Source organism: Ignavibacteriales bacterium, from assembly GCA_026390815.1.
GTDB lineage: Bacteria > Bacteroidota > Ignavibacteria > Ignavibacteriales > SURF-24 > JAPLFH01.
The window spans coordinates 1-57671 of the sequence record JAPLFH010000054.1 but is presented as its reverse complement, the minus strand read 5'-3'; the positions used below and the strand labels follow the sequence as shown (position 1 = coordinate 57671).

The following is a 57671-nucleotide window of genomic DNA, read 5'->3' as shown; positions in this document are numbered from 1 at the left end:
TATGAATTAGAAATAATTCTACCAAAAGTTGGAATTGAATTGAACAGTAGCAGTTTATTAAATGTAATTCTAAAAATCGCTTCTTTTGTTTTGGTTATTACTTCAGGATTTATAGGTGGTAAAATCTGGTCGAAAATTGCTGGACATTATCTTAAAGAGGATGAGCTAAAAAAATTTATTATGCAATAACGCAAGTTCCGAAATCCTAGCAATAAAGCAGTAGAAGTAAACTTCAACTTCAATTTATTGTACATTATCGTTTCCAAATAATAGGCTCGATTGGTTTACCTTTTATTCTAACAATAAACTTATCTTTTCCGTTAATCTCAACAATTCGCAGGTTTTCATCCTTTGGATGATTTTTAATATTGTAAGTTGCCATCGGCTCACCCCCAAGCCCTTCTACAACTGTTCTGCTTGGATGAAGCCGAATTGCTGTAACACCATTTTTAAAAAATAGTAAAATTGTTTCGCCAACACTTTCTTTATGCAAAATATCTTCATCTGATATTTGTCCGACTCCTTTACCGGCAACGGATTGAAGAATATCTTCATAAATCCGTACTTCCATCAGCGAGATTACTGAACCATCCACTTTTGTAAAATTCTTTAATTGTAAAAAACCATCTTTACCAAGTGTTGCATCCAGTTTTTGCAACGATACTTCAGTAACGATAGCCGTATCTTTCTTTGTTTCCTGAGCTAAAATTGATGTGGGGGTTGTAAAAAAAATAAGAATAATAGTTTTGAAAAAAGCTATTCTAAACTTAAATACCCTTTTAGAATTCAGAACGGAATCAACTAATTTTTTATTACCTAAAATTTTCCTTTCGGTATTTTCCATAATCACTACCTCCAACTAACTTTAGTAAATAATTGAATATGGTAGAATTTAATGGTCGACTGTATATATTTTCCTGCCAGTAAATTTTTCGCGAGTTATAAAAAGCGGAGTTAATAGTTGTAAGATGATTGGTTTTTTTTGTATTCATTATCTATGCTCACAGAGCAATTATAAAGATTCATTTATCATTCCGGAAGGCAAATTATAATATATTTCAATAAAGAACAACACATTTTAAAACTAAGTTGATCGCCAGATTCATAATCTTTTCATAAAACGTTAAATGAAGTAGAGTAAAATTGGTTGAAAATTAAGAGAAGAACATTATTTTTCAAGAATAAGATTCTTAATTTGTTTAAACCATTTTAATTGGAGAATTTATTGAAGATAAAAAATTCTATGTGATATTTAAAAAGCTTAGATTATTAAAATATAAGGATAAGATTAAATCATAAGTTAGTCTTACCCCAATTTAACAAACATCAATAGTTATAGAAATATTTTACTTGTTTATATAAAATCAAACACCGGCAATTCTTCTTTTATACTCATATAACGCTTCATCTAAACGTTCTTTTGCTGTTGTATCACCTGGAACGTTGTGGGATGGATGGATATACAACTTTACTCCACGGTCTGCAAGAATTTCTGCAACAGTACATACTGTCATCCAAACTGCAGTTATAAAAGCCATCGTAGAAACTGGACCAATTTTATCAATATGATTTTTTAAAGGTACAGAAGCATCTTGGATCGGAACGCATGTGTCGACTACAATATCAGCTAATTCAAAAATTGTTTTACCACAGCTATGCCGGGTTTGTTTACCATCCGCTTCCTTTGCAGATCCAAATACAATAACCTTCATACCTTTCTTTTTAGCTTCAAGCGCAACATCAATGTTTACTGCGTTAATTCCTGTATGAGAAAAAAGCCACATACAATCTTTAGGATCAAAATTGTATCCTTTCATTATTTCATTACCGTAGCCTTCAACTCTTTCAAGAAATACAAATTGGTGAACGCTCATTCCACCAACAATATTTGTAAAGAATGTAAGAGGCAGTTCGATCATTGGATGGAAACCAACAAATCCACCAATGCGGGGATACATTTCTTCAATTGGCAATGTAGCGTGTCCACAACCAAAAGTGTGTACCCATCTTCCAGCTTCAATTGTATCCGCCATAACCATTGCAGCTTTTTTAATATTGTCTAATTGAGTTTTTTCAATTTCATCCATTACGCCGCGCGAATTTTCTAACCATTGTTTAGCTAACATATTGTCTCCGTTATATAGTAAGATTAAATTTTTATTTTAATAGATATTTTTTTAATAACAACTCCAAAAAAGACTGACATAAGTAAAACACTTATCATTAATACTATTGGAAATAATTTAATTCCCATAGATTGTGAAATTGCACCAACTGAAAGATTTAATAAAGTATTACCTGTTAATGCCATAACCAGTACAATGCTGAACGCTGTTCCAGATAATGCTGAATAAATATCGCTAACATATCCAAGTATTACAGGGAATCCAGCGGCAAATCCAATTCCCAATAAAATCATTGCTATTGCTGCAATTCCAAAAGTGTTAGCATAAGCTAATACAAGCGCCCCGGCAAAAATGCATGCATAAGAAATTATCAAGACGATGTAAGAACGCATTCGCTTTAATAATCCACCAAGAATTAACCTGGTAAGAGTTAATGCTGCAACCTGCACCGAAAGTACGTATAATGCATCTTCAGGTGAAAAACTTTTATCCTTAAGAAAAGTTGTTGTCCAATTACCCACAGTTCCTTCAAGCCCGCTTTCGAAAAAAAGAATGAAACCCATTAAAATAAGTGAGCCTTCTTTTATTAAACTTAAACTTTGCTTAATTGGAAAGCCTTGTGTTTGTTTTGGAGTAGGAAATTTGATAACAAGAAAAAATAAAACAGGGAGAATAACTAATGCTCCGATGCTGGCTATTACAGCTTCATATGTAAAATATTTTGTTAAAGCACCAAGTACAATTGGCATTCCAAGTGCACCAATTCCAAAAAAGACACCAAGCAAACTTAAGTTTGCACCTTTTCCCTCAGAGCTGATGTCAGCAACTAAAGCGTTTGTTCCACCGTTTATAACTCCGCCGCCAAATCCGATTAGGAAAAAAGAAATCTGCAGGACTAATAATGAAGCAGCCAAAGCGATACCTTCAAAAGCAACAAGTATTAACAATGAACAAATGATCAATAGATTTTTATATCCATATCTGTCAACCACCGGACCAAAAATGATCGATCCAAGTAACATTCCAAATGGCAGCGAGGATGCAAGAGAACCAGCTGTCAAATCATCAATTGCAAATTTTATTTTGATAAACGTAAGTGCAGTACCTAATGAAAGAAAAACTACTCCAAAAAGTAACATACCCAAACATGCTGCAATGAACACTAAATTCTTTTTGTACATAAAGCAACTCCGTTGCAGTTATTGACCCAAAATTGGAAATAAATTTTCTTATTACTTTTGTTTTTTATATTCATAATTTTATTTTAAGGCTAAGTATCCTGCACCAATAAGCCCTGCATCTCCACCAAGAACCGAGCCTTCAAGTTTAACTTGATTGATACTAATTGGCTGAGCCCATTTTCTCGCTTCGATCATTATTTTATCTAAAAATTGTACTGCAGGACCAAATACTCCGCCACCAAAAATTATTTTTTCTGGATTAAACAAGCTTACCAAATTAGCAACTGTCATTCCCCAAAACTCAATTGCCAGATTCAATACTTTAATTGCGATTTCATCTTTAGCTGTATACGCTTCAAAAACATCCCGCGCTGTTAGATTATCTAAATTAATTTTTCTAAGAACACCCTCATAATTTATTTCCTGGTTCAGAAATTCTTTTGCAATTCTTGCAATTCCTTCTCCCGATGCATGATATTCAAAACATCCGCAGCTTACATACTTTTCATAAAAAGGTCGATCGAGCGCAAGCCAGCCTATTGCTCCGGCAATATCGTGTGAACCGCGAAGCACTTTTCCTTCAGTCAAAATTCCCGCACCAATTCCAGTTCCAACCGCAAGAAAAATTGCATCGTTGCATCCTTTTGCCGAACCCTGCCAAACCTCTCCAAGTATATAGCAAGCTCTATCGCTATCAATTGTAACTTTAATATTTTTTCCGTCAACAATGGAATTAATTTCATCAAGTAACGGGTAATCATCCCAGCCAGGGATATTAGGTGCCCAGACTTTGCCGGTTTTAGAATGAGCTATTCCAGGTATACATATACCGATTGCTTCAATATTAATTTTCTGAAGTTCTGCAAACTGCAATAACTCCTTAACTAAATTTTGTATTATTTCACCAACTTCTTTTCCTTTACGCTTTTCCAATGCAAGAAAATTTTTTTTGAGCATATTTCCATCGTTTGTAAATATTGCACCTGAAAGTTTGGTGCCGCCAAGGTCTAAAGCAATTACTGGCATTATGTTCCTCTGAAAAAAATAACAGATTAAATTTCTTAAGGAAACTTAGATTATTAAAGGCAAGTTTGTCAAGTAGAAAAATATTATAAAAAATTAAAAAATAATTATTGACTTTTAGAAATTAATTAATATCACATCGGTCATCAAAATTTTCCAATAGCAAGATGTCCGGCACCAAACAATCCGGCATTAGCACCAAGTTGAGAAGGAAGAAATTTTACTTTATTAATGCTAAGCGGTTGTGCCCATTTTTTTGCTTCCGATTTAATTTCTTCGACAAATAAAAGTGCTGGACCAAATACATTTCCTCCAAAGATCATGATTTCAGGATTGAATGAACTTATTAGATTTGCTACAGCCATTCCCCAAAATTCTATACTTTCTTTAAATACTTTTATTGAAATAGAATCTTTCTGTTTGTAGGCTTCCACTAATTCTATAATAGTAAGGTGTTTTAAATCTTTTTTAAGTAACACTCCCGAGTAATTATCCGTTTTTGAAATCATTTCTCTGGCATGATTTAGTATTCCATTCCCCGAGGCATAATACTCCAACGATCCTTTTTCCTTATAATATTCTTTATATGGACGAAGCAAAGCATACCAACCGACAGCACCAACTGCATCAGTAAACCCATGTAATATTCTGCCATCGATAAGTATTCCAGCACCAATTCCTTTTCCAACAGATAGAAAGATTGCATTCTTACAACCTTTTGCAGCACCGAGCCAATGCTCACCTAAAATAGAACACGTGCGGTTATTGTCAATCCGCACTCTAACATTTTTCCCTTTTAACAAAGTATTTAAATCTTGCAGTAATGGATAATCCTCCCAACCTTGAATGTTAGGAGCCCATATATTTCCGGTTTTGGAATTACATATTCCAGGAACAGAGATTCCAATACATTTAATTTGAATGGGATCGTTCTGGTAAGTTACAAGAAGTTTCTTAATTTGTTTTTGAATTAACTGGCTAACTTCAATTCCACCAATATTTTCGATTGGAATAACTTCTTTGTTCATCACCTTACCAGCCATACTAATTACTGCACTTGTAATGCTGGTACTTATAAGGTCAATTGCAACTACAGCCAAAGTTTTCTCCCTTTATAAAAATAATTTAAGAATGGTTTACCGGATAATTAATACAAATTTATTTATGAATAATATACAAATAAATTTATTGACGAGTAATGAATTTAGAGGCGAACAATAATAAAATGTTTCTATTAAATCAAGTTATTTATTCCAAAAAATAAATTCTTGACTATCATCGCAATTACAAATTAACTTTGCTTTGAACTTGCAAAACTATAACTAATATAGGAATGCCAGCTTGATTCCTAAGTTCCTTTTTTCGTTTTATTTTTTTTAAATCTTATATTCACAACATATTATTCCTTGTTAAACGATTTTTTAGAATTAATTGGGAAATGACGAAGCATGCAGAAAACATTACTTATAATTTTATTTTGTTTTAGCACTTTATCATCACTTTATCCTCAGAAAAGCTGGATTAGAATTAACCAGCTTGGATATACACCAAAAGCAATAAAGGTTGCTGTTCTTGTTACCAAAGAAGACTACACACCGGTCTCATTCCAGGTGTGCAATGCGAATACAAATCAAATTGTTTATAGCTCTGGTAATATTAAATCCTTTGGAAAATTTGCCTCCTTTGAAAAAGGACACCGGTTAGACTTTTCTGATATTACTGAAGAAGGAAGTTATTATATAAAAGTGGAAAGATTGAAATCCCCGGTGTTTCGGATTGCAAATGATGTTTATAAAGGAACAGCGGATTTTCTGTTAAAATATATGAGGCAGCAAAGAAGTGGATATAATCCTTTTCTAAAAGATTCCTGCCACACTCACGATGGATTTATAATTTATCATCCAACTCTCGATTCAACTTACATAGATGTTAAAGGCGGCTGGCATGATGCGAGTGATTATCTTCAGTACGTTACAACCTCAGCAACGGCAACATACCAAATGCTTTTCGCTTACCAGCAAAATCCATCTGCGTTTGGTGATTTATATGATAAAGACGGTAATGAAAGTGCAAATGGAATTCCCGATATTCTTGATGAAGCAAAGTGGGGATTGGATTGGTTAGTAAAGATGAATCCTAAAAACGAAATGATGTTTAATCAGCTTGCTGATGATAGAGACCATGCTCTTTACGATCTGCCGACTGTAGATAAAGTTGATTATGGCAAAGGACCCGGATTGGGAAGACCGGTTTACTTCTGTACCGGTGAGCCTCAGGGAGTTTTTAAATATAAAAATAAAGCTACCGGTATCGCATCAACAGCAGGTAAGTATGCTTCTGCATTTGCACTTGGTTCAGATATCCTAAAAATCTTCTACCCAGAATTTGCAAAAATGATTCAACGAAAATCTGTTGAAGCTTATGAATTTGGTAAGAAAAATCCCGGCGTTTGCCAAACTGCACCCTGCAAAGGTTCTTACTACTACGAAGAAGATAATTGGGTCGATGATATGGAATTAGCAGCAGCCCAGCTTTATAAAATTACAGGCAATAAAAAATATCTTACAGATGCAATCAGTTTTGGGAAGAAAGAACCTGTAACTCCATGGATGGGTGCTGATACTGCAAGTCATTACCAGTGGTATCCATTTTTGAATTTTGGTCATTATTTGATAGCGGCTGAAAAAAAAGAAGCTGCGAACGAATTCATCGCAAATCTTAAAAAAGGAATTGATAAAGTATTTAAACGTGGAAAGAATAACCCGTTCCAGATTGGGATTCCCTTTATTTGGTGCTCTAATAATTTAGTTTCTGCAATAATTACACAAAGCAATCTTTACTTTAAGTTAACTAAAGATAAAACATACCAACAGATGGAAGCGGCTTTGCGCGATTGGCTATTCGGATGTAATCCATGGGGAACAAGTATGATTGTAGGTTTACCAAAAGTTGGAGATAGCCCGGTCGATCCGCATTCCGGGTTTACCTTAAATAATAAGTATGAAATTCCAGGTGGTTTAGTTGATGGACCGGTTTATGCAACAATCTATAATAAACTTTTAGGATTAACACTTCACAGAGAAGATGTATATAAAGAGTTTCAGTCATCCTACATCGTTTACCACGACGATTATGGTGATTACTCAACAAATGAACCAACGATGGATGGTACTGCTGGATTAATCTATTATTTATCTTCTATGGAAGCAGAAGGAAATAAATGAAAATAAGTTTAATGGTGTTTTTTCTCTTCGCTTTATTTAATTTCAATTTAGCACAGGTTGATAGTTTTAAAGTGGCTGGATTCAGAGCTTCAAGAATTTTACAAAGTTATCCTGAAAATAAATTTCCAAACGCAGATTACTGGACGATGGTTGGCAAATCAATATCTGGAAAATTCAAGGATTACCAACCAGCGGGAATTTGGATTGTTAGCTTGTATCAGGGGAACGGTATAACCCAGCTAAATTTTCCCTCAAATGGATTAAGTATTCCCAAGGTTACTTTTAATAGTAAAGATCTTAACGAAGAATATTTGACAAAGTTTGATTCTGAAGGAATAAAAGTTTGGCTGCAATTGGAACCCGGTGCGGCAAAAGTAGACACACTAATTGATATTGTACTTAAAAGATATCAGCATCATCCGTGTGTTATTGGATTTGGAATTGATGTTGAATGGCTCGATGCTCAATCTTACAGCGGTGGGCGTTCAGTTTCCAATGATGAGGCAAAAAGATGGGAAGAGAAAGTTAAATCCATAAACTCCGGATATTCTCTTTTTCTAAAACATTATGCTTCACGATGGATGCCAACCTCATACAGGGGAAATATTTTATTTGTTGATGACAGCCAGGATTTTACAACTTCGGGTCATAACGTTTCTGCTTCCTTCAACTATATGGCAAACGAATTTACAAATTGGGGAAATTCATTTTCTAAAAACAAAGTTGCATTTCAATTCGGTTATAAAGCTGATGAGTGGTGGTGGAGCCAGTTTAACGATCCTATGTTGACAATTGGAAATAAACTTATCCAAAAAATTCCAAATTGTGCTGGTTTATTCTGGGTTGATTTCACAATCAACAAATTATTTCCAGTTACTGCAGTTGAAGATGATGATTTTGCCAACAATAATTTGAACGATTATGATTTATTTCAGAACTATCCTAATCCATTTAATGCTTCTACAATAATTGGTTTCAATATACTATTTGATGAATATGTTATGTTAAAAGTTTTTGATCTTTTGGGAAATGAAGTTAAGACGATAGTTGATCAATATTTACCGGCAGGAAAATACAGGTTTACTTTTCCATCAAATCAATCAATTGAGCTGAGCAGCGGTATTTATATATACAGACTGATATCCGGTAATCATTCTCAATCAAAACAGCTAATATTGATGAAATGATTTTTAAGAAATACATAGTTTTTATTGTTGTTATACGGAAATAATTTTTGGTTCAATTCAAATTAAATTTTATTTTGTACCAGGTAATAATTTTAAAGGAATCATATCTTGAAAAGCAAATTAGCTCTACAAACAAAAATCATTTACATTCTTTTAATAATCGCTTTTTCTGCATCAAACATTCTTAGCAGCGATAAAATTGAATTCAGCCGGAAATTAAATACAGGTTGGTTCATTCAATCTTCCGAAAAAGTTGTGGTAAAAGGAAATGAAATTTCTCAACAGGAATTTTCAACAAAGAATTGGTATCCGGCAACTGTTCCAACAACCATAATGGGTGCTCTTGTAACTGCAAAAGTTTATAAGGATGTATATGTTGGAGATAATTTAAAATCCGTTCCAACGGATCAGTTCAAATCATCCTGGTGGTATCGAACGGAATTTGTTCATAAGAATCAACCGAATCTTTCAACTGCTATACTTAAATTTGATGGTATTAATTACCGGGCGAATATATGGTTGAATGGAAAACAAATTGTTACTGCTGATAGTTTATTCGGAGCATTCCGCCGATTTGAATTTGATGTTTCTGAATTGATTCAACCTGGTAAGAAAAATGTTTTAGCGATTGAAGTTTTTCCACCACAACCAGGCGATCCAACCATTGGTTTTGTTGATTGGAACCCGAAAGCACCAGACAGAAATATGGGAATATGGCGGGATGTAAGATTGGTATCTTCTGGTAATGTTTCAATCGATTTTCCATTTGTAAAAAGTAAGATTGATCTTCAATCTTTTAAACAAGCAATGCTTACTATTACTTCAGAAGTTAAAAACAATACAAGTAAAAATATTTCTGGAATATTAAATGCAAACATTGGCTCAATAAAACTGGTACAGAAAGTTGATCTCCTTCCAAATGAAAGAAAGTTAATAACTTTTTCTCCAGTTGATTATCCAGAATTGAACATTAAAAATCCAAGAATATGGTGGACGCACGATTACGGTAAGCCTGAATTATATGATTTGAATTTAGCATTCAACTTAGGTGATCAAATTTCTGATGAAAGTAAAATTCAATTTGGGATTAGAGAAATTTCCGATTACCTGAACGATAAAGGAGTACGTGGATACAAACTAAACGGAAAAAACATTTTAATTCGCGGCGGTGGTTGGGTGGATGATTTATTACTTAATCAGGATTTTAAAAATCTTGAGGCACAATTACAATATGCATTACATATGAATTTGAATACGATAAGACTTGAAGGATATTGGGGAAGCAACGAAGATCTTTATAATTTGTGCGACAAGTATGGAATTTTACTAATGACTGGTTGGAGCTGCCAATGGGAATGGGAAAGTTTGTTTGGTAAACCAACCGATAATTTTGGTGGGATAAAATCCCCGGAGGATATAAAATTAGTTGCTCAATACACAAAAGATCATATTAAATGGCTGCGTAACCACCCAAGTATTTTTGTCTGGGTTTGGGGCAGCGATCTTGTACCAAGACCGGAACTTGAAAAAGAATACATGAAAATCTTACAACAAGATGATCCAACAAGACCATCTCTTATTTCTGCCAGCAATAAAACGAGCACACTAACTGGCAAGTCCGGTGTTAAGATGAATGGACCATACGATTATGTTCCACCATTTTATTGGTACTCTGATTCTACAAATGGTGGAGCTTTTGGTTTTAATACAGAAACCGGACCTGGTCCTCAAATACCACCGATTGAAAGTATTAAAAAGATGTTTCCGGAAAATCATCTTTGGCCCATTGATAGCATTTGGTATTTCCATTGCGGCGGCAATGTATTCAATGATCTTAAGCGATATAATGATGCGATGGACTATCGCCTGCGTAAACCAGCAAGCCTTTCCGAGTACTGCACCAAAGCGCAGTTTTTAAATTTTGAAGGAATGCGTGCTATGTTTGAAGCATTCGCAGCAAATAAATATAAATCAACCGGAATAATTCAGTGGATGTACAATTCTGCATGGCCAAAGCTCTGGTGGCAGCTTTATGATTATTACTTAATGCCCAATGGTGCTTTCTATGGTGCAAAAAAAGCATGCGAACCGATTCATCTTTTATATAATTATGGTACCAATGAAATTGCTGCAGTTAATAACTCATTGAACAAAATGGATATTCTTTCCGCTTCAATTAAAATTTATAATTTTGATCTTAAAGAAAAATTTTCTCAGAATCTTTTATTCAATTTATTGCCCGATGAATCTAAAAATATTATTAAACTTCCACAGATTGAAGATCTAACCAATACTTATTTTTTAGATCTGAGACTTATGGACAGAAATAAAAAAGTTATCAGCAATAATTTTTATTGCCTTTCCACCAAACCGGATGTTTTGGATTACTCTAAAAACGAATGGTATGTTACTCCAACAAAAGAGCACTCTGACCTAACCGACTTAAATAAACTTCCTGAAGTAACATTAAAAGTTAAATACAGCATTAAGAAAGAATCTTCTAAAGAACTTGTAAATATTGAAATTGAAAATCCTTCTAACCAGTTGGCGTTTATGATTGAAATAAACCTGGCAGAAAAGAAATCTGGCGAATCTGTTCTGCCAATATTCTGGGAAGATAATTATTTTTCTCTTTTGCCTGGTGAGAAGAAAATGGTAAGCGGGTATTATTCAATTGAAGATTTGCATGGTTCCAAACCGATTTTAAAAATTTCTGGCTGGAATATTAAACCAATGGAGTTCTAAATGAAAAGAAATTATTTCATCGTAGCCTTAATATTTCTAATTTTCTTTGTAATCTCTTTTTTAACGAATATACTCGGACCATTAATTCCGGACATAATTAACAGCTTCAAACTAAGTTTAACACTGGTCGCATTGCTTCCATTTGCATTTTTTATTGCTTATGGAGTTATGTCCATTCCGGCTGGAATGCTTGTGGAACGGTACAAAGAAAAATCAATTATGATTGCAGCATTTATTGTTGCATTTATCGGAGCTTTACTATTCTCAATTTTTCCAACTTACAACATTGCAATAATTTCTCTTTTCTTAATTGGTTTGGGAATGGCAATGCTGCAAGTTGCAATTAATCCACTTCTTCGTGTTGCGGGCGGTGAAGAACATTTTGCTTTTAACTCAGTTATGGCGCAGTTGATTTTTGGTGGAGCTTCGTTCTTAAGTCCCTATGTTTATACTTATCTTGTTTCAAATCTAAAATCAGTAAACGATAGCAGCAGCACCATCATCAAAATATTTGCTAATGTTGTTCCTGCCTCCCTTCCCTGGATTTCACTCTACTGGTTATTTGCGTTTATAGTTTTTCTGATGATAATCATTCTTATACTCTCCCGCTTTCCAAACGTTGAAAGAAAAGAAGATGAACGAGCCGGCGCCTGGGAAACACACAAGATGCTTTTCAAAAAGAAAACTGTAATTCTTTACTTCATTGGAATTTTTGCTTATGTAGGAACAGAGCAAGGAACGGCAAACTGGATTTCTCAATTCCTTTTCGTTTATCATAAATATGATCCACAGGTTGTTGGAGCCGGAATTGTTTCCTGGTTCTGGGGAATGATGACTGCCGGTTGTTTGCTTGGATTAATTCTTTTAAAAATTTTTGATAGTAGAAAAATATTAATTTGGTTTGTGGTTGCTGCGATTGTTTTTCTTTCAGTTGCATTATTTGGTCCAGGTCAGGTTGCACTTTATGCTTTCCCGTTAATGGGATTTGCGGCTTCGGTTATGTGGTCAATAATTTTTTCACTGGCATTAAATTCTTTAGATAGTCATCATGGTTCATTTTCAGGAATTCTTTGCACAGCAATTATTGGCGGTGCAATAGTTCCTTTAATCATCGGCTGGCTGGGGGATCAGTTTGGCTTACGAACCGGAATGCTTTTTATTTATATAACTCTGGGTTACATTCTTAGCATTGGTATTTGGGCAAAACCATTAATAGCAAATGAAACAATTTCTGCTAAAAGGAAAAAAGGAGAAGTATAATTTTGAAAATATTGGGAATTGATTTAGGCGGCACAAACCTTCGGGTTGGGTTAGTGGAAAATGATAAATTGGTAAGAATTGAATGCAAACAAATTAATAGTGATGGAACACAGGAAGAAATTTTAATAGATATTTTTTCTTTGATTGAAAAATTTCCTCTTGATGAAATTATAGGTTTGGGTATTGGTGTTCCTGGGGTTGTTGATCTGAAGAAAGGAATTGTTTATGAAGTTCAAAATATTCCAAGCTGGAATGAAGTTAAACTGAAAGAATATCTTGAAGAAAAATATCATATTCCGGTTTATATAAATAATGATGCTAACTGTTTTGCCGCTGGAGAAAAATATTTTGGAAAGGCAAAGGAATATAAAAATATTGTTGGATTAATTTTAGGCACAGGGCTTGGTGCCGGATTGATTCTGAATGGGAAACTTTACTCAGGTGCCAACTGCGGTGCCGGCGAATTTGGAATGATCTCTTACAAAGAAAGTATATTGGAACATTATTGCAGCGGACAATTTTTTTCAAAATTTCACAGCAAGGCTGGCGGGGAATTATTCCAACTAGCTAAGGAAGGAAATGAAAAAGCATTAGAAATTTTTTCAGAATTTGGATTTCATCTTGGCGAAGCGCTTAAGCTCATTTTATATTCTATCGATCCGGAGTTAATTATACTTGGTGGTTCCGTAAGCAAATCTTTCAAGTTCTTCAAGGAAACTATGTGGAAATCGATTGGTGATTTTGCTTATTCACAAGTAAAAGAAAATATTAAAATTGAAGTTTCTGAAGTTGATAACATTGCAATACTTGGTGCAGCATCTCTTTACCTTGATGCACGGACTTTATAGAATATTTTGTGAATACAAATAAATCTAATAAAAAAAGTCTAATTAGAATATTGTCATTCCCACGCAAGTGAGAATCCAGATTAATATTGCAGTTCGTGGATTCCTGCCTGCTTGTAATCGGCAAGCTTTCGCAGAGACGATTGAATTTTTAGGAAGGATAATTCCCTACCATCTTCACAAAAAATCCGTGCATCCGATGAAAGAATTGAGTTTCCGGTAGAAACATAATTGGGCAATGCCCCTGTATTGCGTTCACGCCTTTTTCATTTAAACTTGCAATCAGGTTTTTCAATGCTGGTTTGTTAATATCGCTGTTGTGAATCCAGATGTTTTTTATTCCCTTCTTAAGCAAATCCTCAATAATTTTTTCAGCCGTTACTGTTGGAGTAAAGATTATGGCAGCATCAAAATTTTCTTTTACACTTTCTATATCAGCATAGCAAACTTGTCCTTCAATCTCCTTTGAGTATGGATTAATGGGAATTATGTGATATTCTCTTTGCTTTAATTCACGGAAAAGTGCGCGGGTATAATCCTGTGGATTCCTGGAAACCCCAATAAGTGCAATTGATTTTTGAGCAAGAAAATCATCGATTTGTTTTTTAGAAGTCTTCATAATTTCCCTCATGCTTTCAACGAATTATTTTAATGGTAAAGCTAAGGATTAATCAGATAATTATCAGGAATTTGTTTAAGGAAAGAATTGATGAATTATTAAATTTTGTGTCAATTAAGATAAAGAAGAACCCCCGGTTAATTTATATACCGGGGGTTCAATAAATTATTTCAGCAAGATCATCTTTTTTACATCTTTGTACTCTTTAGTTCCATCAAGAGCTTTGGCGGAGATAGAATAAAAATATAATCCAGATGGTAATCCGCTTCCATCAAATGAAACATCATAAAAACCAGCAGGTTTGGATTCATTTACTAACTGTTTAACTACCTGTCCAATTGAATTATAAACCTCAAATTGAATGTTGCTTTCAAAAGGAATTGAGTATTCAATTATAGTTTTGGGATTAAAAGGATTAGGGAAATTCTGAGATATTGTAAATGATGCAGGAGTATTTATCTTTACCTTTTCCGTCAAATTATAAAACTTGCTGGTACCGTTAAAGTCCATTTGTTTTAATCTGTATTTGTAAGTACCAGAACTTAAATTTTTATCTTCAAAACTGTACTTTTTCAAGTCAGTTGAATTTCCATTCCCATTTACAAATCCAGCTTTATTCCAAAGCTGTTCATTATTTAATTTGGAATTTTCCATTGCTCTTTGAACTTCAAATCCCCGGTTGTTTGTTTCAGTGGACGTTGACCATTCAAGCAAAACTTTATCTTCTTTTACAATAGCGGAAAAAGTAGATAATTCAACTGGAACAACTCCGAAAATTTTAACTGGTTTGTTCGGTGCATAATTCCATTGATCTCCCACGTTTGTTCCACTGTTATTTACACTATTACCATTAGCATAAATAGTATCATAACCAGCGGTAGCTGGCGCTGTGTAGGAAAAATGATAAGTAACAACTCCCGAAACCGGATCTTGCGGGGCAACATGTGTTAGTTCACCGTTCAATTTTTTTAATGTAGCATCCACTATATTTAGTGTTCCATTTAAAACGGCAATATCTGTCCCTGCCTTAATTAAGGGTCCACCAGATATAGTAACAGTATATTCAGCAGTTCCTCCTACTGCTAATGAATCCGGACCATTTATTAATACATTTACTGCCAATGTTGGGTTAGCACCATGACAGGTACATCCATTAACCGCATTTTTTTTAGTTCTTCCAGTCATACCCAATGCATGTGCATAATATGTTATTGAAGAAATTATAATAAAAAAAAGAACGAATGTAACAATTGTTTTTTTACTCCTGTACTTCATTTCCACTTAGCCTCCTTAAATAATTGTTTGTTTATAATACAACAGGATATTTTTACGAATAGTTTCCGATAAAACATAAATGGTACATTCATTTTAAAAACTTTGTTAAGACTAAGATATGGCTCGGCTGGGTAATAAGTTGAAAATTGTAGCGTAGGAATGATTCTTGTCAAATTTTAATATTTAAAGTTAGAATATCATTGACATTATTTTTTCAATTTACAATATTATATAGTAGAATCCATTCCTAAATAATAAAGAAGGAAATCATTCTGACTTTATAAATAATAAACGTTATAGAATTTATAATGTATTTTGAGGTTAATTCCATAACTTACAGAATAAAAGCAAGGAGGTTTTATGGAATATAAATTAGAAGACCTTATAGATATTCCATTACTGCAAACATTACAAGATAAGTTGAATGAAATAAACTCATTTCCTTCTGCTTTGATAGATAACAATGGCAAAGTACTTACCGCCACAGCCTGGCAGGATATCTGCACAAAATTCCACCGCAGTAATCCAGAATCGGAAAAGGTGTGTATAATAAGCGATAAAATTATTTTAGGTCATATTCAAAAGGCAAATCCGGCTGTCAGTTATAAGTGCCCACACGGAATGGTAGATAGCGCAACGCCAATTATAATTGATGGAAAACATTTGGGCAATTTTTTCACAGGGCAATTATTTCTTGAAAAACCAGATATGAAATTTTTTAAGAAACAAGCAAAGAAATATGAATTTGATGAAAGGGAGTATCTTGAAGCAGTTACCAAAGTACCAGTTTGGACACAAAAACAGCTTGATAAATATCTTGATTTCATTAAATCGTTTGCAGAAGAACTTGCATATATTGGTTTAACGCGACTTAAAGAGATTGAAACAAAAAAAATCATTCTAGATAGAGAGGAGAAATACAAGAATTTATTCGACACTGCTAATGATGCACTTTTATTAGTAGATCAGGTAACTGGTAAAATTCTTGAAGCAAACATTTCAGCACTTAATCTATATGGTTATTCGTTATATGAAATATTACAATTAAAGGACATTGACCTTTCACCGGAACCCACTAACGCATTTAGATCAAATGAAAAAAAAATTGAATTGCAATACCACATAAAAAAAGATAGAACAGTTTTTCCCGTAGAAATTTCAGCAAGTTATTTTACACTAAATGATCGTAATGTTTGTATTATAGCAATACGTAACATCACTAAGCGCATAAAGGCTGAACAAGCATTAAAAGAAAGTGAAGAAATTTTCAAACATTTTATGGAAAACAGTCCTATCTATGTTTTCTTTAAGGATGAAAATATTAGAGCATTAAGATTGAGTAGAAATTATGAGAAGATGCTTGGCAAACCATTAAATGAAATTCTTGGCAAAACGATGGATGATCTTTTTCCATCCGAGCTTGCAAAAAATATGATTGCTGATGATCAAAAAATATTGCATGAAGAAAAACTCATTACTGTAGACGAAGAACTAAATGGCAGATATTACACTACAATAAAATTTCCTATTCTAATTGAAGGAAAGCCACGTTATCTTGCTGGTTACACCATTGATAATACAGAACAAAAAATTGCCGAGGTAACTTTACGGGAAAGCGAAGAAAATTTCCGTACTATTTTTGAAAACAACTCTTCTGCAATGGCAATTATTAACCAGGATACTACCATATCTACAGTAAATGATGCTTATTGTCAAATGAGTGGTTATATAAAAGATGAAGTAATTGGAATGAGTTGGACACAACATATACCTCCGGAAGATCTTGAAAGATTAAAAGACTATTACCGCCGAAGACTTGTTGATGTTAAAGATACCCCCGAAAAATTTGAATTTAAATTTTATAAAAAAAACGGCGATATACGACATGGTTTAATGTCTATCGCTCTAATTCAAAGCAATCAAAAAATCATTGCATCATTTATCGATATCACTGAGCGTAAGCAAGCAGAATTACAGCTTGAAAAATATGCTGAAGGACTTAGCATATCTAATGCAGCAAAAGATAAATTCTTTTCAATAATTGCACACGATTTACGAAGTCCTTTTCATCCGTTGTTATCTATAGCAGAGCTTTTTGAAAATGATATTGATTCACTTTCAACGGAAGAAATAAAAATTTTCGCTAAAGATTTTAACACCCAGCTTAAGAATCAGTTTCATTTGTTAGAAAATCTTTTAAGTTGGTCTATACTACAGAACGATAAAATGGATTTTGTGCTTGATGGAATAGATTTGTTTGAGATTACTCAAAATGTAAAAAACTTATTTAAAACTAATGCTTCAAATAAGAACATTGATTTACTAATTTTAATTGATAGATCGTTTCAAGTGTTAGCGGATCAGAATATGCTTTTTTCTATTCTGCAAAATCTAATTTCAAATTCCGTAAAATTTAGTTATCCAAATAGTAAAGTAATTATAGAAGCAAAAGAAAAAGATAATTTCATTGAGATTTCTGTAATAGATAACGGTCAAGGAATTCCCGCAGATGCTATGGATAAAATATTCCATATCGATGCTGGATATTCCACTCTTGGTACTAAAAATGAAAAAGGAACCGGATTGGGATTATCTATTTGTAAGGAAATGGTTGAAAAACAAAATGGTAAAATATGGGTAGAAAGTGTTGTTGGTAAAGGAACTACTTTTTCCTTTACATTGCCTAAAAAATAAAAATATCTAAGTAACTTTTGCATCATTGAGAAGCATTGAAGAGTATTTAATTATGAAAAAGAAACACAATTTTTCCCTCCATTTCCTGTTCGTGTATTTCGAGATTATCTATTTAGTTCGGCAATTCTAAAATCGTCAAGAAAGTTTTTTTTCAACTCATTCAACCCTCAAGGTAATTTTCTTATTGAAGGATTTAATGATTCAAGTAAAAAGTATCTATCAAGTTAGGATATTGCCAGAATTATGAATGCTTTGAAATGGATAAAAAAAGAGCGCTGAAGGTAATTTAAATAAACATGGGGAGTTGCTTATTTAAGGGGGATACCTGTCAACGCTCAATGTGAAATTATAGACTTATTTTATTAAAATCAATAGCAGTTTAAAAATAATTCAAATAAAATGAAAATAATTTTGAATGTCTTCACTTTTGCTTAATAAATCCTCTTAACCAGGGTCGGATAAACATAAAAAAACCCTTAATTGAAAGTAAATTCCAGCTTTATTTCCCAAATATTGTTTTTCTTTCTAAAGTTGCTTTTTTGATAAATACAAAGAAAAATATTCTGAAATTTCTTTAATAACGCTTAATCTTAGTTTTTATTTATAAATTAAGAGCCTTTTTATAATTCGTTAAATAATAATTACAGAATCTCCATGTAAACGAAGATTGTGGGCGCTATAGGATTTGAACCTATGACCTTTCGCGTGTGAGGCGAACGCTCTAAACCGCTGAGCTAAGCACCCAATTTGAAGTAAACATTTTTTAGTCAACAATTATCATTCAGTAAATAAATTGCTTCTTAAACTTAAATATTATTCAAGGAAGTATCATTTCTTATTTACAAATAAAAATATTGAACATCAACTAACAAATCCAATAGATAATTTTTTTATAATCCTATTTCTTTTTTAATCGAATAAAATGTTTCTTCAATAGTACGCGGTTTATAGTTAAGTTCAGTCTCAGCTTTTAAATTCACCAAACCAGATTTTAAGGGACGGGATGCTGGTTGTTTTAAAACTTCAGTTTTAATCGGGATAATCAAATTTTTATCTAACTTAAAATAATCAGCTATCCGAAGCGTGAAATCGTAACGCGATAATAACTCTGCACCACCTATGTTATATATACCTTGTTTTTCAAATTCAATAATGCAATTTATTGCTCCAACAACATCATCAGTAAAAGTTGGATTATTAATTTGATCTGTAACAATCCTAATTACTTTTCCATCACGCAAATTTGCCACCACCCACCTTACAAAATCCGCTCTACCATAAACGACTGAACCATAAAGTACATTTGTTCTTATTATTGTATAACTCGTACTGATTAATTTTATTACGTTTTCGCTCGCAAGTTTTGTTCGTCCGTAATAACCAATTGGTTTAGGAATATCATTTTCAGTATATGGTCCATTAATTCCATCAAACACATAATCAGTGGATATATGAATTAAGTGTGCATCAATAATGCGTGAAGTTTCGGCAAGGTATTCTACACTATGCACATTAACCTTCCATGCTGTTTCTCTTTCAGATTCACTTAGATCTACATTTGTAAATGCAGCAGTATTGATAATTACATCCGGGACGAAATCAAAAATCATTTTCTTTACGCTATCTCTTTTTGTCAGTTCGCAAGACAAGTAATTAACTTCTTTAATGCAGCTATCAGGTTCCAGTGATGTTTGGAGTAATTCAGTATTTTTTTGTGAAAGAAAAAACTTAACCAGTCTTTGTCCAAGCATTCCGTTAGCACCGGTTATCAAAATTCTTCTTTTAATTAAATCGTGCGAATGTATCATCTTTTAGTTTCTTAAACTCGTTAATATTTGAATAGGATGTTGCAAACCCGGCTGCTGTATTAGCCAGCGTTAGAGCTTTTTGAAAATCTTGATGTTTAATAAAATAATTAAAAAATAGCGATCCAAAAACATCTCCGCATCCAACTTTATTTATGGAATTTATTTTTATTGCTGAAATGAAATGAGATCTCAACTCATTATCTTCAATCCAAAATATTCTTGCACCCAATCCTCCTTTAGTAACAATTAAATATTTCAATCCAATTTTAAGTATATCTCTTGCAGCTTCAAATTCAGTTTTCTTGTTACTTAAAGTAAATATTTCGTGTTCATTCACTTGAATTATGTCAGCAGCGGAAATCCAGCCTTCCATATTTGGTATTGGTCTAAAATACCTTTGATTCTTTTCATCAAGTCCACGGGAAAGAGTATGGATATCCAGGTAAATTAATCCAGTATAATTCTTTCTTATAAAATTTAGATCCTGCAAAGTAACATCAAAACCAGTAATCATATTCATAAGAATTCCATTAAATTCATTTAAAGAATTTATGTTCCTCACATCAAGGTTCTGTAATATATTCTCATAATACTCACATCGCTCAGTGGTTTCTAAAATCCTTAAGTGAACCTTTGGAATATTTTCAACATACTGAAAATAAACCTGGTTTAATTCTTTGTATAAAGATGAAAACAAATTTTCTGTTTTCTTATCAATCGCCGTTAAAAGAAAAATTTCATCATCAGGTTCAACAAAATTTGAAAGTCCGAGTGCTGAATAAAATATTCCACCTGGGCTTACAGTCTCCTTTTCACTAATGTGGATATGATCTTCCACCGAATGACCAATTAATAAATACTTCATTTGAATAATCTTCAGCGATAAATTATTTTTTATGCGCTTTCAAATTTAGTTAAATGTAGAGTTATTTGCTTATTGGTTGAAATGCAAATAAATCGATTGTGATTAATAAAAATAAATGAATTATATTAACAGCAGAACTTCGCAATAATTTCAAAACAAAAAAAGTATTTTATGAAAATTGGAATAACCTGTTACCCAACTTATGGTGGCAGCGGTGTTGTAGCTACTGAACTCGGTAAAGCTCTTGCCGCCAAAGGACATCAAATTCATTTCATTAGTTATGCAATGCCACACCGACTTACAAATTTTATAGAGAATATTTATTTTCACGAAGTTGAAATGAGCAATTATCCACTTTTTGAGTTTCAGCTATATACACTTGCACTTACAAGTAAGATGATTGAAGTAGTTCGCTATGAAAAGCTGGATCTCATTCATGTTCACTACGCAATTCCTCATGCAGTCAGCGGCTACCTTGCAAGGGAAATTTCCAGAAAAACAAATGGAGATTTGAAAATAATAACTACTCTGCATGGAACGGACATAACACTTGTTGGGTTAGAACCTTCATTCCTTCCATTAGTAAAGTTTAGCATTGAGGAAAGCTGCGGAGTTACTGCTGTTTCAAGATTCCTAAAAGAAAAAACAATAACAAATTACAATATTGAAAAAGATATTGTTGTTATCAATAATTTCATAGATTCCAATTTATTCAAACCGAGAGAAGATGATTTATTTAGAGAACGAATAGCCCCCAACAAAGAAAAAATTCTTATCCATACTTCTAATTTCAGACCTGTAAAACGTGTACAGGATGTAATAAAAATATTTGCAAAAGTGCAAAAAGAAATTCCAAGTAAACTTATTTTAATAGGTGATGGACCTGATAGAAGTGAGTGTGAAATGCTGACAAGAGAATTAGGTTTGAACAAGAATGTTCACTTCCTTGGTAAACAGGATGGACTTGCAGAAATACTTGGTGCTTCCGACTTATTCCTGATGCCGTCGCAATCGGAAAGCTTTGGTTTAGCAGCTCTCGAAGGAATGTCCTGTGGACTTCCTGTTATTAGTTCAAGTGTTGGTGGTTTACCAGAATTAAATATTCATAATGAAACTGGTTTTATTGCAGAGTTTGGTGATACAGATAGAATGGCAAAATATGCAATAGATCTTTTAAGCAACGAAAAGAAATATCAGGATTTTTCCCAAAATGCGCGCAACCGCGCCGTAAATGTTTTTGAAAAAGATATTATCGTTCCCCAATATGAAAATTATTATAAGAAAATTTTAGGTGTTTAGTTAATTATTATTTATTATACGCTATATTTTTCACAAATAATTTTGATAGGCAAAAATGAATTGGTTTAAGACTAACATATTCTTACTGCTTTTCAACTTCCTTGGTTTAATCGTAATAAACGGACAAGAAGTTCAACAGGAGAAAATAGCATTACTGCCTTTTGATTCAAATGGGATTGATACAATTTCTGTTCAGACTGCTGAATCGATTCTGCGGCTTGAAATCAACAAACTTAATAAGCTGGGAATTATTTCTGACAAACGAATTAGAGAAGTGCTATCAAGTACCAAATGTATTGATAGCGAATGTGCCCTGAAAGTCGGCAAAGAGTTGGGGGCTTCTCAAGTTTTTGGTTGTAAATTAGCAACATTAGGTGAAAAAATAATTATCCAGTATTTTCTTATGAATGTTTCAACTGGTAAGCAAATTTTAATTGATCAAATAACTGCATCTAAAGTTGAAGATCTGGAAGTAGTTATGAAACGAATTGCTAAGAGTGTTGTTGATATAGAACCAATTACAAAGGGTGCGGAAGTTGGGAATATCATGGCAAATGAATCTGATAAATCCGTAAGAAGAAGTTCTAAGAAAAATTTTGGAGTTTCGTTTGGTTATCTTTATCCTCAAAATGGTTATGAAAGTTCTGATAGAGTTTTTGTACTGGATGGACGTTTCGATTATGAAATTGAAGATTATGCAGTAGGTATGTTAATTGGGATTCGGAAAGGATTTGCAATGAATATTTATAGTTCATATTTATTCTCAAGGAAAGATATTTGTCCATACATCGGTGGTGGATTTGGCTTCCACTGGGTTTCACATAGTGATGGATTTATTAAAAAGAAAGCAGATGGATTTGAATTAACAGCTAATACTGGAATTAGAATTTTACATACATATAGTGTTCAAATCGTATTTAACCTGGAATTAATTTTAACACTAAATGATTACAACGATAAGGCGATTGTATTTACTTTAGGAATACTATAAAAAGTGTTACCCAAAAGAATAACACAAAACAAACAAATAATCCTAAAGGATGGTTTTATTTAATATTCACTTATTCGGAAAAATTTAGAATATAAAATCCTTCTCGATTTCTTTAAACCGTTTTGCTTGTAAATCCTTTTCAGAAACGATTTGATTTTCTATATTCCAATCAATAGCAATATCTGGATCATTGTAAAGAATTGCTCTTTCATTTGGTTTACTATAAAGAGCGGTACACTTATAACAAAAAACAGCTTCATCAGAAAGTACTGCAAAACCATGAGCAAAACCTGGTGGAATCCAGATCTGATTTTTTTTCTCTGATGTTAATTCAATCGAAGCATATTTCCCGAAAGTTGGTGAGTTAAACCGAACATCAACCGCAACATCTAAAACTTTTCCAAAAAGAACGTAGCATAATTTTCCCTGAGCAAATTCGCCAACCTGATAATGTAGTCCGCGGATAGTTCCTTTTACAGATTTGGAAATATTATCCTGAACAAAAATTTCTTTAACACCAGCTTCTTCATATCGTTTTTTATTATATGATTCAAGAAAGAATCCGCGGGAATCCGGATAAACATCCGGTTGAATTAATAGCACTCCATCCAATTCCGTTTTAATAATCTCCATCGCTTAACCTTCCTTTAAAATTTTCAGAAGGTAATCTTTATAAAGCGATTTTGGAATTGTATTAACCAGGTTTTCAAACTCCATTTGAGATATAAAATTCATATTGTAAGCAATCTCTTCTATACAGGCTACTTTCAATCCTTGTCTGCTTTCTATAACTCCAAAAAAGTTAGATGCCTGCAGCAAAGCTTCCGGTGTTCCTGTATCTAACCAGGCAACACCACGTCCAATTTTTTCTACTTTCAATTTACCTTTTTCAAGATATTTAATATTTACATCTGTTATTTCAAGTTCACCCCGTGGAGATGGTTTTAGATTCTTCGAAATATCAACCACCATATTATCATAAACATATAAACCGGGAACAGCGTAATTCGATTTTGGTTTTTCTGGTTTTTCTTCAATTGAAATTGCATTTCCGTCTATGTCAAACTCTACAATGCCATATCTTTCCGGGTCAGTTACTTGATAACCAAAAATTGTTGCGCCGTCTTTCTGTTGCATCGCTTTGTAAAAGAAATCAAGTTTGCCATAAAAAATGTTATCACCAAGTATTAATGTTACTTGATCGCTGCCAATGAATTTATCACCAAGAATAAAAGCTTCGGCAATTCCGTTCGGTGCATTCTGAAGTTCATACTGAAGCGATATACCAAACTGTGAGCCATCACCAAAAAGTTGTTTATAAAATGGAATAGTCTCTTTGTTGGAGATAATAAGTATTTCCTTAATTCCGCCCAACATCAAGATAGATAATGGATAATAGATTAATGGTTTATCGTAAATGACTGTAAGCTGTTTGCTGTAAACTTTTGTAGTTGGATAAAGACGTGAACCAGCGCCACCGGCTAAGATTATTCCTTTCATTTTTTTCTCTGAATCTTTTTATTGAAAATAAGTTGATCAAATATAAGAAATGACACGTCTTTATGATATGTAAATTTCAAAAATCAATATTTCGGATTCTTATGCCACTCCCACGCACTTGAAATAATTTCTTTCAATCCATACTTTGGAATCCAGCCTAAAACTTCTTTTGCTTTTTTGTTATCAGCAATAAGCACGGCAGGATCGCCAGGTCTCCTTTCAGAAATTACTGCTTTAATTTCTTTGCCAGTAATTTTTCTTGCTTCATCAATAATTTCTTTTACAGAATAACCATTCCCAGTACCAAGATTAACAATTATTGATTTATTATTTTCATTTAAATATTCCAAAGCTTTTACATGTGCATCCGCCAAATCATAAACGTGGATATAATCGCGGATACAGGTGCCATCCTCGGTAGGATAATCATCCCCGTAAATAAAAACCTTCTCTCTTTTTCCTAAAGCAGCCTGCAGCACAATTGGAATCAGGTGTGGTTCCGGATCGTGGCTTTCACCAATCTCTCCTGAAAAAGAGGCACCTGCTGCATTGAAATATCTAAGCGCAGCATATTTTAGGTTAAACGAAGTATCAAAATCGCTTAAAACATGTTCAATCATAAATTTTGTTTTTGCGTAAGGATTTATCGGTTTCAAGCTTTCATCCTCAGAAATTGGAACGCGTTCAGGATTTCCATAAAGTGAACATGTAGAAGAGAAAACAATTTTCTTAACATTATTCTTATGAAGTGCGTTAATCAGATTTATGCTTCCGACTACATTATTAGCATAATACAAACCGGGATTTTCAACTGATTCACCGACATATGCAAAGGCAGCAAAGTGTATGGCAGCATCTACCTGATGTTTACTTATTGCAGATTGAAGTTTATTGGAATCAAGTAAATCAACTTGTTCGAATTCAACTCCTGCTGGTACAGATTCTATATGCCCTCTTGATAAGTTATCGATGATAACAACTTCATGATTTTTTTCTAAAAGCATTCTTACAACGTGAGACCCGATGTAACCGGCGCCGCCTGTGACTAAAATTTTCAATTCTTCTCTCCTCTATTTTAGATCAATAAAAATATATTTTGATTTTAATTTAATGTAATCAATGATTTTTTGCAAAGGATGGATCACCCCAGTTGCAATTTATATATAAAAAAATATTCTAATTAAACAAATAACTGAACGCACAATTGTTCTTTAAGAAAATTCTTTTGGATTGATGCTTCAATTAATTAAATTGAAGCCGACTAATTGACGGGACAATGACTGGACAAGAATTTATTAGCGAATGGGTTAACAAATTATCATCGGAAAAAATAAAAAATTTTCCAGATGATTTTATCGATAGTATCGAATGCACAACAATTAAACTACCTGATAAAAATTTAGTCTTAGGTCAGGAATTGTTTGGAAAGTTCGAAATTTTGGATAAGGACGGGAATTCAATAATGTTGGTGGATGATTTGTCAATAGCAAAATACATTTTATATTCAAATAGGTACAAATCCGTCGTGGTAACAATTCCCAAGGATAAAGCTGAAATAAAAAATGCAGTAAAAGTATATGAAAAATTAATTGACGGGAAGTTAAAAGCGATAGAAAAAGAGTTCAAAAAGCAATTCCCCAAATCTGCAAATCTTTATGAAGTTTCCAACAAGATATTTAATTCTCTCAATTTAAAAAGATATTAAAGGAATTGAACATACTTGATAAAACTGAGCGATAACATTGTTAAATATATTTCTTCCTTGTATGGAGATAACATTGCTAAGAAGTACTTCGAGTTTGTCAGTACCGAACCCTCAACTTACATTAGACTGAAAAAAAGCAATCTACCAGATGAATTTCTTATAAATCGATTAAGCAAATATGGAATTCAATTAGAAAAAGTTAACGAATTACCAAACGCTTATAAAATTATTTCTGGTGTTGAGATAATTGGTAAAACGTTGGAATCAATTATTGGTAAATATTATGTTCAAAGTAAATCATCAATGGTTCCTCCCTTAATTCTTTCTCCAAATGAAAATGACATTGTATTGGACCTTTGTTCGGCTCCAGGATCTAAAACCACCGAGATAGCCGATCTTATGAACAACAAAGGAACAATAATTTCTAATGAACCAAATCTGGATAGAATTAAAATGCTCATCCATAACATTGATAAAATGAGCCTGATAAACATTGGAGTAATTCAGTTCAGGGGTGAATGGTTAAACCGTATCTATCATAATTACTTCGATAAAATTCTTGTTGATGCGCCCTGCAGCGCGCTGGGTGTTGTTCAAAAAAAGGGTGAAGTTAGTAATTGGTGGTCAACTGAACGAGTTGAGAATTTAACAAAGATGCAATTAATGATCTTAACTTCTGCAATCAAGATGGCAAAGATTGGTGGTGAAATAGTTTATTCTACCTGCACTTTAACTCCGGAGGAAAATGAGTTAGTGCTCAATCATGTTCTAAACAAATATCCTCTTGAAGTTATGGACATTGAATTGCCAATTAAATCAGAGGAAGCATTTACTTCGTATAAGGGAGAAAAATTAAATCCTGCATTAACCAAAGCAAGAAGGATATTACCATGGGAAGTAGATTCTGATGGTTTCTTTATTATCAAGATGAAAAAAATTGGAGAAGTTGAATCATCAAAACCAATGGAATTAAAGGAATCAAACTTAAAATTACTAAACCATAAAAATAAATTGATAACATCTGCTGTAGAAAATTTGAGTGAAACATTCGGTATTAGAAAAGATATTTGGCAGGAGTTTAATTATTTGCTAAAAAGTGATGACATTTTTTTTACTGATAAAAATTGGAACGATGCAAATCCAGGTTTATTCACAAGGATAGGTACGCGTCTTGGTTTGTTTGATAAACATGGAAAAACACATCTGCATTCCTTTGCCGCTCAGTTTTTAGCGGATGAAATTACAAAAAATATTTTCCAGCTTTCAGATGAAAACCAGTTAAAAGATTATATGAACGGTGGAATCGTTAAAACAAAATCATGTTTACCAGGGCAGCAAGTTGTAAAATTTGAAGATATTATTTTGGGTACTGGCGTTCTTGTACAAAATGGATTGAAAAGTCAGTTTCCTAAATCAAAGCGCACAAATGAAATTAAACTTTCAGTTTAACACCAAAAACTCCGCGCATAAAAAAATGCACAGAGTTTTGGAAAATGAGGCGAACTATTTAAACATCATAATAAAGTGCGAACTCATATGGATGCGGCTGCAAAGCCATCGGTTTAATTTCCTTATTAATTTTATATTTAATCCAGGTTTCAATTACATCTTCGGTAAAAACATCACCCCTGGTTAAAAACTCATGATCATCAGCTAAATGTTTTAATGCTTCTTCCAAGCTACCAGGTGTTGAAGGAACATCTTTTAATTCTTCCGGTTCCATATCGTAAATATCTTTATCAAGCGGATTACCTGGATCTATTCTATTCATAACTCCATCCAAACCTGCCATTAAAATTGCAGAGAAAGCCAGGTAAGGATTTGCAGAAGGATCGGGGCATCTGAACTCAACTCTTTTTGCTTTTGGGCTTGTGGAGTACATCGGAATTCTAATCGACGCACTTCTATTTCTTTGTGAGTATGCTAAATTAACAGGTGCTTCAAATCCCGGGACTAATCGTTTATAAGAATTTGTAGTAGGATTTGTAAATGCTAAAAGTGATGGAGCATGTTTCAACAAACCACCAATAAAGTACAGAGCCATTTCACTTAAGCCGGCATAACCTGTTCCGGCAAACAATGGTTTACCATTTTTCCACAAACTGGTATGAACGTGCATTCCGCTTCCATTATCGCCAACAATAGGTTTAGGCATATAAGTTACCGTCTTGTTGTTTTTCTTAGCCGTATTCTTGACTATATACTTAAATAGAAGCAATTGATCGGCGGCTTTCAACAAAGGTTCAAAACGCAGATCAATTTCACACTGTCCACCGCTTGCTACTTCGTGATGCTGTGCTTCAACGTGTATTCCGGCATTCATTAAATTCACGCACATTTCATTTCTCAAATCCATAAGCGCATCTGTTGGTGGAACAGGAAAATATCCTTCCTTATATCTTGGTTTATAACCTAAGTTAGGATTTTCAACTCTTCCGCTGTTCCATTTGCCTTCAATTGAATCAACAAAATAGTAACTGGAGTTCGCCTGCGTATCGAAACGAACATCATCAAACACAAAAAATTCTGCTTCGGGACCGAAATAAGCAGTATCCGCAATTCCAGTTGATTGCAGATAAGCCGCCGCTTTTTGAGCAATATTTCTCGGACACCTGGAATATTTTTCTTTTGTTGCTGGCTCGTAAACATCGCAGATTAAACTGATGGTTGGTTCTACTACGAATGAATCCACAAACATTGTTGTCGGATCTGGTATAATCAGCATATCACTTTCGTTAATTGCTTTCCAGCCGCGGATAGAAGAGCCATCAAATCCAAAACCATTAATAAATGAATCGGCTTCAAGTTGTTCCTGAGGAACAGTAAGATGCTGCCACTGTCCGGGCATATCCATAAACTTAAAATCCACAAATTTAATTTTGTTAGATTTAATAAAATCCAACACTTTACTAACTGGAGAACCAGTTGCTTTTTCTTTTGCCATGTTATCTTTTCCCTGTTTGTTTATAATTTATTTAAATATCCAAAACTGTAGTTTCTTTAACTGTTGATAATGTAAAACTTGTAACTGTCCTTGTTACACCGTGCCACGATTGAATCTGAGCTAAAAGTTTTTCAAGTGATTCTGAATCTTTAACAACTGCTTTAACAATATGAGAACCTTGCCCTAAAATTGAATGGCACTCAAGTATCTGAGGATTCTTTTCTACATTATGAATGAACTCTTTGTAAAACTTGGATGATTCCATATAAACTAAAATAAAAACCATAATATCATAACCAAATGCTTTTCTGTTCAGCTTGGTGTAATAACCTTCAATTATTTTTTTTTCTTCAAGCTTATGAAGGCGTTCGCTAATGGAAGGAATTGATAGTCCGATTTGTTCAGCTATCTCATTTCTTTTAACACGTCCATTAGCTTGTAGTGCTTTTAAGATTTTAATATCAATATCGTCCAACATGTTATCCCTTATTTTATTAAGTATATAATTTAATACACTAAAAATATAAGGTATTTAATGGAATTACACAACGTTTATTTATGTATTATTTGTTTTTGCTTTATTTAGTGAGAATGGTCAACTAAGCAAAGTTGGGGAAGAAAAAAGTTTATTCTGGTTTGTTTATTCCAAATTGTGCGAAATATTGCTCGCTCAACTTTACTTTTTCGAACAGCAATAAATTTTCTTTTGGACGGGGCTGAATTTTATGATATAGATGATATTGAACAGCAATATTATTTAATGATTTTATTTTTATTGAATTCAATTCCAATCGAAATTGAACATCACTATCTTCTCCAATCGAAGGTGCTTCATATCTTTCGTCAAAACCGTTTATGGCAATTATATCTTTTTTATAAATTGAAAAGTTACATCCTAAAATTCCTCGTTTCTTTTTATTAAATATTTTTCTCAGTAATTTCGATTTGAAGTAAAATCCCTTTTCAATATCAACCGATTTCCCAAATAATCCATCAAAGATTAATTTAGAAATATTTTTATCAAGATAACCATTTAGGATTTTTTCCTCTGAAACAATATTAGTTAATCTTTCCGAAAGATTTACTCTTCTGCCTGTTAAGCAAACATTGTCTTCCCTATTCACAAAATGCTCCCGGATAAATTCTTTATGCGGAACGCAGTCACCATCAATAAAAATTAAATAATCAGAATTGCTTGCAACAATTGCTTTATTTAAGATTTTATTCTTTCTGAATTTCTTATCTTCCTGCCAAAGATGAATCATTTGATAATTCATTTTTCGGCTAATATTTTCAACTGCTTTAACGGAATTCTGATCGGAACCATCATCTGCAATAATAATTTCAAAATCATTGAATGATTGCCGCTGCAAACCGGCAAGTACTAGTTTCAAATAATCAATTTTATTATAGAAAGAAATTATGATTGAAGTTTTGGGCATTACTCTTCTGCTACTTTTTCTATTAACTTTTTCTTTTCTGCCCGTTTATATTTCTTTTTAATTGGTTCAATCTTGGGTGGTTTTTGTGGAACCGGAATTCTTTTTTTTATTTGCCCGGTTTTATTTTGCCTGTTATTTAATTTTCTTACCATATTAAAATTCCCTTAAACAAAAAAAGCCGATCATATTCCTGCCTGCAGTAGGCTGGTCAGATCGGCTTTAATAAAAAGTAACTTGCTTACAATTACTTTACTAACATCATCTTTCTTGTAGAAGAGAATTGAGGTGTTGTGATCTTATAGATATAAGTACCACTGGTTAATTTTGAAGCATCAAAATTAGTTTCATAAACACCAGCACTCTTTACTTCGTTTAACAATGTAGCAACTTCTTGTCCAAGAGAATTGTAAACTTTTAAAGTAACCATACCACTTTCCAAAACACTAAACTTAATAGTTGTATTCGGGTTAAATGGGTTTGGATAGTTTTGAGCTAATTCATACTTAACTGGAAGCTCTGGTAATTTTTCAACACCAAGAGGTGTATCACCCATCGTACTCCAAATATTCAGAACTTCGGCAGTTGTTAATTGAGGTGTAAGGTTGATAAAGTGATCAGTACCTACTGATGATTCGTTATCATTAGCACCGGTATTTGAAGGTAATCCCCAGTTAGCACCGTATTTGTACTGTATACGTAAAGGTGAATACTGTGGGAACACTAAATCAACTGTCCATATTTTATCACCAGCAACTTTATCGCCATGTGTAGCATCATCATATAAGAAATGAACTAATGCTAAATCAGCATCGGGCCATCCACCACCAGGCCATTTTAGTGGAGGAACAGCGCCAGCGATAAATACATTATCAACTGATGTAAATGCATTACCTGTAACTGAAGAAACTGCATTAGTTACATCTACCTGGAATTTAACTGTAACAGGGAAATTAGTAATTGTTTCTGGAGTATTGTCATTATAGGTACGTTCAATAAATGCAGAACCAGCATTTAAATCATCTTGAGTAAAGGTATAGGTCTTGTTAGGATCGCCTTCCCAATTTACACCGCCTGCTCCGTAAATCCAGGCATATTTATAATTCCAAGTTTCACCAGCAGCAACAGTATATTTCTTTGTAATTTCATAGAAATTTGGACTGGTTGGATTTGGTGACATTAAATCAGTACCGCTCCATCCGTTAAAGCTTCCTCTAACAGTCATAGTATCGGTAGCAGTATTAAAACGACCGGAAACTATTTCATATTCCATATTAGCAGAAAATGTAACGTCGATTTCTTTGCCAACTTTATCAACATTATTGAAAAATACGACGTCAAGAGTTTGGGTAGGACCGGTTAATGTAAATGGTCTATCAGAAATACCTTCCCAATTGTCGGTACCACCTTTAATGATAACAAATTTAAATGCATAAGCTGTTCCTGCTTTAGCATCTGGTAAATTTGCAGTAACAGTATAAATTTTATCAGCATTTGGATCTGTACATGTGAACATTGTACCAGCCCAATCAGCAGCATCGCCAGCATCTATCTGGAAGCTACCACGTACCACAACCTGATCGGTACCTGGAGTAAAATTGCCAAGTGCTTCCTGAACAGATAAATCAACCTGGAATGTAACAGGAATTGCTGCACCGCCGCCTTTTGTGAATTTTGATATAAACGGCATTCCGCTTCCACCAAATGTTCCTACGTATGCTGTCATTCCATCAGGACTGAAGGCAATACCACGTGGTCTTTCATTTTCTGGTGTTGCAGTTGAAGGTGCTAAATAAAAACTATCTGTAAGAACACCTGAAGTAAGGTTTAAACCATACCATGAATTTGGAGTATATGGGGGTTTGGTTGGTTTATCAAAATAAGAACCGCAGCTTGCCCACAAATTTTTTGTGATTGGATGCCATGTCATCGATTCGGTCATACCACCATCAAATATAACACCGACAGAATCATATGCTGAAAATTCATCGGCACGTTGATATACGTAAGTTAATTTCTTACCAAACCTTGGTATATACAATGTATTGCCGTCAGAACTGACTGCCAATGTTCTACCATAATCTGGAATGACATCAACAGCATTTTGAATAAAGTTAAAATCTTTATCGTATATTTGAACAGGATTTCCACCTAAAACAGCGCCAACATAAATATTACCAGCAGCATCTGAAACAGGAGCAGTTGGAGACCAAGGAAGGTCGCCTGCTAACTTTAGCATTCCTTCTCCAGTTTTGTAATTGATTTTATACATACTCCAAAAGCCATCCACAAAAAGAATATTCCCTTCTGCATCGGCATTCATACCGCGGCAGGAATATCTTAAAGTATCTACAACGCCACCAATTGTAAGAAATTTAATTGGTGAAAATGATGCTTCTGTTCCATCAGGATTGTAAACAAAAATGGGTTTAAGATATCTAGTTGGTGGTCCAACAAGACTATCAACGGTAAATGTATATGGAGCTGCCCAAACCTTACCATCAGGATCTACAGCAATTCCATGAAGGTCCGAAATTTTACCATCGGGCCAAGGACCCTGGTTTGTCCACTGAGCTTGACTAATTGAAGCGAACAGAACCAAAAGTGCAAAAAGAGATAGAATACGTTTCATCATTATAGAACTCCTCCTAATTGTTTATGAATCGTTAGTGCTAAAATAGAATAATTTTTGTTTTTTACAAACCCTTTTTTAAAAAATATTAATAATTAATTAAAGCAATAATATATATCCTTCCAACGTTTACCCCTCTTAAATTCAGTGTAAAGATAGTAAATAATTCAAATAATATCCTAATCAAAAATTTAGATAATAAAAGAATCAACTTTTAATTTGAATTAGGCATTGCGACTTTTAGACTTACTTTTGTTAGTAATAATTTTAGTATACCTTGCTGGATATAAATTGGATTTTGTCTCAATTAAATGATGAATTTTATTTATGTCGCATTAAAGGTTTACTAGTATTTAAAGTAAAAAAGCCGGTTACATTCCTGCCTAAAACAGGCTGGATAAACCGGCTTTTAAAAATAGTAAATGCTAAAAATTACTTAATAAGCAACATCTTTCTTGATGAAGAAAAGTTTGCAGTTGTAATCGTATAAATATAAGTTCCGCTTGTTAATTTAGAAGCATCAAAATTGGTTTCGTAAATACCCGCACCTTTAACTTCATTCAACAAGGTTGCAACTTCCTGACCAAGTGTGTTATAAACTTTTAAAGTAACCAATCCAGTTTCAAGCACGCTAAACTTAATTGTTGTACTTGGGTTAAATGGGTTTGGATAATTTTGTCCTAATTCATACTTGGTAACAATGTCAGAAACTTTTTCAACACCTGTTCCAGTGTAGATAATTTTTTGCATTAGTGGGTATCCACTTGTACCAAAACATCCAACATAGGCAGTCTTACCATCCGGGCTAAAATCAATTGCGCGAGGTCTTTCATCCGGACTATCGGGTGTTGTATAAATCCATTTCATACTATCTGTCACTGTCATATTATCCAGGTTCAATTCATACCATGTATTGTTTGATAGTTGATATGTTGCACTTAATGCGCCAGCAGGAGAAAACCATGAACCACCAGAAGCCCAAAGATGTTTTGTAACTGGATGCCAAACAATGGATTCAGTTTTAAAACCAGGGATTAACCCAACAGAGTCATAAGCAGAAAATTCATCTGCACGATGATAAATATAAATACCTGCTAAAGTATAAGAGCACCAGTATATTGTGTTGCCATCTGCGGATACTTCCATTGTTCTTGCATAACCTTGGGAAGCATCAAGAGCATTATATAGATAGTTGAAATCTTTATCGTAAACCAGCACTGGAGCAGGTGCAACAACACCACCCACGAAAATATTGCCAGCCGCATCTACTGCAGGGCATAGAGGCGAAGTAGCCAATCCGTTATCACCCAGTTTAACTTTATTCATCATTTCCCCGGTTTTATAATTAAACCGGTACATATTTTTCAATCCATCTACATAAAGAATATTTCCATCGAGGTCCTTTCGCATACCACGTACATTGCTTCCTTTTAAAGTATCCACAACCCCGTTAATAGTACCACGCCAAATAGGTGAAAATGATGCGGGGCTTCCATCTGCATTAAATACCAAAATTTGACGAACAACAATGGTATCTGTTCCCGTCCATAGTTTTGTTGGAGAAAAAGTTTGATTCCAAACTTTACCATCCGGATCAACAGCAATTCCATGACTTCCATCACCAAGCAAACTTGCATTAGGCCATGCACCCTGATTCGTCCATTGTGCATTACTAATTGAAACAAACATAACCAATACAGTAAAAATAGATAGAATACGTTTCATCATAATAGAGCTCCTCCTGATTTATTTATAAAAAGTTAAGTGTAAAATAAAATAAATTTTGTTTTCTGCAAAGAACTTTTTACAGAAAATATTTTAGTCTTTATTGGGAACTTATCTAATTTCAAAATGCAAAAAAGACAAATAACATTTCATTGTTTCATATTATTTTCAAGGAACAAAGTATTGAACATATTTTGAAGACTAATTAAAGAATTCATCTTTCCAGAATAATACCATTAATAACTCTTTCGATAAAATAGGTAAAGACCAAATTTATATCCTTCAACTTTCCGAAATAAAATATCCTTTTATTTTCTCCTTTTCATCCGGGAATTAAAATTTTATTCCTAATGAAAAATGCTGTGTATATTTTAGTATTCCAAAATCCTGATAGGCGTAGTCCACCATCAATCCCACTCCGGAATTAAACTCATAACTAAGTCCGGCGCCTAACGTTAAACCTTCTTCACTTTGATCCTGGAATAGCGCTTTATAACCAGCACGCAAAGATATTATTTTCATAAAATTGTATTCACCACCAATATTTAATGATTCAGAATTATCACTTGGATGAAGGGCATCGGCGCCAATAGTAATACGATGCATATCTGTATTAATTGCATCCATAGCAATACCGATCCTGAATGTTAGAGGCAAAGGATAAGAATCAGTATTAAGCTTGGCAAGAATCTGTTCATTATTTCCGAAAATATTCCGGTTAATATCGTGCTGAACATAAAGATCTTTTCCATCAAGTTTCATATCAGTACCAAAGTTGGAAATACTTGCACCAACTCGTAAACCATAAATATCCGATAGGAAAAGTACCCCCAAGTCCGCTGCAACGGCACTTGAAGATGAGTTATAGATTTTTTGATTTACATATTTAACAGTACCGCCAACTGAAAATCTATCTGTTAAATTATACGCATAAGTAAAAGCAAAAGATAAATCATATGGATTAAAGAATTCACCAGTTCCATCAGGTTCATTAAGGTTAGTAACTTCCATATCACCATAATCCAAATAAGTTAAACTCAAACCCACAGCACCCATATCACCCATATTTAGAACGGCTCCCGCCCAATTATAATTAATGTCTGCAAACCATCGGGAATGTGAAAAATATGCGCCGTTGCTGTTAAGTCGCGAAGCACCAGCAGGATTATAATATAAAGAAGTTACATCGTTAGCAGTAGCAACAAATGCGCTGCCCATACTAATTGCGCGTGGTCCAACTGCAATATTTAAGAAAGGTGCAGCGGTAGAACCAACTTTATTTTGCCCAATCAGACAGCCAATCAGTAAAAAATTTATTAATATTATTTTTTTCATAGTGTTGTCTCCAATTATTTAATTAGGGCAAACTTGCCGATTTTTTTACCAATGCCCTCAGCCTCAACTACATAAACATATACACCATAAGCAACATCAATATTTTCTTCTGTACGTAAATTCCAATAAACATCACCAACGTAAAGATCAATGTGGTGCAATGTTTTAATCAGTTCGCCTCGTACAGTAAAAATTGATATTTTTGAACCCGGGGGAATGTGAGTGAATCTTATTTCCCTTTCCCCGCGCCCGCTGGTTTGTGTTGATAACAAACGAGCTTCTGCTTCGTGAGTAACTATATATGGATTGGGAACAACTTTAATTAAATCCATTTGAGATTTTGCAAGCGAGTTTTCTATTTCTGAACCTTTCATCTTAAATCTAATCCGGTCTGAATGATTAAAAGGTTTTAATGTAGAAAGTGTTAGCTTGCCTTGCGTTTCTAACGGAATTTTTGGTAACGAATAACTTATATCTACCTTCCACGTTCTTATGTATTTACCAAGAATATGCTCTTTAAAGAAAATAGAATGAATCGTTGTTAAAACACCGGATGTTCCATAGAAGAAATCTATATACTCATTTCTTGTAAGGTTTTTAACCTTAAATTTAACCGGTTGAGCAGGAAACCTATTTGACAATCTGCTTTTCGGAAATAAAGTATCTGCAACAGAGGTATCAACAATAGTATTATAAAATTCCACCTGATAATCACTTGGTACTATTGTTCCATTGTTCTGTGGATTAGTTACATCTTTTAGAACAGTAAAGTTATATTTCGGAGCAGGATCACCACCAATGCCTTCAAACTTGGAATTACCGGTATCTTGCTTAATAACAGCATCATTATAAAGCAAAACTCTATAACCATGTTGAATAGGTGTATTACCAAGGAACACCTGGGATCGGGCAACCAGCGAATCATAAGGTGCTGTGTAAGTATCACCAGTTACTTTGTGTGCAAGTTTATTAACAAAAATTGTGTCTGTACCAACAGGAAGTTGCAATGTTTCTGTTGGATTTACAATCTTTGTTTCTTTGGTTAGAGGTATGTAAACTGTATCCGGAGTTTGCAAATCTATTAACGACCAATTAGTAGTATAAGATTGAACACCAGTATCCTGGAATGCAATTTCATAAGAAAAACCATTTCGTATAGCTTTATCATCAATAATTTCAACTTCAACATCACCAGTACCTATAAAGTTAGGTGACTTTTGTAAATCAGAATATTTTGCTTTGCTGTAACCTACTGGTCTTGCACCCGGTGTAATATAAGCAGTATTAACAGCAGTAATAATTTCGCCGGTATTCGCACGTCGGATTTGTTTAGAATTTTCTGATGGGAAAATATCCAACGCAGCTTCACCTTGATCATAGGCGCAAACAGCATAATAATAAGTTTGCCCTTTGACAACATTTGAATCTACAAACCTGTTTACAATCCCAGTATTGCTGCCTAACCAGAATGTTGTTCCACCAGCTTGCTCTAATAAACGCTGGCTTGGATAAAAATATCCTTTCACACTATCAATTAAATCATATTGAGCAAGTGGTTTATCGAAGGAAAGATTTCCCTGGGCGTTTGTAATTTCTCTTGCATCCTGAAAAGTAATATCTGTTGCACGATAAATTTTGTAACCCTGAAAATCTTGTTTCTTTGTGATAAAATCCCGAGAAGTTTCGGTAGGTGCGCCATCCCAGTAAAGAACAACCTTTCCATCGTCATCAGCTATAGTTATTCTTGGTGCTACTGGCGCTTCTGGAAATTTATATCCCTGATCATAAATTTGCTGAACAATTTTTTTGTTGGCAACTATATCGTTATAATCTTCACCAAACAATAAAGCAGTAGAAAAAATTTGTTTTACGTTCGGATCTCCATTAGATGGCAGCAATGGAAAATATCCTGATGCATAAATAAAATCACCATCCTGTGGAATTGGTGGGATTACATCAAATCTACCTGGGCTCATTCTATTCCACAAACCTTCATCATCACGCATATCCGGAGCAACTGTTAGATTAAAAAAGTTAAATGAAGTAAGTCCAATCTGATCTGATTCGTGTGGATCAACTCTTCCGAAATTTGGTTCACCTTGATCCGGACGACCATTTCCTTCACCAAAATCAGCACCGGGATAATCATTATCATAAGGACCTAAACCATCAATTCCAACGTCATCAAATTTGGGATCCCAATCACCATCTTCATCAATATCATTATCTCTTTTTTCATCAATCAAAAGATCACTCATTCCAGCGCCGGTAATATAGTTTCTGTACTTAACTGGATCGTTACCTTTTAAAATTCTAGTTTTATAATTTATAGATTCATTTTCATCAATCAAGCCATCCAGGTCATTGTCTATTCCATCATAGGCACTAGTGTCTGGTATAGCAATTTGACCATTTGGTGTGGGTTGGTACCTGGCAATATTTCCTTCCCGGAAATACTTGCCCGGTTTAATAGTAAACATTACTCCCATAGAAAAAACAGTATCAATACCACCAATTTTAATTTGGTGAAGTGTTCTTTCATATGTTTTGGGATTTATAAGAACAACCTGATCACCTGCACGGTAAGTTACTGAATCAAAATCTGCTTGTACAAAGCGAGGTGAGCTTCCATCTTTGGAATCATTATCATTATCAATTCCATCAAGGGAATTGCTTGGTGATTCCAAATATGCATAACCTACATAACCAACTTTCTGTCCATGGTTTCCAATTCCCGGAGGAGCATCATATGAGTATGTAATTGACTCTTCAGGATAGAAGTCGCCAAGATCATCACCGCTATCACCATCACCGCCAGCAAGAGTACCAACAACATTACCAAAAGCTGCTTTTCTGTAAATTGTAGTTCCTTCATTAGTAATAGCAAAGAGCCAGAATAAAACATCTTCGGCAAGAAAGTTAGACCACTGGAATCCCCGAACACGCATTGTTAATCCCATTCCGTGGCGTGTTGCATCCAAACTATCTGGTAAAAATAAAGCACCTTGTGCTTCATCAAAATTTTTAAAGTTAAATTCATCATCCCATTGGTCATCTGCTTCATAAACACTTTCCTCACCATCTCTAATTCTAATACCTCGCCCAAAATAACCGAACCACTGGGTTGCACCTTTATCGTCTTTCCAATTAGCAGCTACCGGATCGTTCCAACCTTCGGTGGGCCAGGTGTAATCCAAATGACTCATTGCCGGAGATTGTTTTCCAATATCCAAGGCATTATTACGGAAACCTGGTCTTGGATTGAAACCCCAAAAATGGTTATCCCTTGGATGTCTTTCTTCAGACTCATGGCTGCGAGGACCACGCGAGATAGAAACTGAATGTAATGTATCTCCAAGTTTATTAATAAATTCAACTCCAATTAGTGGAATTAAATCACCAATATAATTTTCTCCGCTTCCATTAGGCCATTCACCACGTACATCAACACCAGATAAAAAGCCTGATATCTGTCCATCATCATGAAAGGAAATTCTTATTCGATTTCCGTCATGGATTCCTGTCCAGGGTGTATAGTCAGAAGGATTGCTTCTTCTTTGTGCCACTGTGAAGGAACTACAAAGTAACAATCCTAAAATAAGTTTGATAAAATTCTTTTTGCTCATATTTAACCCTTGTTAAAAATTATAAGATAATCCAAATTCAACTCTTCTTGGTTCAGAAAAGTTTGTAGGATTATTGTAGTAATCTACTAAAGTATTATAAAATCGCTTTGGTTGAATTTTTCTGGCATCGACAATATCAAAAGTAAATACCGGATCTCCGGAATTATCGTAAACACCAGTAGCATTATCCAGATCGAGCAGATTAAATACTTTAAGGAAAAGCGAAATAGTAGTATTTCCAAATGGAATATCTTTATATAATCGTAAATCTAAATTGAAAATAGTCGGTTTGTTTTCACTGTTTCTGGGAAAACCATTCTGGGAAATAATTGTATTTTTGTTAACACCCGGAGTAAAAGGTTGACCAGAATAAAAATTTCCGATCATTGAAAATCCCCAATCCCTGGCTTCAGTGTATGCTACTGAAATATTTAAAGTGTGCGACTGATCCCAGTTTAACGGTGCGATAAATGTTTCTGGTAACGCCCCGGCTGCAATTGCATTTCTGGCATCCTGCGGATTTGATGCATTACCTTTTGTAACTGAATAAGTATAATCTAAGTTTGTAGAAAGTCCACCGGAAAATCTTTTTTCAAACTTTACAATAAATCCTTTAGAAAAGCCGAAGTCGGAATTTGCATATTTGAAATAACTTCTGCTTCTTCCGTGGACAAGTATTTCATCAGATTGTGTTCCAGTTAAGTTTCTAAAGTCTTCAAAGAACATTGTAAGATCAATAGAAATATCGTCACCAATCTGTTGCTGCAATCCAATTTCACCTTTGATTGTTTTCTGCGGATTCAAGTCTGCATTTCCAAAAGTACCTTGTATACCGGAACCAGTACCAAGTTCAAATTCCGGATTTTCATACATAAGTTCGTAAGGAGGTAATTGCAAGAAATGTCCGTAGGAAAAGTGAATTACACCTTTGGCAGTAATAGGAAAAGCCAAACCAATACGCGGGCTAAATTGATATTTTACTTTTGCATCTTTATACCAATATGCTTGGCGTTCTGCAAGTGTAACATCTGTTTCACCCAAATCCTGAACACCATTACCATTAAGATCGTGGAATCTGTTTGCAGGTTTTAATGGTGAAGTAATAGTTGGATCAGTTGGATCAGATAAAATCTTGCCATCAGGATTAAATATATCTAAGCGAACACCAAGATTAAAAATAAGGTTGAATGCTTCCAGCTTGGATTGAATATAAAATGAACCTTCCTGTGGTTTATGTAAGTACTCATTATTCTGATCGGACGTGATAGGTGGAACGGACATTATAAATTGGCCTGCTTCATTCCTATCTGGAATTAAAGTAATGCTATGCATATACAATTGATGCTGCTTGGCATCAATTCCAAATTGAATATTTAATTGTTGAGTAAGCTGAGTTGTCCAATCCAATTTAGCACCGATAGTGCTCGTGTTTCTTGTAAATCTACTCCAATCTGTTCCACCAATATTAAAACTATATGGTGGTGTTTTTAAAATATCATTATTTACATATTGGGTTGGATTGTTTGGATCATTTGTATTTATATCTTTATATAAATAGTCTCGATAGTCCTTAAAGAAGTATGATAAATTAAGAGTGTAATAAGTTGATGCAGAAAGTGCATGATTTAAGGCAAGTGTATTAGTATAACCTTTTCTAAATCTTTGCTTATTATTATCAGGTGTTAACCGGTTTGCTCCATTATAATCTTTATAATTCTGTAAATCAATAATGTAATTATAACTTAATTTAACACCAGTAAATAACCTGCTGGTAAGTTTACCCTGCGCAAATATTCTTTCGTTGGGATTCATTGGAACATATTTATTACTATCACCACTCTGAGTAATAATAAAGTCGCTTCCATTAGAACCTGGTCGTTCAATTGCTTTATCTGTAGTTAGAAAAGTTTGCCTTCCATACAAGTAACCAGTATTATAAAAATATCGTCCATTTAAAAAGAAATATAATTGATCTTTGACAATCGGACCGCTTAAGCTTCCTTCAAAATTTCTTATGGCAACCGGATTGATATTTTCAATGTACCAAAATTTTTCTTTTTTATTCGAAGCATAATCACCAACATAAGCCTGTACACTACCAGTTAAAGTATTATCACCATCCTTAGTAACAATATTTACAATACCAGACATCGCTTGCCCATACTCGGCATTAAATGCACCGCTTACAACTTGTAATTCCTGAATTGAGTTTGTTGCAACATCAATAACGTTGCTTCCATCGTAAGCATCTGTTACCGGAACGCCATCAATTTGAAAAGCTATTTGACCGCTTCTGCCACCACGCAAGTGTAAACCACCGCCACTGTTTACAATACCTGCCTGCAATTGAAGAACATCACCCACATCAGTTACAGGAAGTTCTTTTATTAAATCATTTCCAACAATTGAAGTTGAAGCTGTCAGATCTTTTTGAATGAGTGGTCGTTGAGCAACAATAACCACATCCGACTTAAGCGTAATACTGGTTTCTGACATTTGAATATCAACATTTGTAGTTAGATCGATTGATACTTTAATATTAGAAATAGTTACAGGATTGTAACCAATTGCTGTAGCTTTAATTGTAAAAACATTCGGCGGAAGATTAATAATATTAAAATATCCATTCACATCTGATGCTGCTCCAAATGATGTTCCTTCTACAACAATGTTTACAAATGGAATTCCCTCGCCATTTGTCATATCTGTAACCCGTCCTGAAATTTTACCTGTAGTTCCAAGGTAATAAGGAAGATTTGTAGAAGAAATTAGGAGAAGCATAAGAAAGGAAAGATAAAAATGTAGCTTATATCTCATGATACCTCCATCTCGAAAGATGATTTTGTTTTATAACCATTATAATATACTAGTTATTTACTTTTTAGTGTTTATAACTTAACAAAACTTAGTGTAAAGTAAAAACGGAATATTTTATTTTAAAAGGTAGAAATTATTTAATACATTTCACCGTTGACATTATCCAAGAATATTTTAATGCAGTTATTAACCCGGAGAAAAAGTGGAATTAACCCAAAAGCAAAAAGATTGGATCTTAATGAATCGAAATAAATTGACGACTGAAAAAATAGCATCTGAATTAAAAATTTCTCAAAAAATTATAAAAGATTTTCTTGCATCAAATAAATCTTCTAAATATCCAAAATGGTTTTATGCTGTTCCTGTTTTAATTCCAATTGTATTTCTTATAATACTTGAAACTTCACTACAAATATTTAATTACGGAAACACTTATAATCAATGGGTTCAGATTACTAATGATAAAATAATGCTCAATCCTCAAATTGCTTATAGATATTTTTTTTCTACAAAGGGAATTCCTTACTCCAACCAAAATGTTTTTGATAAAGTAAAAAAAACAAATGCGTTTAGAGTTTTTATTTTAGGGGAAAGCAGTGCAGCGGGCTATCCATTTCTTCCAAATGGATCTTTTGCAGTTTATATTAAAAAACGTCTTGAACTTCTTTATCCTGACAATACTATAGAAATAATTAATCTAAGTATGTCTGCAATAAATTCTTATGCATTAAAAGATATGCTTCCAGGTGTGCTGGAACAAAAACCAGATTTAATATTAATTTACACCGGACACAATGAATACTATGGTGCTCTTGGTGTTGGTTCAATGGAATCATTAGGAACTTCAAGAGAAATTATAAACTTTGTTCTTTGGTTAAATAAATTTAAATCTGTAGAATTATTAAGGAATGCAATCAAGTCGGTTGCAAATTTATTTTCATCTCCAAAAGAAACAACTGAAGGCGGAACACTGATGGCTCGAATGGCAAAAGATCAAATGATTCCACTTCACTCCAGCTTATTTGAAAAAGGAATAAAGCAGTTTGAGAATAACCTGAATGATATTTTTAATATTACACACAAAGCAAGTGTACCAGTAATAATTGGAACGTTAGCATATAATTTAAAAGATCAGGAACCATTTATTTCTACAACAGAGGGTAATTTACCCGCAGCAAAAAATATTTTTGAAAAAGCAAAATCAGAATTAAAAATGGGCAATAGGAAACAAGCCGATTCTTTATTTAGATATGCAAAAGATTTAGACGCACTTCGCTTTCGCGCACCTGAGAAAATCAATCAAATTATAAATCAGCTTGCACTAACTTATAATTACCCAGTTGTTGATGTCGATAAATATTTCAATTCAATAAGTCCTGATGGCATAGTAGGCAATAATTTAATGACCGACCATCTCCATCCTACATTATCTGGTTATCAAATATTGGGGAGATTGTTTTTTGAAAAAATGAAAGAAATAAATCTCCTACCCAAAGGTGAACCGGTAAATCTTCAGGATAAAACGCAGGATAGTATAGTGCTTCATCAATATCATTTTTCGCAACTTGATTCTACAATTGGGAATTTTAGGATCGCATATTTAAAGAATGACTGGCCATTTGTAAATAAAAATCAAATTAAATCCCCAAATGAAATAATTAAACTACATACTTATGTTGATACTGTTGCGATAAAAGTTGTTGATGGTAAAATTCCCTGGGAAAGAGCACATAGAGATATAGCACAATATTACTTAAAGAATAAAAATTATTCTTTGTTTGCTGAAGAGGTTAGAGTTCTAACCGATCAGTATCCTTTTATTAATGAGTATTATGATTTTGCACTTAACCAATTGTTGATGTTTAGGCAATACGAATTAGCTTATAATTTTTTAATTGAATATAATAAAATTGAACAAACTGCATTCACCACAAAATGGTTGGGAATAATAAGTCTATCCAGAGATAAAACTGAGAATGCATTACAATATCTTAAAACAAGTTTAGGATTCAATGGTCAGGATACGCAGGTTCTCTACAACCTAGCTGGTGTTTACGTATTAAGGAAGGAATATAATTTAGCGCTAAACATAATTAATCAATGCTTAGAAATTGATCCCAATTTTCCAGGTGCTAAAAAACTGCAAATGCAATTAAATAGTATTAAAAGAAATTAGAATATCGCATAAATAAATGGTGCAAGCGCCGAACCCTGAGTTAGAATAATCAATCCTCCTAACAATACAAGGATTATTATTATTGGCATCAGCCACCACTTCTTACGTACTTTTAAGAATTGCCAAAGTTCTGAAAGTATTGATAATTTGCTCATGATTTTCCTAAATGAAATTCCAAAACTCAATTACTAATTGATTTTATAAATATTGTAGTAATTAATAATTCAATTTCCATGTTTCTAATGAACTACCCCGCCGCAAGCGGACGGGGTATCAACCCCAAAAAGCAAAAGCAAGATACGCCGCAAGCGGCCGGGGAATTAACCCAAAAGAGATTAAAACTGTCTTTCGTAATCTGATGGATTAAATTCTTTCTTAACTCGTTTTTGCCAATAAGATTTTTCTTCCGTTTTAAATTTTAGAATTAAAAAATTTTTCCCAAATAACTTTGCTAAAAACCTTGTTGGCGTTAATACAAAATAAAAAATTAAACTTAAAATTATTCGTGTAGATACCCATCCTAAAATTACTGAAAAAGCCATCCAGAATTTTTGAAGCGGGAGTAATAATATTGGGAAGGTTAATCCAACAAGAATAATTATTAAACCTCCACCGAACCAAAGTTTACTAATATTCCCTTTCAACAGAAATATGATTAAACCAATAATGATTAGTGCAATTCCAATCGTTAAACCAAAACTTCGCAAATCTTTTTTTGTGCTTTTAATATTTTTTATTTCTTCAATTATCATATCAAAACTTATATTTTAATTCACTTCTCTTTTAAATAATTTTAGGAATCAATCAAGTGTAAATTCCTTCTTCCAATCTTTAGATTCTATAATATTTTTTTGCTGATTTTTATCAATTAAAAAATTTCCCATCATCAAATAATCCATATTTGTTTGCATAAAACATTTGAATGCATCGTTTGGTGTGCAGACAATTGGTTCGCCCCTAACGTTGAACGAAGTATTTACTATTACACCGCAGCCATACTTTTCATCGAACTCTTTTATTGTTTGCCAGTAAAGAGGATTTGTTTCTTTATGAACTGTTTGAATTCTTGCCGAATAATCAATATGAGTTACAGCCGGAATATCTGAACGAACTACATTTAATTTGTCAATTCCAAAAAGTTTTTGTTGATCAGCATCCATACTTTTTTGCCGATCTTTTTTAACATCAGCAACAAGAAGCATATACGGACTTGGTTTATCAAGTTCGAAATAATCAGAAACTTTTTCATATAAAACAGATGGTGCAAATGGACGGAAACTTTCCCTGAATTTTATTTTAAGGTTCATCGTTTCCTGCATTCTTGCAGAACGTGCATCGCCAATTATTGTTCTGGAGCCAAGCGCTCTTGGTCCAAACTCCATCCTTCCCTGGAACCATCCAATTACTTTTTCCTGTGCAATCAAATCAGCAACAATAGATGGAATTTTTTCTTCTTCAATTTTCTGAAATGGAATAGAATTATTATTTAAAAATACTTCAATCTCCTGCTGAGAATATTCGGGTCCAAGATAAGAACCTAATTGAAAATCAGTTTTATTATCCGCAATTCTTTCATTATTCAAATATTGATACCATACAAACAAAGCAGCACCAAGTGCTCCGCCAGCATCTCCGGCAGCAGGTTGAATCCAAATATCATCAAACGGACTTTCTCTTAACAACTTGCCATTGCCAACACAATTAAGAGCAACACCACCGGCAAGACACAAATATTTTTTATTCGTTTCTTTATAAACATGATTTGCTGCACGCAGCATTACTTCTTCTGCTACTTCCTGAACAGAGCGTGCTAAATCCATTTCGCGCTGAGTTAGTTTTGTTTCAGGCTTTCTTGGTTCACCACCAAACAATTTATGAAATTTCTTGTTGGTCATAGTAAGTCCGGCACAGTAATTAAAATATTCCATATTCAACCTGAATGATCCATCTTCTTTCAAATCGATCAGTTCGGTAAGTATTAAATCTTTATACTTTGGTTCGCCATAAGGAGCCAAGCCCATCACTTTATATTCGCCGGAGTTTACCTTAAATCCCGTATAAAAAGTAAAAGCAGAATAGAGCATTCCAATTGAATGTGGAAAAATTATATCAGCTAGAATTTCAATTCTGTTATTTTCGCCGATGCCATAGCTTGTGGTAGTCCACTCACCAACACCATCCATTGTTAGAAAAGCAGCTTCCTTAAATGGTGAAGCGAAAAATGCGGAGGCAGCATGAGATTCATGATGTTCCGGAAAAATGATTTTTCCATAGTATTGCAACTCTTCTTCAATATATGATTTCATCCAGAGCTTTTCTTTTATCCACAGCGGCATTGACTTAATGAAAGATTTTATTCCTAACGGAGCATAAGCAAGGTATGTTTCAAGCAAGCGTTCGAATTTTAGAAAGGGTTTATCATAAAATGCAATATAATCAAGCTGCGATGATTTGATGCCGTTTGATTGTAAACAATATTTAATTGCATTTATTGGAAAGTTATGATCATGTTTCTTTCGTGTAAAGCGTTCTTCCTGAGCGGCGGCAGCAATCTTTCCATCAACAACAAGAGCTGCTGCGCTATCATGATAAAATGCTGAAATACCAAGAATGTTCATCGATTTCTTTTATACTTTAATTAAAATCCAACCAACCGTACTAACGTTACGATCAAGAAATTTAGGCTTACAAACTTTTTTTTCAAACATTGTTTTCATTTCAAATTTTCATTCGAAAATTAAGAAAAAATATTGTGGATGTTAAATATCAAATTTGTTATTCAAAAATAAAATTATCGTCATTCATCCAACAATAAAAAAGCCCCTAATGATATAGGGGCTTGTAAACATTTTATTAAATGTTCTATTCGCGAACAACCCAGGTTTTAATAACCGCAGTTACGCTTGGATGCAGTTTAATATTCACACTGTAAATTCCTAAAGACTTAATGGCTTCCGGAATTTCGATTTTTCTTTTATCGACTTCGTGACCTTTCTCTTTAAGTGAATCAGCGATCATCTGATTAGTAACAGTTCCAAAAATTTTATCTTCCTCACCAACCTTAACCGGAATAGTGATTGAAATTTTTTCAAATTCTGCGGCTAATCTTTCTGCAGCCATTAATTCTTTGGCTTTCTTTTTGGTAAATGTTTTTTTCTCTTCCTCAAGTGCTCTTACATTTCCTTTTTGAGCTGCGTAAGCAATACTGCGCGGAATCAAAAAGTTGCGTGCAAAACCATCTTTAACTTCTACAACATCACCTATTTGCCCAAGTTGATCAAAATTTTTCCTTAATATTACTTTCATCATTCCTCCGTATTACTTCAACGCTTCTGAAATGTATGGCAGAAGTGCTATTTGTCTTGCTCGTTTAATAGCGCTAACTAATTCCCTTTGATGCTTTGTGCAGGTACCAGTAATTCTCTTGGGGATAATCTTACCTTGTTCTGTTAAAAACTTAACCAATCTTTTTTCATCTTTATAATCGATGTAGGTTATATTCGCTTCGCAAAATTTACATACTCGTTTATTTTTCATACTCTTAACCGTTATGTTGTTTATTATTTAAAAGTTCTGATTCTTCATCCGACAAAAATTTATCAAATGAATTATCTTCGTAATCCAAATCATCTTCTACTGATTCAATTGTACCGTTTTCGCCATTGCCTGGAGCCCGACCAACTTTATTTAAAAATTGGATTCTCTTGGCTTTTATTTCCACAATACTTCTGTTATGACCATCTTCAGTTTTCCAACTTCTGCTTTGAAGTTCGCCATCTACAAGAACTGCAGAACCTTTTTTAAGTCTATCCCTGCAACTTTCAGCTAATTTATTCCATGCAACAACACCAACATAGCATACATCTTCTTGCCATTGATTAGAGCTGTCTTTGTATTTTCTATTAGCCGCGATAGAAAAATTAACAACAGGTGTATTATTGGAAGTTTGTCTGAAGATAGGATCTTTAGTTAAATTTCCTGCTACCAATACACTGTTTAATTCGGGCATTTTCAAATCGCTCATGCTTTAATCCTCCATAGAATCGTTTAGTTTTTATACTTCGTTTGCTAAAATTTCACCTGGTAAAGTTTCTGCCGATTCAGCCAAAAGAGCATCAAGCTTTTCTTGATCTTTTAGTGCTTTGCTTTTATCGAGATATTCTAAAGCGAATTTATCAAGTTTGATTGTTAAGTAGCGTAGGATATATTCATCTAACTGGTACATCCTTTCAAGTTTTGAAATCAATTCTGGCGGTGCAACAAATCTAATAATAACATAATAACCGCTCTTTGTTTTGTTGACTGTATATGCGAGTCTTTTTCTGCCCCATTTGTCAACGTCAACCATTTCACCACCATTAACACGAATTATATCTTCGATTCTTTTAATAGCAGCTTCGATTTGATCTTCTTCGATTGCAGCATTTATTATTACTGCGCTTTCGTAGTTGTTTTTTTGCATGTCCTGGTTCACCTCCCTTTGGACTAATGGCCTCCCGCAAATGCGAGAAACAGGGTTTGTACATTGTTATTTATATGCTTTGCAAAATTCTATAATTTCTACATCTTAATCAAGTACTTTAATATAAAAAATAATATCCGACTTATTGTTAAAGTTTAATAGCGTTGCTGTAATAATCTAGCATCAAACTGGTTCCACCTTTAATAAATTCAGCTATCAGGTTACTCCAGAATTTGAAAGATGTTTTCATTTGTTCTATTTCATCATCATTAAATTTATCCAATACATAATCAGTCATCATCCCATCTTTGAAATCTTTTCCAATACCAATTCTTAACCGAGGGAACAGATTGGAATTAAGATGATAAGTTATCGATTTGATTCCATTATGACCACCATCGCCGCCTGATTGGCGTATCCGCAACTTGCCAAAATCTAAATGAACATCATCACAAAGCACTAATAAATCATTTTTATCTATAACATATTTTTCTGTTAATTCCACAGCGGCTATACCACTAAGATTCATAAACGTAGTAGGTTTAGCTAACACAAAAGGAAAATTCTGTAATTCTCCCGCCACATAATAATAATTTTGTTTGGAAGATGAGAATAAAAGCCGGTTTTGATTTGCGAAAAAATCGAGTAATAAAAACCCAGCATTGTGTCTTGTAAATTCGTATCGTTTACCAATATTACCTAAACCGATTACCGCACGCAATTAAATTATTCTTCTTCTTTTTCTACTTTGCCTTTAGTAATTACTTCTGGTTCTTTTACTTCTTCACCTTCAGCAGGCGTAGCTTCCTTTTCAACCTTAGGTGGTACTACGGTTACTAATACTGCATCTGGAGCATTTAATATTTTAACCTTATCAATTTTAATATCGGCAGCATGAATTGCATCGCCAATACTAAGTTGTTCAATTTTTACTTCTATATGCTCTGGTATATCGGCAGGTAAACATTCAACAAGAATTTTATGAATTATTTGTTGCAACATTCCACCCTGTTTAATACCAACAGGATTTCCTATGAATAATAGTGGAACTTCTATTTCAATTTTCTCATCACGCGAAATGCCCAATAAATCAAAATGCACTATTTTCTCTGTAATTGGATCGAATTGAATGTTTTTCAAGATACAAGGTAATTCAACCCGATTCTCTACAGCGAGGGAAATAATATGCGTTTCGGATGTGTATACAAAAGGTTTAAGTGCAGCTTCGGCAACATCTATAGAAATTGGTGCGTCTTTCTTATGGTAATATATACCAGGGATTCTTCCACCTATTCTTAATTGTTTGTTGGCGCTTTTACGACTTATTATTCTTTCTTTGGCATTTAATGTAATCTCAGCCATGTTTTCTCCAGTAAATTAATTCAAAAAACCTTATCCCTTATCAATTTCAAATAAGGAGCTAATTGACTCGTGTCTGTGTGTTCTTAAAATAGCTTCGGAAAATATTTCAGAAGCTGTTCTTACAACAAATTTTTCTGATTTTCTTGTTTCGTCCAAATATATGGTATCTGTAACATAAATTTTTTCAATATCAGATTTCTCTAATCTATTGAATGCATCATCCGAAAGTAAAGGATGAGTAACAGCACCAAAAATTTTTTTTGCACCTTGTTCTTTTAATGCCTTAATTGCCGATACAAAAGTACCGCCAGTATCAATTAAATCATCAACTATAAGTACATTCTTATCCTGAACGCTACCAATAATATTCATCGCTTCAACTTGATTTGGTCTTGGTCTTCGTTTATCGATTACAACCAAATTAGCCTGAAGTCTTTTTGCATACGAGCGGGCTAATTTTATTCCACCAATATCCGGAGAAACAAGTACTAAGTTTTCTTTATGATCTCTGAATAATCCCGAAAAAATCGGTGATGCATAAAGATGATCAAAAGGAATATCAAAAAATCCCTGAATCTGAGCAGCGTGTAAATCCATTGTAATTACACGATCAGCTCCTGCAATTGTTATTAAATTAGCAACCAATTTTGCAGTAATTGAAACCCGGGGTTGATCTTTTCTATCTTGCCTGGCATATCCAAAATAAGGAATTACAGCAGTTATTCTATTTGCGGATGCTCTTTTAGCAGCATCAATCATAATCAACAGTTCCATCAGGTTTTCTGCCGGTGGATGAGTTGACTGGATAATAAAAATATCTAAACCGCGTATATTTTCTTTATATTTTACCCAAATCTCACCATCGCTGAATCTTTGTAATTCAATTTCACCTAAATCTGTTTTAAGATTAGAGGCAATCCTTTCTGCTAATTTAGGATTAGAACTTCCTGAAAAAATTCTAAAATCAATTTTTGACATTAATTTTTAATATTCATCTTAAAAAGAAGGGTTAAATATAAGTAAAACTAAAAGGTATGTCAACAAATTGATTCATCTGCAATTAGCTTGTTTAAAATCTAAAAACAAGGTTTTTATGATTTATTTTTTCTAAAAAGAAAAACTATAACTACTGATAGAACAAGTATGGCAAGTACAAAAATCCAAACCGGAGTTTCTTTTAATTTGAAAGGACGGTAAGAAGCTGTGATTGTTTTTCCCATTCCAATTTCTGACAGTTTATATTTCCATGTTAATTTATTTGAACTTTTCGCATGAGCATTATGCGTAATTATTTCACCCGGCAGGTAATAAACGTAAACAATAGAAAACAGGCTTGCATCAAAACCAAACCCTGTTGCTGCTGGGGATATGAATTGCGAAAAAATTTTCTGTCCTGCTGCGCCATCTTTAAGAGAAAAATTTGCTTCCTTAAATGCTTTTGCATTATTTAATGAGTCAATATTTTTAAAACTTAATTCAATTTTGGCATGAATAGTACTATCTTTTCCATCATTATAAACCTCAAGGTTTTCTATTGTATTATACTTAGAAGTAAATTCTTTACTAATAGAATCAGAATTAAAAATACCAAATTGATTTACAATCAATGAATCCTGAGCTGTAGCCATTTTCATCCAATAATGGATAAACATTTCACCAGAGCCATCTGTCTTTAAAGTAGTTTCCTGATAATAGTTTAAGCAACCTGGAATAAATAATAAAAGCGCAAATATAAAATAGATTTTCTTTTTCATAATACGTAGATGGAAATTTGTTAATCAAAATTGTTAAAATAGCAGCACTATTGCAATACATATGAAGAAAAATATTAAGGGAACTTTTAACCGATTTTTTTAATTAGTATTTTTGTAAATACTTTAGAGGAAAAGAATGCCGACATACGATTATAAGTGTACAAATTGTGACTATACTTTTGAAATTTTTCAGATGATGACGGAAGAAAATATTAAAATATGCCCAAAATGCAATGGAAAACTAAAAAGATTAATTGGTTCTGGGTCCGGTCCAATCTTTAAAGGATCTGGGTTTTATCAAACAGATTATAAAAATAAAAGTAAAACTCCATCTAAGGAAACAAAATCAGAAACACCTAAAAAGAGTACTGTACCACCACCAAAGAAAGATTAAAGCCGATGTACCTTTTATATTAATTAAGCCTGAGTTAAATTATTACTTCCCATTAATTTCACTAATAATAAACGGTACCTTACCTTGTACAGAAGTTTTTAATTTCTCCATATAAGTAATGTTATATATAAAATCACTCCCCAGATAGTTTTTTATTTGACTGATTAGAATTTTTTCATCTTTCAAAGTGTATTTGGGTCCCTTAATAATACAAAACTCAGCCTCTCCTTTTTGTTTTTGTACTATTTGAGCTCTCCGGATGTTGTAAGATTTTTTAAAGATTAGAGGAGCCGTAACTAACTTGGTATTATTTTTTAAGAAAAGCGCTTCCTGAGCTCTTCCGGAAATCTCTTTAACCACTCTTGATTTTCTTCCACATGGACATTGAAAATCTGAATTATATACTATTGCATTATCACCAGTATCGTATCTTAGCAATGGGAAAGCTTTATTATGGTAATTAGTTCCAACAATTTTGCAAGAGCCTTCTCCATCTACTTTAATAAATTCAACAAACGAAAAAGATTCATCAACATGCAGATTAGAGTGTTCGCATTCAAATATATTTGCGGCTCCTTCAGTTAATCCATATAACTGTTTTACATTACAACCAAAAGTCAGTTCAATTTCTTTCTTTTGGTATTCATATATAACTTCTGAACTGCAGGTAATTAAAATTAGTTTTAAACTTCTGGCTAAATCTTCCAACTTTAATTTTTGCACAAGGCTGTTCATCTGGATTAATGCAGAAGGATAACCATGAATCCATTTAATGTTATTTTCTTTTATTAACTCTAAATATTTTTTAATCGTTGTTTCAGTCAGATGAGGATAAGAAAGAAGAAGTTGTTTAGTAAAATAATCTTTAATCCAAAAAGGTGGTTTAACCTTTCCAATTTCAATTAGCGGTTTTCCGTATAGATAAGCACACCAACTATTAAATTTAATGCCATTAATTATTCTAAACTTCCAGAACAAAGCCCATTGATGATATAAAAATTCATTCGAGACCGGATATTTAAATACTTCACCGGTTGTTCCGGAAGTACTTAAATAACTATTAACAAATTTTTGGTTTATAATTTCCTTATAGCTCAATTTAGCATTAAGCTTATTTAGTAATGGAGTACTGTAAAAATCATTTTCATTTTTAAGTGAATAATATTTTGAGCCGTTTATTAAATTGGATATTTTTTTATAATCAAGCTGAAAGTTTTCAGTTTTGTCATTTGTAAGATAAAAATCAAGAATCTGGAAAAATTTTTTCGTGTACCTCTTCCGGGTTAAAATGAATCCATAAACGTTTACCATTAGAATTTTTAAAAAATGCGGGAGGTAAAAATATATTTTTATCATCTATACATCTATAAAACATTTAATTCATCATCGAATTTGATAGACCCTCGTTAAGGGAAATGTAAAACCTATAGGTAAAATTTTGCAAACTAAATCATTAGGTTTTGTGCATTAAAATACTGCAATACTATTAACCTTTAATTGAGTTTAGATAAAAATTTTGAAATAATCAATCTTGTTAAACTAATATGTTGTGATTTGGTACCAGTCATTAAATCATTTCTAATATAGCCGGAAGGATTGCATAAAACAATAAAGCGAGGTTAAAAAAAACCTCGCTTTATTGTTATTAACTATTTTAAATAAATCATTTTCTTTGAAGAAATAAAATTACTTGTGCCACCATTGGCTCTCGCTTCCAATCTATAAATATAAATTCCAGACGCTATTCCATCTGGTACCCAGTTTATTTCATAACTCCCGGATTCCTGAATTTCGTTTACAAGAACACGAACTTCCTGCCCAAGCATATTATAAATGATTAGTTTAACGCTGCTATTTGATGGAAGTGAATACCTAATTTTTGTATTTGGATTAAACGGATTTGGAAAATTCTGTTGAAGTGAAAATTCTTTCGGCTGTTCAACATCCTTTTCTTTGTTAATTTCCAATTCAGCACCAGCTTTCGCAAGGAAAGGATTGCCATTTAAGAATGGAGAAATTGGTGTTCCACCGGAACTACCTACTGCAGCAAATTCAACTAAATTGTCTGTGGCTTTACCACTGCCATCATTAGTTACTGAAAATTGATCACCCGGATGTCCGTTCGGTAAAAATATTTGAGGATGATCAAAAGGAGCACTTTGGTTTCGCACTCTTTCGTCCGTTAATGTTAAAAGAAAAGCAACGATAGCATCTTCTTCTGAGGATGCCAAATTTAATACTGTTATATCCGGCGGCATATCATTTAGATTTTCATTTGCGTTTCTAAAAAGCCCACCGGCATTGTAAAAAATAGCCTCCTCTTTTAAAGTAGCTTTTGAACCACTGTGAAAGTACGGACCAGTTAATTCCACATTCCTAAGTGATGGAACTTTGAAAGCTCCATTAACCGCAATTCTTTCCCCAGGTTGTATTGCTCCTGCAATCTGGAAATTATTCGCATTAAAAGGAATTGAATCTATAACCGTTCCATTTACCAACTGTTTGCTGAAAGAAAGTGGAAAGTTTAATATATCAGCTCCAATTCCTAAATCTTCATTTGTTGCTCTTACAGCAATGTTATAAAAACCAAGATCGTAAATAGCAGGATCTCCGTTTTTCATAATCATTCTGTCAATCGGACCTTTTTGATTGAACGCAGAAACAGATGCGTTTGTAAATTCTGGACCGGAATGGCAAGTTATACATTTACCTTTTCCCATAAATAAATTTAATCCTTGTTGTTCTTGAGCAGTTAGAGTAGCCGTACCTTCTCTAAATTTATCAAATTTAGAATCGTTTGAAACTAAGGTTTGCTCGTATGCCTGGATTGCCAATCCCCAGAACATAGAAAAGTTTGCCTCCATTAGTGTAAATTCATTTGTTGTAAGTGGACTCCCCTTAGGTCCAGAAATAACAGGCTGCCCATTTACAAACGTGATTACATTATTCGAATTCCACCATTGGGAATTGAAAGCAGTCTTAATTAACGATGAGTAACTTATGCTTGTATCAAGTCCAGGTAAAGGATTTCTGGATAATGTTCCTAACCTGCTATCACTTAAACTAACTAATTGCTTTGCAAGCGGTTTAAGCGCAAGAAGTTTTTTACCTAACTTCGCAAATGTTTTTCCATTGAATGACATTTCCGTTTCATTTAGCGGTGGACCAACGGTCTGCGAAGCCAGGCTTGATAAAGGTACTGCTATTGTAACTGGTGTAACTGTTCCACCAATTATTTTTAATACTTTTGCAGATTGATCTCTTGGTCCAAATGGAGTAACACCATTAAATACCGGATTAGCTCTTCCATCCCAGAAATTTCTATATGTATATACTGCATTAATAACAGATGGTGCATTTCTTCCTGTTACTCTTCTTAAGTTTACTCCGGATACATTAAAGGTATTATCAGCTTGAAGCGTTCCAGATTCAACATCACTTCCCACACTTATATCCGTAAACTGAGTTTTAAATATTCCCTGAGAACCAACAATATCATCATCTGTTCTATTTTTAGAAAAAGGGAAATCATTCATTGACAGCTGATAATTTGGAGCTTTACCAAATCCAAATGTACCAGACACTCCCGGATGAACTTGATTTTTGCTTCTTGTATCAGCCCCAGCATTAAAATGGCAGCTAGCGCAAGCCTGCACTCCATCGCTTCCAACCTGCATATCCCAATATAATGCTTTACCCAATTTTATAGCAGCATCGTTATTTACTATAAACTGAGTAAGATCAAAACCAAGAACTTTATCAGGACCAGGAATTGAAACTGTTTTAAGAGATGCCGGAATAGTCGGTGCTGATTTTACAACAACAATTAAACTATCTGTTGATTGAAAAATACCATCACTTGCTGCAAAACGAATTTTATATGTACCTGCCAAAGAAAAAGTAGCTTTTGTTTTAAGTGAATCAGAATGATTAAATGTAATCAATCCCGGTCCGTTTATTTTTGTCCAGGCAAAAACTAATTTACCTGGTGGATTTGGTAAAGTGTCATCTACGGCAGTTGCAGTAAGCAAAACAGAATCTACCGGCAATGTAATTTGTTGGTTCAAACCAGCATCTACAACTGGTGGTTTTGTAATGTTAATTACAATTGTATCTGTAGATGTAAATTGCCCATCATTACTGCTTAGAACAAGCTTGTACGTTCCTGATTTTGGAAAAGTTGCTATAGTTGATAAAGCATTTGCATTTTGAAAAGTAACACTTAAAGGACCACTTGATTGGGTCCATGAGTTAGTTAAAGTTCCAGGAGGATTTGGTAATCCATCATCTGATGCTATTCCATTCAATGTTACACTATTTGTTGGTGGTGATATTGCATTGTCCGGACCAGCATTTACGAGTGGTGGTTGATTTTGACGAACAGTTATCTTTACTGTATCTGTCTTTGATAGTGAACCATCATTTGCTGTTAGCATCAAATTGAATGTTCCTGAACTCGGAAATGTTGCCGTGCTTGTTAATGAATTTGCATTACCGAATGTTACTCCGGCTGGTCTGCTTATTTGTGTCCACGTATTGGTTGTTGTTCCCGGTGGATTCGGTAATCCATCATCTGTTACTGTTCCACTTAATGTTACTGAATTGGTTGGTAATGTTATTGTCTGGTCTATCCCTGCATTTACTACTGGTGCCTGATT

At 33.6% G+C, this 57671-nt stretch carries 47 protein-coding genes and 1 tRNA gene (1 of these 48 running past the window's edge); 13 read left to right on the top strand and 35 right to left on the bottom strand.

Annotation, left to right across the window (positions count from 1 at the left end):
* Nucleotides 1-189, top strand: the 3' portion of a protein-coding gene (locus NTX22_16270) for a hypothetical protein (GenBank protein MCX6152082.1). 57 nt of this gene lie to the left of the window's left edge; only the last 189 of its 246 coding nucleotides appear in the window; its start codon lies off the left edge, out of view; it ends in the stop codon at nt 187-189.
* Between the two features lie 64 nt (nt 190-253).
* On the opposite strand, the gene NTX22_16265 is transcribed toward NTX22_16270, so the two are convergent.
* From NTX22_16265 to NTX22_16245, 5 genes are all read right to left on the bottom strand, one after another.
* Entirely contained in the window at nt 254-844 is a 591-nt protein-coding gene (locus NTX22_16265; GenBank protein ID MCX6152081.1) for a hypothetical protein, read from the bottom strand.
* Between the two features lie 520 nt (nt 845-1364).
* Nucleotides 1365-2126, bottom strand: a complete 762-nt coding sequence (locus NTX22_16260; GenBank protein MCX6152080.1) for a sugar isomerase domain-containing protein — start codon at nt 2124-2126, stop codon at nt 1365-1367.
* Between the two features lie 23 nt (nt 2127-2149).
* Complete coding sequence (locus NTX22_16255; protein MCX6152079.1) at nt 2150-3307, bottom strand: MFS transporter; 1158 nt, start codon at nt 3305-3307, stop codon at nt 2150-2152.
* Nucleotides 3308-3385: 78 nt separating this feature from the next.
* Nucleotides 3386-4333 carry an ROK family protein gene (locus NTX22_16250; protein MCX6152078.1) on the bottom strand — a complete coding sequence of 316 codons (948 nt, stop codon included), beginning with the start codon at nt 4331-4333 and terminating at the stop codon, nt 3386-3388.
* Nucleotides 4334-4476: 143 nt separating this feature from the next.
* On the bottom strand, nt 4477-5430 hold the full coding sequence (locus NTX22_16245; GenBank protein MCX6152077.1) for an ROK family protein: 954 nt from the start codon (nt 5428-5430) through the stop codon (nt 4477-4479).
* Between the two features lie 348 nt (nt 5431-5778).
* Here NTX22_16245 and NTX22_16240 point away from each other — a divergent pair, with 348 nt between their 5' ends.
* From NTX22_16240 to NTX22_16220, 5 genes are all read left to right on the top strand, one after another.
* Complete coding sequence (locus NTX22_16240; GenBank protein MCX6152076.1) at nt 5779-7554, top strand: glycoside hydrolase family 9 protein; 1776 nt, start codon at nt 5779-5781, stop codon at nt 7552-7554.
* Entirely contained in the window at nt 7551-8741 is a 1191-nt protein-coding gene (locus NTX22_16235; protein ID MCX6152075.1) for a T9SS type A sorting domain-containing protein, read from the top strand. The genes NTX22_16240 and NTX22_16235 overlap by 4 nt, the downstream gene beginning before the upstream one ends.
* A gap of 108 nt (nt 8742-8849) precedes the next feature.
* A complete protein-coding gene (locus tag NTX22_16230; GenBank protein MCX6152074.1) occupies nt 8850-11486 on the top strand; it encodes a hypothetical protein in 2637 nt (878 codons plus the stop codon).
* Nucleotides 11487-12746: a sugar MFS transporter gene (locus NTX22_16225; GenBank protein MCX6152073.1), complete on the top strand. Its 1260-nt coding sequence runs from the start codon at nt 11487-11489 to the stop codon at nt 12744-12746.
* 2 nt (nt 12747-12748) lie between these two features.
* The gene (locus NTX22_16220) at nt 12749-13594 is read left to right on the top strand and encodes an ROK family protein (protein ID MCX6152072.1); all 846 of its coding nucleotides are present in this window, start codon (nt 12749-12751) and stop codon (nt 13592-13594) included.
* Nucleotides 13595-13742: 148 nt separating this feature from the next.
* Here the strand turns inward: NTX22_16220 and NTX22_16215 are convergent, their stop codons facing one another.
* Both NTX22_16215 and NTX22_16210 read right to left on the bottom strand, forming a co-directional pair.
* The gene (locus NTX22_16215; GenBank protein ID MCX6152071.1) at nt 13743-14210 is read right to left on the bottom strand and encodes a CoA-binding protein; all 468 of its coding nucleotides are present in this window, start codon (nt 14208-14210) and stop codon (nt 13743-13745) included.
* A gap of 165 nt (nt 14211-14375) precedes the next feature.
* Nucleotides 14376-15485 (bottom strand): T9SS type A sorting domain-containing protein, encoded by a 1110-nt coding sequence (locus NTX22_16210; protein MCX6152070.1) that lies wholly within the window; start codon nt 15483-15485, stop codon nt 14376-14378.
* Nucleotides 15486-15845: 360 nt separating this feature from the next.
* On the opposite strand from NTX22_16210, the gene NTX22_16205 reads away from it, so the two are divergent.
* The gene (locus tag NTX22_16205) at nt 15846-18179 is read left to right on the top strand and encodes a PAS domain S-box protein (protein MCX6152069.1); all 2334 of its coding nucleotides are present in this window, start codon (nt 15846-15848) and stop codon (nt 18177-18179) included.
* Between the two features lie 670 nt (nt 18180-18849).
* Here NTX22_16205 and NTX22_16200 read toward each other — a convergent pair.
* From NTX22_16200 to NTX22_16190, 3 genes are all read right to left on the bottom strand, one after another.
* Nucleotides 18850-18923: transfer RNA gene (locus tag NTX22_16200), tRNA-Val, on the bottom strand.
* 146 nt (nt 18924-19069) lie between these two features.
* Complete coding sequence (locus tag NTX22_16195) at nt 19070-19987, bottom strand: SDR family oxidoreductase (GenBank protein MCX6152068.1); 918 nt, start codon at nt 19985-19987, stop codon at nt 19070-19072.
* Nucleotides 19962-20852 carry a carbohydrate kinase family protein gene (locus tag NTX22_16190; protein ID MCX6152067.1) on the bottom strand — a complete coding sequence of 297 codons (891 nt, stop codon included), beginning with the start codon at nt 20850-20852 and terminating at the stop codon, nt 19962-19964. The genes NTX22_16195 and NTX22_16190 overlap by 26 nt, the downstream gene beginning before the upstream one ends.
* Nucleotides 20853-21023: 171 nt before the next feature.
* On the opposite strand from NTX22_16190, the gene bshA reads away from it, so the two are divergent.
* Both bshA and NTX22_16180 read left to right on the top strand, forming a co-directional pair.
* Nucleotides 21024-22151 (top strand): N-acetyl-alpha-D-glucosaminyl L-malate synthase BshA, encoded by a 1128-nt coding sequence (gene bshA, locus NTX22_16185; GenBank protein MCX6152066.1) that lies wholly within the window; start codon nt 21024-21026, stop codon nt 22149-22151.
* Nucleotides 22152-22206: 55 nt separating this feature from the next.
* Entirely contained in the window at nt 22207-23142 is a 936-nt protein-coding gene (locus NTX22_16180; GenBank protein ID MCX6152065.1) for a hypothetical protein, read from the top strand.
* 84 nt (nt 23143-23226) lie between these two features.
* On the opposite strand, the gene rfbC is transcribed toward NTX22_16180, so the two are convergent.
* From rfbC to galE, 3 genes are all read right to left on the bottom strand, one after another.
* Complete coding sequence (gene rfbC / locus NTX22_16175; protein ID MCX6152064.1) at nt 23227-23775, bottom strand: dTDP-4-dehydrorhamnose 3,5-epimerase; 549 nt, start codon at nt 23773-23775, stop codon at nt 23227-23229.
* 3 nt (nt 23776-23778) lie between these two features.
* Nucleotides 23779-24642, bottom strand: a complete 864-nt coding sequence (gene rfbA / locus NTX22_16170; GenBank protein ID MCX6152063.1) for a glucose-1-phosphate thymidylyltransferase RfbA — start codon at nt 24640-24642, stop codon at nt 23779-23781.
* Nucleotides 24643-24725: 83 nt separating this feature from the next.
* A complete protein-coding gene (gene galE, locus NTX22_16165; protein ID MCX6152062.1) occupies nt 24726-25700 on the bottom strand; it encodes a UDP-glucose 4-epimerase GalE in 975 nt (324 codons plus the stop codon).
* A 218-nt stretch (nt 25701-25918) separates the two neighbouring features.
* On the opposite strand from galE, the gene NTX22_16160 reads away from it, so the two are divergent.
* Together NTX22_16160 and NTX22_16155 are read left to right on the top strand one after the other, a co-directional pair.
* Nucleotides 25919-26347 (top strand): hypothetical protein, encoded by a 429-nt coding sequence (locus NTX22_16160; protein ID MCX6152061.1) that lies wholly within the window; start codon nt 25919-25921, stop codon nt 26345-26347.
* Nucleotides 26348-26362: 15 nt separating this feature from the next.
* Nucleotides 26363-27796 (top strand): RsmB/NOP family class I SAM-dependent RNA methyltransferase, encoded by a 1434-nt coding sequence (locus tag NTX22_16155; protein ID MCX6152060.1) that lies wholly within the window; start codon nt 26363-26365, stop codon nt 27794-27796.
* Nucleotides 27797-27854: 58 nt separating this feature from the next.
* Here the strand turns inward: NTX22_16155 and glnA are convergent, their stop codons facing one another.
* The 9 genes from glnA to NTX22_16110 form a co-directional block, all read right to left on the bottom strand.
* Nucleotides 27855-29291, bottom strand: a complete 1437-nt coding sequence (gene glnA / locus NTX22_16150) for a type I glutamate--ammonia ligase (protein ID MCX6152059.1) — start codon at nt 29289-29291, stop codon at nt 27855-27857.
* A 31-nt stretch (nt 29292-29322) separates the two neighbouring features.
* Nucleotides 29323-29769, bottom strand: coding sequence for an Lrp/AsnC family transcriptional regulator (locus NTX22_16145; GenBank protein MCX6152058.1), 447 nt, complete (start codon nt 29767-29769; stop codon nt 29323-29325).
* A gap of 148 nt (nt 29770-29917) precedes the next feature.
* The gene (locus tag NTX22_16140; protein ID MCX6152057.1) at nt 29918-30733 is read right to left on the bottom strand and encodes a glycosyltransferase; all 816 of its coding nucleotides are present in this window, start codon (nt 30731-30733) and stop codon (nt 29918-29920) included.
* Complete coding sequence (locus NTX22_16135; GenBank protein MCX6152056.1) at nt 30733-30885, bottom strand: hypothetical protein; 153 nt, start codon at nt 30883-30885, stop codon at nt 30733-30735. The genes NTX22_16140 and NTX22_16135 overlap by 1 nt, the downstream gene beginning before the upstream one ends.
* 92 nt (nt 30886-30977) lie before the next feature.
* A complete protein-coding gene (locus NTX22_16130; protein ID MCX6152055.1) occupies nt 30978-33365 on the bottom strand; it encodes a T9SS type A sorting domain-containing protein in 2388 nt (795 codons plus the stop codon).
* Between the two features lie 429 nt (nt 33366-33794).
* Complete coding sequence (locus NTX22_16125; protein ID MCX6152054.1) at nt 33795-35090, bottom strand: T9SS type A sorting domain-containing protein; 1296 nt, start codon at nt 35088-35090, stop codon at nt 33795-33797.
* 330 nt (nt 35091-35420) lie between these two features.
* Nucleotides 35421-36422, bottom strand: coding sequence for a PorV/PorQ family protein (locus tag NTX22_16120; GenBank protein ID MCX6152053.1), 1002 nt, complete (start codon nt 36420-36422; stop codon nt 35421-35423).
* 14 nt (nt 36423-36436) lie between these two features.
* A complete protein-coding gene (locus tag NTX22_16115; protein MCX6152052.1) occupies nt 36437-40048 on the bottom strand; it encodes a hypothetical protein in 3612 nt (1203 codons plus the stop codon).
* 12 nt (nt 40049-40060) lie between these two features.
* On the bottom strand, nt 40061-42865 hold the full coding sequence (locus tag NTX22_16110; GenBank protein ID MCX6152051.1) for a TonB-dependent receptor: 2805 nt from the start codon (nt 42863-42865) through the stop codon (nt 40061-40063).
* Between the two features lie 238 nt (nt 42866-43103).
* On the opposite strand from NTX22_16110, the gene NTX22_16105 reads away from it, so the two are divergent.
* Entirely contained in the window at nt 43104-45041 is a 1938-nt protein-coding gene (locus NTX22_16105; GenBank protein MCX6152050.1) for an SGNH/GDSL hydrolase family protein, read from the top strand.
* Here NTX22_16105 and NTX22_16100 read toward each other — a convergent pair.
* From NTX22_16100 to NTX22_16050, 11 genes are all read right to left on the bottom strand, one after another.
* Nucleotides 45038-45196, bottom strand: a complete 159-nt coding sequence (locus NTX22_16100) for a DUF5989 family protein (protein ID MCX6152049.1) — start codon at nt 45194-45196, stop codon at nt 45038-45040. The two genes, NTX22_16105 and NTX22_16100, sit on opposite strands and share 4 nt — an antisense overlap.
* Before the next feature lie 180 nt (nt 45197-45376).
* Nucleotides 45377-45793 (bottom strand): SxtJ family membrane protein, encoded by a 417-nt coding sequence (locus tag NTX22_16095; GenBank protein MCX6152048.1) that lies wholly within the window; start codon nt 45791-45793, stop codon nt 45377-45379.
* Between the two features lie 48 nt (nt 45794-45841).
* Nucleotides 45842-47659, bottom strand: a complete 1818-nt coding sequence (locus NTX22_16090; protein ID MCX6152047.1) for a carbamoyltransferase — start codon at nt 47657-47659, stop codon at nt 45842-45844.
* Between the two features lie 244 nt (nt 47660-47903).
* Entirely contained in the window at nt 47904-48347 is a 444-nt protein-coding gene (rplI, locus tag NTX22_16085) for a 50S ribosomal protein L9 (protein MCX6152046.1), read from the bottom strand.
* A gap of 12 nt (nt 48348-48359) precedes the next feature.
* Nucleotides 48360-48578, bottom strand: a complete 219-nt coding sequence (gene rpsR / locus NTX22_16080; GenBank protein MCX6152045.1) for a 30S ribosomal protein S18 — start codon at nt 48576-48578, stop codon at nt 48360-48362.
* Nucleotides 48579-48582: 4 nt separating this feature from the next.
* Nucleotides 48583-49065 (bottom strand): single-stranded DNA-binding protein, encoded by a 483-nt coding sequence (locus NTX22_16075; GenBank protein ID MCX6152044.1) that lies wholly within the window; start codon nt 49063-49065, stop codon nt 48583-48585.
* A 30-nt stretch (nt 49066-49095) separates the two neighbouring features.
* Complete coding sequence (gene rpsF, locus NTX22_16070) at nt 49096-49503, bottom strand: 30S ribosomal protein S6 (protein ID MCX6152043.1); 408 nt, start codon at nt 49501-49503, stop codon at nt 49096-49098.
* Between the two features lie 148 nt (nt 49504-49651).
* Entirely contained in the window at nt 49652-50224 is a 573-nt protein-coding gene (gene pth / locus NTX22_16065) for an aminoacyl-tRNA hydrolase (GenBank protein ID MCX6152042.1), read from the bottom strand.
* 5 nt (nt 50225-50229) lie between these two features.
* Entirely contained in the window at nt 50230-50865 is a 636-nt protein-coding gene (locus NTX22_16060) for a 50S ribosomal protein L25 (protein ID MCX6152041.1), read from the bottom strand.
* Between the two features lie 30 nt (nt 50866-50895).
* Complete coding sequence (locus NTX22_16055; protein ID MCX6152040.1) at nt 50896-51843, bottom strand: ribose-phosphate pyrophosphokinase; 948 nt, start codon at nt 51841-51843, stop codon at nt 50896-50898.
* A 113-nt stretch (nt 51844-51956) separates the two neighbouring features.
* Nucleotides 51957-52619, bottom strand: a complete 663-nt coding sequence (locus tag NTX22_16050) for a hypothetical protein (GenBank protein MCX6152039.1) — start codon at nt 52617-52619, stop codon at nt 51957-51959.
* Nucleotides 52620-52755: 136 nt separating this feature from the next.
* Here NTX22_16050 and NTX22_16045 point away from each other — a divergent pair, with 136 nt between their 5' ends.
* On the top strand, nt 52756-53013 hold the full coding sequence (locus tag NTX22_16045) for a zinc ribbon domain-containing protein (protein ID MCX6152038.1): 258 nt from the start codon (nt 52756-52758) through the stop codon (nt 53011-53013).
* 42 nt (nt 53014-53055) lie between these two features.
* On the opposite strand, the gene NTX22_16040 is transcribed toward NTX22_16045, so the two are convergent.
* Both NTX22_16040 and NTX22_16035 read right to left on the bottom strand, forming a co-directional pair.
* The gene (locus NTX22_16040) at nt 53056-54324 is read right to left on the bottom strand and encodes a hypothetical protein (protein MCX6152037.1); all 1269 of its coding nucleotides are present in this window, start codon (nt 54322-54324) and stop codon (nt 53056-53058) included.
* A 338-nt stretch (nt 54325-54662) separates the two neighbouring features.
* Nucleotides 54663-57671: T9SS type A sorting domain-containing protein (locus NTX22_16035; GenBank protein MCX6152036.1), on the bottom strand; the 3009-nt coding region annotated here is incomplete at its 5' end.

Coding starts and splice junctions, on each gene's coding strand:
- NTX22_16265 (MCX6152081.1), bottom strand. CDS start 844: ATGGAAAATACCGAAAGGAAAATTTTAGGTAATAAAAAATTAGTTGAT.
- NTX22_16260 (MCX6152080.1), bottom strand. CDS start 2,126: ATGTTAGCTAAACAATGGTTAGAAAATTCGCGCGGCGTAATGGATGAA.
- NTX22_16255 (MCX6152079.1), bottom strand. CDS start 3,307: ATGTACAAAAAGAATTTAGTGTTCATTGCAGCATGTTTGGGTATGTTA.
- NTX22_16250 (MCX6152078.1), bottom strand. CDS start 4,333: ATGCCAGTAATTGCTTTAGACCTTGGCGGCACCAAACTTTCAGGTGCA.
- NTX22_16240 (MCX6152076.1), top strand. CDS start 5,779: ATGCAGAAAACATTACTTATAATTTTATTTTGTTTTAGCACTTTATCA.
- NTX22_16235 (MCX6152075.1), top strand. CDS start 7,551: ATGAAAATAAGTTTAATGGTGTTTTTTCTCTTCGCTTTATTTAATTTC.
- NTX22_16225 (MCX6152073.1), top strand. CDS start 11,487: ATGAAAAGAAATTATTTCATCGTAGCCTTAATATTTCTAATTTTCTTT.
- NTX22_16215 (MCX6152071.1), bottom strand. CDS start 14,210: ATGAAGACTTCTAAAAAACAAATCGATGATTTTCTTGCTCAAAAATCA.
- NTX22_16210 (MCX6152070.1), bottom strand. CDS start 15,485: ATGAAGTACAGGAGTAAAAAAACAATTGTTACATTCGTTCTTTTTTTT.
- NTX22_16205 (MCX6152069.1), top strand. CDS start 15,846: ATGGAATATAAATTAGAAGACCTTATAGATATTCCATTACTGCAAACA.
- NTX22_16195 (MCX6152068.1), bottom strand. CDS start 19,987: ATGATACATTCGCACGATTTAATTAAAAGAAGAATTTTGATAACCGGT.
- NTX22_16190 (MCX6152067.1), bottom strand. CDS start 20,852: ATGAAGTATTTATTAATTGGTCATTCGGTGGAAGATCATATCCACATT.
- bshA (MCX6152066.1), top strand. CDS start 21,024: ATGAAAATTGGAATAACCTGTTACCCAACTTATGGTGGCAGCGGTGTT.
- NTX22_16180 (MCX6152065.1), top strand. CDS start 22,207: ATGAATTGGTTTAAGACTAACATATTCTTACTGCTTTTCAACTTCCTT.
- rfbC (MCX6152064.1), bottom strand. CDS start 23,775: ATGGAGATTATTAAAACGGAATTGGATGGAGTGCTATTAATTCAACCG.
- rfbA (MCX6152063.1), bottom strand. CDS start 24,642: ATGAAAGGAATAATCTTAGCCGGTGGCGCTGGTTCACGTCTTTATCCA.
- NTX22_16160 (MCX6152061.1), top strand. CDS start 25,919: ATGACTGGACAAGAATTTATTAGCGAATGGGTTAACAAATTATCATCG.
- glnA (MCX6152059.1), bottom strand. CDS start 29,291: ATGGCAAAAGAAAAAGCAACTGGTTCTCCAGTTAGTAAAGTGTTGGAT.
- NTX22_16145 (MCX6152058.1), bottom strand. CDS start 29,769: ATGTTGGACGATATTGATATTAAAATCTTAAAAGCACTACAAGCTAAT.
- NTX22_16140 (MCX6152057.1), bottom strand. CDS start 30,733: ATGCCCAAAACTTCAATCATAATTTCTTTCTATAATAAAATTGATTAT.
- NTX22_16135 (MCX6152056.1), bottom strand. CDS start 30,885: ATGGTAAGAAAATTAAATAACAGGCAAAATAAAACCGGGCAAATAAAA.
- NTX22_16130 (MCX6152055.1), bottom strand. CDS start 33,365: ATGATGAAACGTATTCTATCTCTTTTTGCACTTTTGGTTCTGTTCGCT.
- NTX22_16125 (MCX6152054.1), bottom strand. CDS start 35,090: ATGATGAAACGTATTCTATCTATTTTTACTGTATTGGTTATGTTTGTT.
- NTX22_16120 (MCX6152053.1), bottom strand. CDS start 36,422: ATGAAAAAAATAATATTAATAAATTTTTTACTGATTGGCTGTCTGATT.
- NTX22_16115 (MCX6152052.1), bottom strand. CDS start 40,048: ATGAGCAAAAAGAATTTTATCAAACTTATTTTAGGATTGTTACTTTGT.
- NTX22_16110 (MCX6152051.1), bottom strand. CDS start 42,865: ATGAGATATAAGCTACATTTTTATCTTTCCTTTCTTATGCTTCTCCTA.
- NTX22_16105 (MCX6152050.1), top strand. CDS start 43,104: ATGAATCGAAATAAATTGACGACTGAAAAAATAGCATCTGAATTAAAA.
- NTX22_16100 (MCX6152049.1), bottom strand. CDS start 45,196: ATGAGCAAATTATCAATACTTTCAGAACTTTGGCAATTCTTAAAAGTA.
- NTX22_16095 (MCX6152048.1), bottom strand. CDS start 45,793: ATGATAATTGAAGAAATAAAAAATATTAAAAGCACAAAAAAAGATTTG.
- NTX22_16090 (MCX6152047.1), bottom strand. CDS start 47,659: ATGAACATTCTTGGTATTTCAGCATTTTATCATGATAGCGCAGCAGCT.
- rplI (MCX6152046.1), bottom strand. CDS start 48,347: ATGAAAGTAATATTAAGGAAAAATTTTGATCAACTTGGGCAAATAGGT.
- rpsR (MCX6152045.1), bottom strand. CDS start 48,578: ATGAAAAATAAACGAGTATGTAAATTTTGCGAAGCGAATATAACCTAC.
- NTX22_16075 (MCX6152044.1), bottom strand. CDS start 49,065: ATGAGCGATTTGAAAATGCCCGAATTAAACAGTGTATTGGTAGCAGGA.
- rpsF (MCX6152043.1), bottom strand. CDS start 49,503: ATGCAAAAAAACAACTACGAAAGCGCAGTAATAATAAATGCTGCAATC.
- NTX22_16060 (MCX6152041.1), bottom strand. CDS start 50,865: ATGGCTGAGATTACATTAAATGCCAAAGAAAGAATAATAAGTCGTAAA.
- NTX22_16055 (MCX6152040.1), bottom strand. CDS start 51,843: ATGTCAAAAATTGATTTTAGAATTTTTTCAGGAAGTTCTAATCCTAAA.
- NTX22_16050 (MCX6152039.1), bottom strand. CDS start 52,619: ATGAAAAAGAAAATCTATTTTATATTTGCGCTTTTATTATTTATTCCA.
- NTX22_16045 (MCX6152038.1), top strand. CDS start 52,756: ATGCCGACATACGATTATAAGTGTACAAATTGTGACTATACTTTTGAA.
- NTX22_16040 (MCX6152037.1), bottom strand. CDS start 54,324: ATGGTAAACGTTTATGGATTCATTTTAACCCGGAAGAGGTACACGAAA.